Annotated in this window: 46 protein-coding genes and 2 pseudogenes (2 of these 48 cut by a window edge); 19 read left to right on the top strand and 29 right to left on the bottom strand. The window is 61.2% G+C overall.

Annotated features, from left to right (window positions below; genetic code table 11):
- The 16 genes and pseudogenes from J3P75_RS15730 to J3P75_RS15655 all read right to left on the bottom strand — a co-directional run.
- Nucleotides 1-652: the 5' portion of a glycosyltransferase gene (locus J3P75_RS15730; protein ID WP_434707342.1), read on the bottom strand. It extends 35 nt beyond the left edge of the window; 652 of the gene's 687 nt are visible here — the first part of the coding sequence; its start codon is at nt 650-652; its stop codon lies beyond the left edge, outside the window.
- Nucleotides 649-1,248 (bottom strand): SAM-dependent methyltransferase, encoded by a 600-nt coding sequence (locus J3P75_RS15725; RefSeq protein WP_434707341.1) that lies wholly within the window; start codon nt 1,246-1,248, stop codon nt 649-651. Before J3P75_RS15725 ends, J3P75_RS15730 begins: the two co-directional genes overlap by 4 nt.
- A complete protein-coding gene (locus J3P75_RS15720; protein WP_434707340.1) occupies nt 1,245-2,003 on the bottom strand; it encodes a PIG-L deacetylase family protein in 759 nt (252 codons plus the stop codon). The genes J3P75_RS15725 and J3P75_RS15720 overlap by 4 nt, the downstream gene beginning before the upstream one ends.
- The gene (locus J3P75_RS15715; protein ID WP_434707339.1) at nt 2,000-2,998 is read right to left on the bottom strand and encodes an acyl-CoA dehydrogenase; all 999 of its coding nucleotides are present in this window, start codon (nt 2,996-2,998) and stop codon (nt 2,000-2,002) included. The genes J3P75_RS15720 and J3P75_RS15715 overlap by 4 nt, the downstream gene beginning before the upstream one ends.
- Nucleotide 2,999: 1 nt before the next feature.
- Nucleotides 3,000-5,159, bottom strand: a complete 2,160-nt coding sequence (gene glgX / locus J3P75_RS15710; protein WP_093101320.1) for a glycogen debranching protein GlgX — start codon at nt 5,157-5,159, stop codon at nt 3,000-3,002.
- A 219-nt stretch (nt 5,160-5,378) separates the two neighbouring features.
- The gene (locus J3P75_RS15705) at nt 5,379-5,741 is read right to left on the bottom strand and encodes a DUF2934 domain-containing protein (RefSeq protein WP_434707338.1); all 363 of its coding nucleotides are present in this window, start codon (nt 5,739-5,741) and stop codon (nt 5,379-5,381) included.
- A 27-nt stretch (nt 5,742-5,768) separates the two neighbouring features.
- Entirely contained in the window at nt 5,769-8,537 is a 2,769-nt protein-coding gene (locus J3P75_RS15700; protein WP_434707337.1) for a malto-oligosyltrehalose synthase, read from the bottom strand.
- Nucleotides 8,534-10,612: a 4-alpha-glucanotransferase gene (malQ, locus tag J3P75_RS15695; protein ID WP_434707336.1), complete on the bottom strand. Its 2,079-nt coding sequence runs from the start codon at nt 10,610-10,612 to the stop codon at nt 8,534-8,536. The genes J3P75_RS15700 and malQ overlap by 4 nt, the downstream gene beginning before the upstream one ends.
- Nucleotides 10,609-12,405 (bottom strand): malto-oligosyltrehalose trehalohydrolase, encoded by a 1,797-nt coding sequence (gene treZ / locus J3P75_RS15690; protein WP_434707335.1) that lies wholly within the window; start codon nt 12,403-12,405, stop codon nt 10,609-10,611. Before treZ ends, malQ begins: the two co-directional genes overlap by 4 nt.
- A gap of 17 nt (nt 12,406-12,422) precedes the next feature.
- Entirely contained in the window at nt 12,423-14,009 is a 1,587-nt protein-coding gene (gene glgA, locus J3P75_RS15685) for a glycogen synthase GlgA (RefSeq protein WP_434589257.1), read from the bottom strand.
- Nucleotides 14,010-14,600: 591 nt separating this feature from the next.
- Nucleotides 14,601-15,554 carry a D-2-hydroxyacid dehydrogenase family protein gene (locus J3P75_RS15680; RefSeq protein WP_434707334.1) on the bottom strand — a complete coding sequence of 318 codons (954 nt, stop codon included), beginning with the start codon at nt 15,552-15,554 and terminating at the stop codon, nt 14,601-14,603.
- Nucleotides 15,555-15,567: 13 nt separating this feature from the next.
- The gene (locus tag J3P75_RS15675) at nt 15,568-16,611 is read right to left on the bottom strand and encodes an alpha/beta fold hydrolase (RefSeq protein WP_434707333.1); all 1,044 of its coding nucleotides are present in this window, start codon (nt 16,609-16,611) and stop codon (nt 15,568-15,570) included.
- A gap of 87 nt (nt 16,612-16,698) precedes the next feature.
- Complete coding sequence (locus J3P75_RS15670; RefSeq protein ID WP_434598398.1) at nt 16,699-17,133, bottom strand: YqaA family protein; 435 nt, start codon at nt 17,131-17,133, stop codon at nt 16,699-16,701.
- Nucleotides 17,133-17,579 carry a DUF411 domain-containing protein gene (locus tag J3P75_RS15665; RefSeq protein ID WP_434707332.1) on the bottom strand — a complete coding sequence of 149 codons (447 nt, stop codon included), beginning with the start codon at nt 17,577-17,579 and terminating at the stop codon, nt 17,133-17,135. Before J3P75_RS15665 ends, J3P75_RS15670 begins: the two co-directional genes overlap by 1 nt.
- A gap of 244 nt (nt 17,580-17,823) precedes the next feature.
- Nucleotides 17,824-18,351, bottom strand: a pseudogene (locus tag J3P75_RS15660) (methyl-accepting chemotaxis protein); the annotation flags it as partial.
- A gap of 381 nt (nt 18,352-18,732) precedes the next feature.
- Nucleotides 18,733-19,815: pseudogene (locus tag J3P75_RS15655) on the bottom strand (cache domain-containing protein); the annotation flags it as partial.
- Nucleotides 19,816-20,195: 380 nt separating this feature from the next.
- Between J3P75_RS15655 and J3P75_RS15650 the strand changes: the two are divergent.
- On the top strand, nt 20,196-20,723 hold the full coding sequence (locus J3P75_RS15650; protein WP_208937389.1) for a hypothetical protein: 528 nt from the start codon (nt 20,196-20,198) through the stop codon (nt 20,721-20,723).
- A 47-nt stretch (nt 20,724-20,770) separates the two neighbouring features.
- Here the strand turns inward: J3P75_RS15650 and J3P75_RS15645 are convergent, their stop codons facing one another.
- From J3P75_RS15645 to J3P75_RS15620, 6 genes are all read right to left on the bottom strand, one after another.
- On the bottom strand, nt 20,771-21,709 hold the full coding sequence (locus tag J3P75_RS15645) for a GNAT family N-acetyltransferase (RefSeq protein ID WP_434707331.1): 939 nt from the start codon (nt 21,707-21,709) through the stop codon (nt 20,771-20,773).
- On the bottom strand, nt 21,697-22,998 hold the full coding sequence (locus tag J3P75_RS15640) for a phenylacetate--CoA ligase family protein (protein ID WP_434707330.1): 1,302 nt from the start codon (nt 22,996-22,998) through the stop codon (nt 21,697-21,699). Before J3P75_RS15640 ends, J3P75_RS15645 begins: the two co-directional genes overlap by 13 nt.
- A gap of 37 nt (nt 22,999-23,035) precedes the next feature.
- Nucleotides 23,036-25,441, bottom strand: a complete 2,406-nt coding sequence (locus J3P75_RS15635) for an aldehyde dehydrogenase family protein (protein WP_434707329.1) — start codon at nt 25,439-25,441, stop codon at nt 23,036-23,038.
- 1 nt (nt 25,442) lies between these two features.
- A complete protein-coding gene (locus J3P75_RS15630) occupies nt 25,443-26,573 on the bottom strand; it encodes an acyl-protein synthase (RefSeq protein ID WP_434707328.1) in 1,131 nt (376 codons plus the stop codon).
- A gap of 12 nt (nt 26,574-26,585) precedes the next feature.
- On the bottom strand, nt 26,586-27,833 hold the full coding sequence (locus J3P75_RS15625) for an MFS transporter (protein ID WP_434707327.1): 1,248 nt from the start codon (nt 27,831-27,833) through the stop codon (nt 26,586-26,588).
- Nucleotides 27,834-28,078: 245 nt separating this feature from the next.
- Nucleotides 28,079-28,213 (bottom strand): hypothetical protein, encoded by a 135-nt coding sequence (locus J3P75_RS15620; RefSeq protein ID WP_434707326.1) that lies wholly within the window; start codon nt 28,211-28,213, stop codon nt 28,079-28,081.
- Nucleotides 28,214-28,372: 159 nt separating this feature from the next.
- Between J3P75_RS15620 and J3P75_RS15615 the strand changes: the two genes are divergently transcribed.
- A complete protein-coding gene (locus J3P75_RS15615; RefSeq protein WP_090283703.1) occupies nt 28,373-28,561 on the top strand; it encodes a hypothetical protein in 189 nt (62 codons plus the stop codon).
- 18 nt (nt 28,562-28,579) lie between these two features.
- Here J3P75_RS15615 and J3P75_RS15610 read toward each other — a convergent pair whose 3' ends face one another.
- A complete protein-coding gene (locus J3P75_RS15610) occupies nt 28,580-28,957 on the bottom strand; it encodes a fe2+ zn2+ uptake regulation protein (protein WP_434707325.1) in 378 nt (125 codons plus the stop codon).
- Between the two features lie 879 nt (nt 28,958-29,836).
- Between J3P75_RS15610 and J3P75_RS15605 the strand changes: the two genes are divergently transcribed.
- Complete coding sequence (locus tag J3P75_RS15605; protein ID WP_434707165.1) at nt 29,837-30,982, top strand: integrase core domain-containing protein; 1,146 nt, start codon at nt 29,837-29,839, stop codon at nt 30,980-30,982.
- Between the two features lie 232 nt (nt 30,983-31,214).
- Entirely contained in the window at nt 31,215-33,557 is a 2,343-nt protein-coding gene (gene pvdQ, locus J3P75_RS15600; RefSeq protein WP_434707324.1) for a bifunctional acylase PvdQ, read from the top strand.
- 54 nt (nt 33,558-33,611) lie between these two features.
- Here the strand turns inward: pvdQ and J3P75_RS15595 are convergent, their stop codons facing one another.
- A complete protein-coding gene (locus J3P75_RS15595; protein ID WP_434707323.1) occupies nt 33,612-34,613 on the bottom strand; it encodes a FecR family protein in 1,002 nt (333 codons plus the stop codon).
- A gap of 152 nt (nt 34,614-34,765) precedes the next feature.
- On the opposite strand from J3P75_RS15595, the gene J3P75_RS15590 reads away from it, so the two are divergent.
- The gene (locus tag J3P75_RS15590; protein ID WP_093101346.1) at nt 34,766-35,035 is read left to right on the top strand and encodes a PepSY domain-containing protein; all 270 of its coding nucleotides are present in this window, start codon (nt 34,766-34,768) and stop codon (nt 35,033-35,035) included.
- A 109-nt stretch (nt 35,036-35,144) separates the two neighbouring features.
- On the opposite strand, the gene J3P75_RS15585 is transcribed toward J3P75_RS15590, so the two are convergent.
- Nucleotides 35,145-39,956, bottom strand: coding sequence for a dermonecrotic toxin domain-containing protein (locus tag J3P75_RS15585; RefSeq protein WP_434707322.1), 4,812 nt, complete (start codon nt 39,954-39,956; stop codon nt 35,145-35,147).
- 230 nt (nt 39,957-40,186) lie between these two features.
- On the opposite strand from J3P75_RS15585, the gene J3P75_RS15580 reads away from it, so the two are divergent.
- Nucleotides 40,187-41,227, top strand: coding sequence for an Ldh family oxidoreductase (locus tag J3P75_RS15580; protein ID WP_434707321.1), 1,041 nt, complete (start codon nt 40,187-40,189; stop codon nt 41,225-41,227).
- 633 nt (nt 41,228-41,860) lie between these two features.
- Here J3P75_RS15580 and J3P75_RS15575 read toward each other — a convergent pair.
- Nucleotides 41,861-42,178 (bottom strand): DUF883 family protein, encoded by a 318-nt coding sequence (locus J3P75_RS15575; RefSeq protein ID WP_093101352.1) that lies wholly within the window; start codon nt 42,176-42,178, stop codon nt 41,861-41,863.
- 153 nt (nt 42,179-42,331) lie between these two features.
- Between J3P75_RS15575 and J3P75_RS15570 the strand changes: the two genes are divergently transcribed.
- On the top strand, nt 42,332-42,586 hold the full coding sequence (locus tag J3P75_RS15570; RefSeq protein ID WP_038363082.1) for a hypothetical protein: 255 nt from the start codon (nt 42,332-42,334) through the stop codon (nt 42,584-42,586).
- Between the two features lie 3 nt (nt 42,587-42,589).
- Here J3P75_RS15570 and J3P75_RS15565 read toward each other — a convergent pair whose 3' ends face one another.
- Nucleotides 42,590-43,498 carry a LysR substrate-binding domain-containing protein gene (locus J3P75_RS15565; RefSeq protein WP_434707320.1) on the bottom strand — a complete coding sequence of 303 codons (909 nt, stop codon included), beginning with the start codon at nt 43,496-43,498 and terminating at the stop codon, nt 42,590-42,592.
- 84 nt (nt 43,499-43,582) lie between these two features.
- On the opposite strand from J3P75_RS15565, the gene J3P75_RS15560 reads away from it, so the two are divergent.
- Nucleotides 43,583-44,506, top strand: a complete 924-nt coding sequence (locus J3P75_RS15560) for a carbon-nitrogen hydrolase family protein (RefSeq protein ID WP_434707319.1) — start codon at nt 43,583-43,585, stop codon at nt 44,504-44,506.
- Nucleotides 44,507-44,660: 154 nt separating this feature from the next.
- Here the strand turns inward: J3P75_RS15560 and J3P75_RS15555 are convergent, their stop codons facing one another.
- Nucleotides 44,661-45,134 (bottom strand): LEA type 2 family protein, encoded by a 474-nt coding sequence (locus J3P75_RS15555; protein WP_434707318.1) that lies wholly within the window; start codon nt 45,132-45,134, stop codon nt 44,661-44,663.
- A gap of 64 nt (nt 45,135-45,198) precedes the next feature.
- On the bottom strand, nt 45,199-46,665 hold the full coding sequence (locus J3P75_RS15550) for a nucleobase:cation symporter-2 family protein (RefSeq protein WP_434707317.1): 1,467 nt from the start codon (nt 46,663-46,665) through the stop codon (nt 45,199-45,201).
- A gap of 366 nt (nt 46,666-47,031) precedes the next feature.
- On the opposite strand from J3P75_RS15550, the gene zapE reads away from it, so the two are divergent.
- The 11 genes from zapE to J3P75_RS15495 form a co-directional block, all read left to right on the top strand.
- Nucleotides 47,032-48,147 carry a cell division protein ZapE gene (gene zapE / locus J3P75_RS15545; RefSeq protein WP_434707316.1) on the top strand — a complete coding sequence of 372 codons (1,116 nt, stop codon included), beginning with the start codon at nt 47,032-47,034 and terminating at the stop codon, nt 48,145-48,147.
- Between the two features lie 18 nt (nt 48,148-48,165).
- Nucleotides 48,166-48,750 (top strand): DinB family protein, encoded by a 585-nt coding sequence (locus J3P75_RS15540; protein WP_434707315.1) that lies wholly within the window; start codon nt 48,166-48,168, stop codon nt 48,748-48,750.
- A 106-nt stretch (nt 48,751-48,856) separates the two neighbouring features.
- Nucleotides 48,857-49,354, top strand: coding sequence for a GNAT family N-acetyltransferase (locus tag J3P75_RS15535; protein WP_093101370.1), 498 nt, complete (start codon nt 48,857-48,859; stop codon nt 49,352-49,354).
- 103 nt (nt 49,355-49,457) lie between these two features.
- Entirely contained in the window at nt 49,458-50,075 is a 618-nt protein-coding gene (lexA, locus tag J3P75_RS15530) for a transcriptional repressor LexA (RefSeq protein WP_434589205.1), read from the top strand.
- A complete protein-coding gene (gene imuA / locus J3P75_RS15525; protein WP_090283187.1) occupies nt 50,075-50,692 on the top strand; it encodes a translesion DNA synthesis-associated protein ImuA in 618 nt (205 codons plus the stop codon). The genes lexA and imuA overlap by 1 nt, the downstream gene beginning before the upstream one ends.
- 7 nt (nt 50,693-50,699) lie before the next feature.
- Complete coding sequence (locus tag J3P75_RS15520; protein WP_434707314.1) at nt 50,700-52,115, top strand: Y-family DNA polymerase; 1,416 nt, start codon at nt 50,700-50,702, stop codon at nt 52,113-52,115.
- A complete protein-coding gene (locus J3P75_RS15515) occupies nt 52,112-55,189 on the top strand; it encodes an error-prone DNA polymerase (protein WP_434707313.1) in 3,078 nt (1,025 codons plus the stop codon). The genes J3P75_RS15520 and J3P75_RS15515 overlap by 4 nt, the downstream gene beginning before the upstream one ends.
- Before the next feature lie 279 nt (nt 55,190-55,468).
- Nucleotides 55,469-56,155, top strand: coding sequence for a CsgG/HfaB family protein (locus J3P75_RS15510; RefSeq protein WP_167359930.1), 687 nt, complete (start codon nt 55,469-55,471; stop codon nt 56,153-56,155).
- 28 nt (nt 56,156-56,183) lie between these two features.
- Nucleotides 56,184-56,552, top strand: coding sequence for a DUF4810 domain-containing protein (locus J3P75_RS15505; RefSeq protein ID WP_090283191.1), 369 nt, complete (start codon nt 56,184-56,186; stop codon nt 56,550-56,552).
- Complete coding sequence (locus J3P75_RS15500) at nt 56,549-57,208, top strand: DUF799 domain-containing protein (protein WP_434707312.1); 660 nt, start codon at nt 56,549-56,551, stop codon at nt 57,206-57,208. The genes J3P75_RS15505 and J3P75_RS15500 overlap by 4 nt, the downstream gene beginning before the upstream one ends.
- A gap of 227 nt (nt 57,209-57,435) precedes the next feature.
- Nucleotides 57,436-57,671: the 5' portion of a GntR family transcriptional regulator gene (locus tag J3P75_RS15495; protein ID WP_090283193.1), read on the top strand. It continues 454 nt past the right edge of the window; 236 of the gene's 690 nt are visible here — the first part of the coding sequence; it begins with the start codon at nt 57,436-57,438; the stop codon falls past the right edge of the window.

Below are 57,671 nucleotides of genomic sequence, written 5' to 3'. Positions count from 1 at the left end.
ACTGTGCCAGATTGCGCAAAAAGTCGCCGAATCCGCCACGGGCGCGACTGTCGAGGCGGGCGCTGGTGTGCACCCGTGGCCGATGGCTCCAGGCAATGTGCGCACCCGAGCGTTCCAGGGCGCGCACCAATTGTACGTCTTCGTCGCAGGCCAGCGGTTTGAAGCCACCGGCAGTGATATAAGCCGCCGCGCTGATGCCCAGGTTGGCGCCGTGGATATGCCGATGGCCCTCACGCGCCTGATAGTGGCGGTGATAGCGGATCTGCGCCGCTTCATCGACCGAATCGGGCCACTGCTCAATGGTCACCGTGCCGCACACCGCGTCCGCCTGCAGGCCGAGCTGAGCGACCAGCCAATCGTCGGCGACCCGGCTGTCGGCGTCGGTGCAGGCGATCCAGCGTGCGCCGCGCTCCAGCAACCACCAGGCGCCGACTGCGCGCGCTTCGCCAACGTTGCTGGCATCTATCGGCAGGCACAGCACCGGATATTGACTGACGATCTGCACCGAGCGATCAGTGCAGCTATCGAGCACCACGAGCACCTGCACCTCCTCGCCGGCCAGTTGCGGATGTTGGCTGGCGCGTAGCGCGGCGCGCAGGCACTCATCGAGCAGCGTCTCTTCGTTGTGTGCCGGAATCACAATACCGATCAACGCAAACCCTCCAGCGCCGCCACCGAACGTGGCTCGCGACTCCAGACCTCAAGAATGAAATCCGCTTCCTGGTGCAGCACCAGACGCGGCAATGCCAGTTGTTCATGGATCTGGTCGTGAACCTGCCGTGCATTCAACGGGCAGCCCTCGATCGGTGGGCGCCAGTGACAGGCCAGTAACTGGCCGTCGGCGGTCAGGGAATGGCTGATGTGGCGGACCACTTCTGTCAGATCCTCGCGGTCGAGGTAGTAGCCGATTTCGCTAAATACAATCAGGTCGAATTTTTCCTCCGGCCAGTGGCCGGGAAGGCGGTTTTGGCGCACTTCGACATGGTCGAACAGGCTCAAGCGGGTCTGCGCCAGTTTCACTGCGGCGGCGGCAGTGTCGCAGCACAGCAGACGGCTGCAACGATTGGCCAGCTCGGCGCTCAGTTCGCCGTTGGCGCAACCCGGTTCGAAGATCGCCCGATAATGCGGACGCGGCAGGGCGGCGAGGGTGATCGCGCGTTTGCGCTGTTCGTACCAGCGTTGGCGGAATGCCCAAGGGTCGTCGCTACCAGAGAAAAGACCGTCGAAATAGCGATCCTCGACGCTCAAAGGAACACCACTTCGAAAGGCTGCAACAGACGCTCGAGGACATACGGCGCCAAAACCGGCGCCAGTCCGGCATCACGATCACCTTCAAGTTGGCTGGCGAACGCATGGGCGGCGTGGCGTTTGCGTGCGACGTGGGTAGGTGAAAGGAGAATCTTGCGCGCACGTTGCCACGGCACCGCCGCGTCTTCCGGCGTCGCCCAGTGCCAGGTCCACACCGGTAGCTCGTGACACACCACGCCGGCACGGCGCGCTGCTTCGAGACTGGCGCGGCCGACCGCTTCATGATCGCTGTGACCATCCTCACGCCACGTGGTAAACAGCACGTCGTGAGGGTGCAAATAGCTATGAATGAATTCGCTCAGTGCCTGTTCCTGCACCGCCACTTGGGTATCGGTGAAACCACCGCGCAGCCATTTCAGGCTGTGCATCGGCAAGCCGAGACGGCGCAAGGCTTCGGCCGATTCCTGCGGGCGCACCACGCTCAGGCGTTCGACCGGCCAGCGTGTCGAGCCGGGGTGGCTGGCGCTGCCGTCGGTGACTGAGATCAGTTGCATTGGCCGTCCGGCGGCGGCGAGCAGTTGCATCAACCCGCCGCAACCGAGCACTTCGTCATCCGGGTGCGGCGCGACGATCACGGCCCGCGCGCCCACCGGCACCAGATCAAGTACATCGATCACCGGCAGCTCCGCCAGGCGCTGCGAATTTTGCCACTGATGCAGCGAGGTGCCCTGGCCGACAATCGGGTTGGCTTTCATAGCGCCCAGACCTCGCCGGGCTGCTGCGCGACCCTTTGCCCGAGCGCGGCAAGATCGCGCTCGGCATGACTCTGACGCAGGAACACCGGCAGGTCGGCCACCAGGTGGGCAAAACGGCGATCCTGACAAAACGGCCCGGCACCGAGCGCTCGGCCGGTGTCACGCAAAACCTGTTCAGCGGATTGTTCGACCACCGCCCGCGCGCGTCGCGCCAGCAGTTCCGCGTCGGCTTCGGGCTGGGCGTCGATCTGCAATGCGCTGAAGCGCAGCACATCGGCGGCAGCCTGCAAGGCGCTGTCGACCGCACCGAGGTGTGCCATCGCGTGCGGTTCATCGCGTTCGGCACAGTGTTGGCGCAAGCGTTCGCCGATCTGCCGCGCAGCGCCGTACCAGCACGCGGCAATACCGATCCCGCCTTGCCAGAAACCCGGCCGTTGCAGGTAGTCGCCGGGATCACCGATGGCCTGGGCTTCGGCATTCTCGAACACCACCTCGACGCTGCCGGTGGCGCCCATGCCCACGGCTTGCCAGCCGTGCTCGGTGATGGTTACGCCAGGTTGATCGAGGGCTACCGCGACCAGTTGCTGCTGATCGTCAGCGTCCCACGCCGTGAGCAGAGCATGGCTGAGCACCGCCGCGCCGGAACACCAGGCCTTGCGCCCATTGAGATTGACCATGTGCCCGGCCGGGCGGACCTTGACGCGTGCCTGCGGCGGCTCTGCCGCCCACATGCCCCAGGTACTGCCGGGTGTCGGGGTGCCGCCCAATTGTTCGATGACTGCCAGCGCGTCGGTGTGCCCCTCGTACAGTTTGCACAGCCCCAGATCATGCCCGCCGACCGCGGCCAGACGCTGAAAACGCTCCAGTGTGTGACCGCTGCCGGGCAGCGGCAGGCGATCCAGACCGGCCTCGACCATTGCCCGCAGGCATTGGCCGAGGGCGGCGGTGGCGGCGTAATCCGGCGCACGTCGGGCCAGATAGCTTTGCAGGTCCATATCACTCTTCTTCGTCGCGTTGCAGTTCGAACAACAGCAACGAGCGCCCGGTCACCGAGTATTCGTGGCCGAATTCGAAGCGTTCCTGGCCGCGAATCGCCGGTTGATTGGTATCGACCATGCACGTCCAGAAGCCACCATCCGGCACTTCCGGCAGAACAAAATTGACGATGTCGTGGTGCGCGTTGACCACCAGCAACAGCGTCGCATCGCCACCCTTGCGGCGAATTCCGGTTTCCTGGGCGCGGCCGTCGAGCAACATCCCCAGGCAGCGGTTGTGTGCGTCATGCCAGTGCTCGGTGGTCATCTCGGTGGCGTCCGGCGCCAGCCAGGTGACGTCCTTGACGCCGATGTCCTCGTTGTACTCGCCGACGAGGAAACGCCCACGGCGCAGGATCGGATAGGCCAGACGCAACTTGATCAGGCGTTTGACGAACTTCAGCAGGGCTTTACCGTCCTCGCTCAGGTCCCAGTTGACCCAGCCGATTTCGCTGTCCTGACAGTAGGCATTGTTGTTGCCGTCCTGGGTGCGGGCGAACTCATCGCCGGCGACGATCATCGGTGTACCTTGGGCCAGCAGCAGGGTGGCGAAGAAGTTGCGCATCTGCCGGTGGCGCAGGGCGTTGATCTCCGCATCGTCGGTCGGGCCTTCGACGCCGTGGTTCCACGACAGGTTGTTGTTGCTGCCGTCCTGATTGTTTTCGTCGTTGGCTTCGTTGTGCTTGTCGTTGTACGAGACCAGATCGTTAAGGGTGAAACCGTCGTGCGCCGTGACGAAGTTCACCGAGGCGTACGGCCGGCGCCCGCGTTGATTGAACATCTCGCCCGAAGCGGTCATGCGGCTGGCGAAATCGGCGAGCTGGCCGTCGTCGCCTTTCCAGAACGCGCGCACGGTGTCGCGGAACTTGTCGTTCCACTCGACCCAGCCCGGCGGGAAGTTGCCCACCTGATAACCACCGGGACCGCAATCCCACGGCTCGGCAATCATTTTCACCTGGCGCAGCACCGGGTCCTGACGGCAGGCGACGAGGAAGCTGTGACGCTCATCGAACCCGTCGTGATAACGCCCGAGAATGGTCGCCAGGTCGAAGCGGAACCCGTCGACGTGCATTTCGCTGGCCCAGTAGCGCAACGAGTCGGTGACCATTTGCAGCACGCATGGATGGCTCAGGTCGAGGGTGTTGCCGGTCCCGGAATCGTTGATGTAGTAGCGCTTGTCGTCGGGCATCAAGCGGTAGTAGGAGGCGTTGTCGATACCGCGCATCGACAGGGTCGGGCCTTGCTCGTTGCCTTCGGCGGTGTGGTTGTAGACCACATCGAGGATCACTTCGAGATTGGCATCGTGCAGGTGCGCGACCATTTCCTTGAACTCGGCAATCTTGCCGCTGGCGAGGTAGCGCGGGTCCGGGGCGAAGAACGCGATGCTGTTGTAGCCCCAGTAGTTGGTCATGCCTTTTTGCAGCAGATGCTGATCGTTGACGAAGGCATGGATCGGCAGCAGCTCGACCGTCGACACACCGAGCTTGCGGACGTGTTCAAGCACATCGTCGACCATCAAACCGGCAAAGGTGCCGCGCACGTTTTCCGGCACGGAAGGGTGACGCATGCTGATGCCGCGCACATGGGTTTCATAAATGATGGTTTTGTCCCACGGCACGCTGACGCGGTGGTCGTTACCCCAGGTGTGCGCCGGGTCGATGACCTTGCACTTGGGCACGAACGGCGCGCTGTCGCGTTCATCAAAACTGAGGTCGGCGTCCGGATGGCCGATGGTGTAGCCGAACAACGCTTCCGACCATTTCAGTTCGCCGACCAATTGTTTGGCATACGGATCGATGAGCAATTTGTTGTGGTTGAAACGGTGGCCGTTGGCCGGATCATATGGGCCGTAAACGCGGTAGCCGTAGATCAGGCCGGGATGCGCATCGGGCAAATAGCCGTGGTAAATCTCGTCGGTGTATTCGGGGAGTTCGATGCGCTCGAGTTCGACTTCACCGGCATCGTCGAAGATGCACAGTTCGACCTTGGTGGCATTGGCGGAAAACAGAGCAAAGTTTACCCCCAGACCATCCCAGGTCGCACCGAGCGGGAAGGGCAGGCCTTCCCGGATTCTGGACGGCTCGGCGTGCGCGGCGGGCTCGGCTTTTTTTGGACGGGTCATGATTGCTCCTGCAAAAACAAATTCTGGGCTGATGCAAAACCCTGTAGGAGTGAGCCTGCTCGCGATAACGGTGTGTCAGCCAACCAATGTGTCAATGGGTTCACCGCTATCGCGAGCAGGCTCACTCCTACAAGGGGATGTGGGTTTCTTGAAGGCGAGCTAGCCCTCTATGGCGAGCAAGCCCGCCACACATTCGTTCAGTTCAATAATCGGGTGGCGTCAGATCGCTGGGGGCTTTCTCGGCGCTCGCGGTTTTTTCTCGGCGGCTTTTTCGCCCGGTGGCACGACCTTCGGTGTGGTGGCAGGCTTGGCCTTCGCCGCCGGTTTGGCTTTTGCCGCGGCCGGGGCCTTGGCACTGGCGAGTTTGCCCTCAGCGGGCTTGCTGTCGGTGCCCTTGCTCGCCGCAGTCTTGCCGGCGGTTTTGCTGCCCGTGGCTTTAGGCGGCTTCTTCGGAGCCAGCGCTTCAGCCTCGGCCAGCTTGCGCGCCATCTCCCAGTGGCGCTCCTCATGGCCTTCGGGCTTACCTTCCGATTCCCATATCTGATAGGCGAATTCGCGAATGCGTTTATCGTCGGTGCTCATCGCAATACTCCTGAACTGAACTCTTGCTTACGTTAAGTGTTGGATAAAGAGATTGACCGGGACATCCCCCAGCGCTTCGCTGACATTCAGCTCCCTGTGTTTTGTGACTGCGGCGCTGGCAAAAAGTCCCTTCAGGTTTGTCTCGGAGGCGGCGAACGGTAAAACCACCCGCGTATCGCCCCAGCGCAGCGCATCCACTTGTGGCTGGGCACTGTTTTCCAGCAGGTTGGCGCAACGCACCGGCACGATCACGACGGCCTGTTTGCCCTCGTGTTCGCGAGCAAACGCGAGGACGTTATGCGCCTGACTGCCGAGTACTTCCAGGGCCTGATAACTGCCCCGACGGAACAGCTCGGCATGCTCGGCACGCAGGTTCAGCACCTCGGCGATCAACGCCTGCTTGATGCGCCCGTCGCGCCAGTTGGCGAGCAACTCGGCAGGCGCCGATGGCGCCTGCAAAGCCTGCGCGCGCGCGGGGTAATCCACTGGCCGGCGATTGTCCGGATCGACCAGGCTGAAGTCCCAGAACTCGTTGCCCTGATACAGATCCGGCACCCCCGGCACGGTCATGCGCAGCAAGGTTTGCGCCAGGCCATTGAGCGCGCCGGCGGCGGCGATACTGGTGACGGTCTTGCTCAACGCTGCGCGCAACAGTTCGCCTTCAGCGCTGGTCAGGAGTTTCTCGGTGAACGCCTGGGCAGCGTTTTCATAGGCTTCGTTGGGCGCGCTCCAGCTGCTTTGTAGCTTGGCTTCACGCAAGGCTTTTTGTTGCCACTGCCAGATGCGTTTGGCGTAGTCGGCGAAACCGGCCTGATCGTCATCGCGCAGCTCCAGCGGCCAACTGCCGAGCAGGGCCTGATAGAGGATCAGTTCATCGCCATTCGACGGCATCTGCTCGTCACTGCGCACCGGGCGTGCGAGGGCGCGCCACAACTCCACCTGCTCGGCGTACCAGTGACTGCGTTCACTGAGCACAGCCAGACGTGCCCGGGTGTCCTCGCCACGTTTATGGTCGTGGGTCGCGGTGGCGAGCAAGTTATCCGGGAATTCGCTAAGTCGCCGTTGGTTGACGGCATGGAAGTCGCTCAACGGCGCGCTGAACTGTTCGGTGTCGTAGCCAACGTCGTTGCGCGACAGCAGCACCGCCGAGCGATACAGCGCGGTGTCTTCCACGGCTTTGGCGGCGGCGGGCGAGGTCAGTTGCTGGAAACGTACGCAGGCGTGCCTGAGAATCTTGCGCGAGCGCCCGCGCGGCTTGCGTCGCCACGGCGTGCCACCGAGCCAGCCAGCGACACACTCGAGCACTGGCCAGTCGGCTTCGCTGAGGGTTTGCCGCGCACCGTCCATGGCTTTCTGGAAAAACACCTCGTCCTGTTCCGAGCGGCCCATGGCGCTGACATAGGTGCGATACACCGGGAAATGCACGATCAGCGCCTGCAATACCCGGCGGATCGCGCCCAGCGTCAGGTCGCGGGTCATCAGGTCATCGCGGGCCACTTGCAGCAACGCCTGGGCGACGCTTTCGCAATCGCTGGCCAGCGAGCCGTTGAGAATCTGCTGACGCGCCAGTTGCGCTTCTTCGATAAACGCGGCGGGGCGTTCGGTGCGGCGCTGCCACAGCTCACCGAGGACCTGTTCACCGTCCGGATCGTGCTGCAACAGCGACAGCTGATTCATGAATTCGTAACCGGTGGTGCCGTCCACCGCCCAGTCGCGGCGCAGGGTTTCGCCGGCGCCGAGAATCTTCTCGACGTAAATCGGCAAGTGCCGTCCCGGCGCGAGACTGTCGAGACGCCGCCGCAGTTTGCGGCAGTAACCGCGTGGGTCGGCGAGGCCATCGATGTGGTCGATGCGCAGGCCGTCGACCAGGCCTTCTTCGATCAACTGGAAGATCTTGCCGTGGGTGGCTTCGAACACCGCCGGGCGTTCGACGCGCAAACCACCAAGCTCGTTGATGTCGAAAAAGCGCCGCCAGTTGATGTCATCTGCTGCGGTGCGCCAACTGGCGAGGCGATAGCTCTGGCGTTCGAGCAACTGATGCAGCTTGTCGAAGCCTTCCGCCGTGGTCGAATCGTAATGCTGCAGATTGCGCTGGATCGTTTCGAGGATTTGCGGGTCGCTGGCCAGTTGCTGCAATTCCTGTTTCAACGGAATCGACAGCGAATGCGCATCAGTTTGATAGCTTAGCGCGCTGAAACGATCGGCCAGAGATTTCAGCGCTTCATCGCCCTTGAGCAACTCGCCGTAATCGTTCGGGCAGATCGGGAAGTGGTGGTCGTAGTGCTCGACATGGAAACCGCCGGTCTGCGCGTTGAATTGCAGTTTCAGCGTACCTTCCTGCAAAGCGACACCGTAATCACTGCCAAGGAACGGCAGCAACAACTGGCCTTCCATCAACGGGTCCGGGGAATGCCACTGAATGTCGAAGAATTCGCCGTAGGGGCTCAGTCGGCCCCATTCGAGCAGGTCGAGCCACCAAGGGTTGTCGCTGCCGCCCACGGCCATGTGGTTGGAGACGATGTCGAGGATCAGCCCCATGTTGTGCTCGCGCAGGCTGCTGATCAGACGCCGCAGCGCCGCTTCGCCGCCCAGTTCCGGGTTGACCTGGGTCGGGTCGACCACGTCGTAACCGTGCATCGAGCCGGCGCGCGCCGCGAGCAGTGGCGAGGCGTAGACATGGCTGATACCGAGGCTGGCGAAGTACGGCACCAGTGGCACCGCTTGTTCGAGGGTAAAGCCTTTATGAAATTGCAGCCGCAGGGTTGCGCGCAGCGGCTGAATAAGCGTTTGGTTCATTGGTCACGCTCGGCAGCCTGGAGTCGGGCACAGGCGAGCAATTCCAGGCGTCGCGCGGCATCGTCGGTGTCGAGCAGCGTTTCGCTGGTGCCCGGCAAGCGCCGCGACCAGTTCGGGTGGGTGTCCGTGGTGCCCGGCAGATTCGCCTGCTCGTTGATGCCAAGGGCATCTTCCAGCGGCAAAAGTACCAGCGGCGCACGGGTGTGGCCGAGGAACCGCACGCTGGCATCGACCACTTGATCGGCCTCGTGGGATTCCTCGCGGAAATTCTGTGGATCCTGGCTCAGCGCATTGCGCAGGCCTTCGCGCTCGCGCTGGCGGTGATGGCGCCAGTCGATTTCGCCGTTGGCGTCGACCAGCCCAAGGCGCGCGTTCCAGTCGATATCGCGACCGTGCCACCAGCCGTTGAGCGTCGGCAAGTCGTGAGTGCTGGTGGTCGCCAGCGCGTTGTCCGGCCAGTCGAGAATCGGCTTGAAGTGCGTATTGTCCTGCTCGAACAGCAGCACGCGCATGCCCAGCATCGAGCGCGCGGCGAGCTTTTCACGCAAGCCTTCGGGCACCGTGCCCAGATCCTCGCCGAGCACGATGGCCTGGTGACGATGGGATTCCAGCGTGAGCAAACGCAGCATGTCGTCGAACGGGTAATACAGGTACGCGCCATCGGCGGGATCGGCGCCGTTGGGGATCACCCACAGGCGTTGCAGGCCCATGACGTGGTCGATGCGCAAGCCACCGGCGTGGGCGAAATTGGCCCGCAGCATGTCGATGAAGGCACGGAAGCCGTTGCGCACCAGACCTTCAGGCGAAAACGCGGAGATGCCCCAGCCTTGGCCAGAACGGTTGAGAATGTCCGGCGGTGCGCCGACCGTCAGCGAGGCCAGCAACTCATCCTGAAAACTCCAGGCCTGACTGCCGGCGCCATCGGCACCCACCGCCAGATCGGCGATCAGGCCGATGCTCATGCCGGCGCTGCGCGCAGCGGTCTGTGCGCGTTCCAGACAGCGGTGGATCAGCCATTGGCAAAAGGCGAAATAGCCAATGCGCTCGGCGTATTCTTCAGCGAAAGCTTCCAGCGCCGCACCGCGCGGGTCACGCCAGTGTTCCGGCCATTCGCGCCAGTCGAGGCTTTCGCCACGGGCGGCGCGCATTTCCTGGATTGCTTCGAAGCGGCAATGGTTCTCCAGCGCTTCGCCGCCGCTGTGGCGGAAACTGGCGAAGTCCGGATGCAACGGGTGATCACCGGCGACAAAACCGTCGTACAAGGCTTGCAGCAATTTCTGCTTGGCCTCGGCCGCGGCCGGCCAGTCGATCAGGGTCAAGTCTTCAAGCTGCGCGAACTGGTTGCCCAGACCGGTAGCGTCGATCGCATCGCGCAATGCCCGTTCACCGAGGATCGCACCAGGCGCCGCATACAGTGAATTGAGAAACAGCCGGCTCGAAGGCGAATACGGGCTGTAGCGGCTGGTGTCGGCGCTGAACATCGCGTGCATCGGGCTGATCGCCACGGCGTCGGCGCCGCGCTCACCGGCCACGCGCACCAGTTCTTCGAGGGCGAGGGTGTCGCCGAAGCCGCCATCGCCGGGACGACGCAAAGCGTACAGCTGCGCGCTCAGACCCCAGGCGCGGGGGATCGGATTGTCCACGGCGTCAGCGACGCTGAAGCAGCGTTCCGGTGCCACCGCCAGAGTGAAATATTGATCGCCGATATGCACTTGCTGATAACCGACCGGGATCAGGCCGGGCAACATCGCTTGTGAATCGAGCTTGAGATCCAGGCGCGAGCCGTCTTCGAGGTGAATTTCGCAGGGCGTTTCCGGGGCGAAATAACGCGTCAGGTCCACCGGTGTGCCGACATCGCAGGTCAACAGCGGCGGCAGATGGTGGTCCTGCTGCGCCGCTTGCAGTTCCAGCAGGCTGGCATCGATTTCCTGCGCCGTGCTGGCGGGGTGGCCAAGGCCGATCAAGACATTGCGGAGTACCGCAGGAGCGACTTTTTGCTGACGCCCGTTGGCGTCGATCCAGTCGACGGCGAGGCCGGCTCGGCTGGCGAGTATTTCCAGTTGCGCATCGCTCATAGGCGCTCTCCATCCAGAGGTAGCAAGGGGGTTGCGGCCGTGAGGCTGACAAGCGCGCAATACGCGGGCAGTTCGCCCGAATCCGGGGTGACACCGGCAGGCTGCTGAAACAGCCACACGGCATCGGTGTGTGGAGGGTTGACCACTGGCGTGTCGCTGAGGTTCAGGTCAATTCGCAGCTCACTGCCATCGCCCAGCCGCCAGCGCGCACTGACCGCGCCGTGGCCGAGTTTCTGCGCGCCCAGTGCCTGGGTGCCGGGCAGATGCGGAATGATGTGCTGGTGGCGCAAATGCAGGAGCTGCCGGTACAACTCAAGGGTTTGCTGCTGCTGTTGACTGCCAATGTCTTGCCGTGGCTGCGAGGCGTGGAAGGTCTGTTCGGCGTTCGGGTCGGGAATCTGCTCACGCTTATGCGGATCAGCAAACGCGCTGAATGCGGCGAATTCATTGCGCCGGCCCTCGCGTACCAGCTCCGCCAGTTCGCCGTGATGACTGGTGAAGAACAGAAACGGTTGCTCGGCGGCGAACTCGTCGCCCATGAACATCAGCGGAATCATTGGCGACAGCAGCAATAGCACGGTGGCTGCCTGCAACGCGCGCGGGTCGGCGAGTTGATGCAAGCGCTCGCCGAATGCGCGATTACCGATCTGGTCGTGGTTCTGCAAAAACAGCACAAACGCAGTGGAGGGCAGATGCTCGCTGGGTTCACCGCGCCGTTCGCCGTGGCGGTTGACGTGGCCCTGAAAGACAAAGCCCTGACTCAGGCAGCGCACCAATTGTTCGGTGGGCTGCTCGGCATAGTCAGCGTAATAGGCGTCGGTTTCGCCGGTCAGCAGCACGTGCAGGGCGTTATGGCCGTCGTCGTTCCACTGTGCGTTGTAATCGTGTTCCAGCAGGCTGGCCTGATTGAGCTCGTTCTCGACCGTCAGCCAGACGTGACGGGCCGGATCGATCTGCTGGCGCACGCGCTGCGCCAGTTCATGCAGAAAGTCTGAATCACCAATCGCATGCACGGCGTCCAGACGCAGGCCGTCGAAGCGATATTCGAGCACCCACATCAGTGCGTTTTCGATGAAGAATTCGCGCACTTCGCTGCGGCGGAAATCGATCGCCGCGCCCCACGGTGTGTGCTTGTCCTCACGGAAGAAGCTTTTCGCGTAGCGGTGCAGATAATTGCCGTCGGGGCCGAAGTGGTTGTAGACCACGTCGAGAATCACCGCCAGACCATGGCCGTGGGCGGTGTCGATCAGATGTTTGAGTTGTTCCGGCGTGCCGTAAGAGGCTTGCGGCGCGTAGGGCAGAACGCCGTCGTAACCCCAGTTGCGATCACCGGGAAATTGCGCCAGCGGCATCAATTCAATGGCGGTGATGCCCATTGCAGTGAGCCGCGCCAGATGCTGCTCGACTTCGGCGAAGCCACCGAGCGCACCGACGTGCAACTCGTAGATCACCGCTTCGTTCCAGGGCCGACCGGTCCAGGCGCTGTGTCGCCAGGTGTAAGCATGCGGATCGACCACTACGCTGTGGCGGTCGAGGTCGCCATCCTGCGCCCTGGCGGCCGGGTCCGGCACCTCCAGCTCGCCATCGATACAGTAGCGGTAGCGACTGTCCGCCGGACAGCGGGCCTTGATCACAAACCATCCATCACCCTGCGGCAGCATGGGCAATGACTGACCATCGGCCAGTTCGACACTGACGTAAAACGCATCGGGAGCCCACAAAGCAAATTGCGTGTGTTCGGCGTCCAGCACGATGGCGCCGTGGGGCCAGGTTTCTTGGGTCCTTGACGGCATCTTTGAAACCTCCCTGATTATTTGTGGCTGGCTTTACCCAGTGCCTTGGCCACCAGTTTTTCGTAAAGCTCGGCGTACGGTTCGACCGCTTTGCTCCAGTTGAACGGCGCCGCCATTGCCCGGCAACGCATGGCGTTGAGCAGTTCAGGGAAGGCGAACACCTTGAACGCGCGGCTCAGGGCTTCCTTGTAGCTATCGACGGTGGATTCATCGAAGAGGAAACCGGTCACGCCGTTTTCAATGGTGTCGGCCAGACCGCCGGTATTGCGCGCCACCGGCAACGAGCCGAAGCGCTGCGCGTACATCTGGCTCAGCCCGCAAGGCTCGTAACGCGACGGCATCAAGAGGAAATCGCTGCCGGCGAACATGCGCCGCGCGTCAGTCTCGTTGAAGCCGATGCGTACGCCGATCTGCCCCGGGAAGCGCAGCGCCAGCTCACGCATGGCCTGTTCTTCTTCCGGCTCGCCACGGCCGATGATTGCGATCTGGCCACCGTTCTGCACGATGAATTCGGAGACCGCTTCAGTCAGGTCCAGACCTTTCTGATAGACCAGACGCGAGACCACGGCGAACAGCGGGCCGCTGGAGTCATTGAGGCCGAACAGCTCGCGAACATGCGCGGCGTTGACCGCTTTGCCTTCCCAGTCGCCGATGGCGAACGGCGCGAACAGGTGCGGGTCGGTGGCCGAATCCCAGCTCTCGTCGATGCCGTTGGGGATGCCGCTAAGCAGACCTTGCTGGGTCTTGGCGGCGAGGAAACCGTCGAGGCCGCAGCCGAAATCAGGGGTGGTGATTTCCTGTGCGTACGTGGCGCTGACCGTGGTGATATGGCTGGAATAAGCCATGCCGGCCTTGAGGAACGACATCTTGCCGTAGAATTCCATGCCTTCCTGCTGCAGGGCGTGGGCGGGAATCCCCAGTTCCGGGCAGGAACCAAGGCTGGTCACGCCCTGGTAGGCGAGGTTGTGAATGGTGAACAGCGTCGGCGTACGCTGCCCGCGCCAGTGCATGTAGGCCGGGGCGAGGCCCGCTGGCCAGTCGTGGGCGTGGACGAGGTCCGGGCACCAGTGAATCTGTGCGAGGTTGGCAGCGATATCGGCAGCGGCCAGCCCCAGGCGGGCGAAACGGATATGGTTGTCCGGCCAGTCGCGGCCGTTGTTGGCGCCATAAGGGCCACCTTCACGTTCGTACAGTTCGGGACAGATCAACACGTAGATCACCAGACCGTCGGGCATGTCCATGCGCCCGATCTTGCACGGTGGCAGCGCGGCGTGGCCACCGAGTTCGCCGATGATGTGAATCGGGTTCTCGCTGTGCATCACCTGCGGATAACCGGGAATCAGCACGCGCACATCGTGAAGATGTGCCATGGCGCGCGGCAGTGCGGCGGAAACGTCGCCCAGGCCACCGGTCTTCACCAGATCGGCGATTTCCGAGGTGACGAACAGGACTTTTTTCTTGTTGGGGTTCTTGCTCGCGACCGGAGTCAGCGTCTTGGTGCCGGGAACGTTGATCGATCGGCTGCCGGGAACGCTGACGGTGCTCGAGTCGCCAATCACCTGGTGAGCACGCTCTCCCTGAATATCCAATGCCGCACTGATCATATGTATCTCCCGTAGTGTTGATCTGTTCTTGTCTCGTACAAACGAAGTTCAGAGCCACGTCCTGTGACCGGGCGCAAACGCGCCACGCATCGGTGAGCAAACGCTACCCAACACGCGCAAGCAGAATGGGTGGTGAAGCCATTGCAAGGATTGCACCAGTCGTTTTGGCTCTGTCTTCTTGATGACCCGACGCTGGTTGCAAAAGTTTCGAGTTTTTTTCGGCGATGTGACCGGGCGGTTTCACCCTGCGAAAATGAGTCTAGGCCAGATCCTAGAGCGGGCCAGAGCAAACGGGTAAATTGTTCGACAATCGGTTTGTGCGTAAGAAAATATTGCTGGATCGGAGCAAACGCACCGACGAAGGGCAGGTTTTTTTGCGACGGAGGGCCAAAACGGTGACCGGGCGGTCACGATTTTGTGCTAGCGAGGAGGGCGGTTGCACTGTTGTGGTGCGGAAGTGGCGGTTGGCTGCAAGGGCCTCATCGCTAGCAGGCTAGCTCCCACAGGAGATTTTGCGCCGGGCGCGGTCCTGTGGGAGCTAGCCCTGCTAGCGATGGCGATGGCTGGATCACCCTCGCATTTCGGCCCGATTCAATTAAGCAGGCGAATCGGCTCCCCCGCAGCCCAGGCCTGAATATCCTCGATCATCTGTGCAAAGAACTGTGCATAGTTCTGTCGACTGACATAACCCACATGCGGCGTCGCCAGCACGTTATCGAGTGTGCGAAACGGGTGCAGCGCCGGCAGCGGCTCTTCGTCGAAGACATCCAGCGCTGCCCCGGCAATGTGCCGTTTCTGCAATGCCTTGATCAATGCCGCTTCGTCGACGATCGGTCCGCGCGCGGTGTTGACCAGCAACGCAGTCCGTTTCATCCAGCCCAGCGCCTGCGCGTCGACCAGCCCGCGGCTGCGTTCGCTGAGCACCAGGTGCACCGACAGCACATCGGCCTGCTCGAACAGCTCTTGCTTGCTGACGTAGGTCACGCCGACCAGTCCGGCGCGCTCGGCGGTGAGGTTTTCGCTCCAGGCGATCACCCGCATGCCAAACACCTGACCGAACTGCGCCACGCGCTGGCCGATGCTGCCCAGACCGAGAATGCCCAGGGTCTTGCCATGCAGATCGCCGCCCAGGCCTTGCTGCCACTGGCCATTGCGCAAGGCGTTGGCTTCGCTGGGCAGATTACGCGTGGCGGCCATGATCAGCGCCCAGGTCAACTCGGGCGCGGCGTGCTTGTAACTGTCGGTGCCGCAGACCTTGATCCCGAGTTTCGCTGCCGCCTGCATATCGAGCGCTGCGTTGCGCATGCCGCCGGTGACCAGCAGCTTGAGCGCCGGCAAGCGCTTGAGCAGGTCCTCGTCGAAACGCGTGCGCTCGCGCATCACGCAGATGACCTGATAGCGGCCCAGACGTTCGGCCAGGGTGGCGTTGTCCGCCGGGTAGTCATGCACGAAGGTCACTTCACCGATGTTCTCGAGGACTGACCAGTCGACCACGTCGCGGGCCACGTCCTGCCAGTCATCGATCACTGCAATCTGCACCGCCATCAGCCTTACCTCATCAACGAACGGGATTGGATGTGTTCAGCCAGCCGAGCAGGGCCTTGTGGAACTGCGCCGGTTCTTCCATTTGCGGTGCATGGCCCATGCCGGGGAATTCGACCAGTGTCGATTGCGGGATCAGTTTGGCGACTTGCTTGCCGAGTACGTCGTAGTGGCCGATCTTCGCTTTGACTTCCGGCGGTGCGATGTCCTTGCCGATCGCGGTGGTGTCGGAGGTACCGATCAGCAGCAGCGTCGGCATTTTCAGGTCCTTGAACTCGTAATACACCGGCTGGGTGAAGATCATGTCGTAGATCAGCGCCGAGTTCCACGCGACCTGAGTCTTGCCCGGGCCTTTGCTCAGCCCGGCGAGCATGTCGACCCAACGGTCGAATTCCGGTTTCCAGCGGCCGTCGTAATAGGTAGTGCGCTCATAGTCGCGAATGCCCTGGGCGCTGACTTTCAGTTCGCGCTGATACCACTGATCAATGGTGCGATAGGGCACGCCGAGGGCTTTCCAGTCTTCCAGGCCGATCGGATTGACCATCGCCAGTTGTTCGACCTGCTCGGGGTACTGCAAGGCATAACGGGTGGCGAGCATGCCGCCAGTGGAGTGACCCAGCAGCGTGGCTTTCTGGATACCCAGCGCTTTGAGCAACTGCTGCGTGTTGGTTGCCAGTTGCTGGAAGGTGTATTGGTAGTGATCGGGTTTGCTGGAGGTGCAGAAGCCGATCTGATCCGGCGCAATAACCCGGTAACCGGCCTCGCTCAGCGCCTTGATCGAACTGTCCCAGGTCGCCGCACAGAAATTCTTGCCGTGCATCAGCACCACGGTGCGCCCATTGGCCTTGCCGTTGGCGGCGACGTCCATGTAACCCATCTGCAGCGATTTGCCCTGGGATTCGAAGGCGAAGTGTTTGAGTGTGTAAGGGTAATCGAAGCCTTGCAGCTCGGGACCGTAGGCCGGGCCTTCGGCGGCGGCTGGCGTGGCGGCCTGAACGGACAGGGGCAGAGTGGCGCACAGAAGCAGGCCGGGGAGCCAGCGGGAAAACGAGACAGGCATAAGGTCAAACTCCGTTTGAAATGGGCCGATGCTCGAACGGCCGGATTATGGCGACGTTAAAAACAGGCAATGATCGCGCCCGATGGTTCAACCGAGCCAGCCCAGCGTCAGCATGGCCAGCGCACCGTAACGCGCACCTTTGGCCAGGGTCACGATCAGCAGGAAGCGCCCGAGCGGTTCGCGCATGACCCCGGCGATCAGCGTCAATGGATCACCGATAACCGGCAGCCAACTGAACAGCAGCGACCAGTGACCGAAACGCTGGTAGTGCTGTTGAGCTTTGGCCATATGTTGTCGACTGACCGGAAACCAGCGCCGGTCCTGAAAGCGTTCAAGCCCTCGCCCCAGCCACCAGTTGACCAGCGAACCCAGCACATTGCCCAGCGTCGCCACGCCCAGCAGTCCCCACAGCCAGTAATGCTCGCTGACGATCAAGCCGACCAGCAGCGCTTCCGATTGCAGGGGCAGCAGCGTAGCGGCGCCGAACGCAGCAAGGAACAGCCCGGCGTAAGCGGCGCCGATCAATGCGCCGGGTAATCCGCCACAACGACATCAGCGCCGTCCTTTTGCAGGCCGATCACTTGCCAGGCGTCGCTCATGCCGTCCATTTCCATGCCCGGCGAGCCCATCGGCATGCCCGGTGCAGCCACACCGAGCAGGTCGTCGCGCTTGCTCAGGGCCAGAACCTGTTCAGCCGGGACATGACCTTCGACGAACTTGCCGTTGATGATTGCGGTGTGGCACGAGGCCAGACGGGGCGGCACGCCGTGCTGTTGCTTGAAGCTGCTCATGTCGCTTTCGACGTGATCGTCAACCTTGAAGCCGTTGGCTTCGAGGTGGCTGATCCATTTTTTGCAGCAACCGCAGTTGGCGTCGCGATGGACTTCGATCGGAATCAGGTCGGCGGCCTGGGCGAGGGAGGAAATGAACAGGGCGCTCAGGGCGAGCAGACGCAGGTGGGTTCGCATGACGGGTTCTCGGCTCGGGTGGCGGTCGGAGGAGAACGCATTTTGACCGGTTTTTGCTGTCTGGCATCAACGCAGTGTTTCAGGTTATTGCAAAACACACAGGCAAAACCCTGTAGGAGTGAGCCTGCTCGCGATGGCGGTGTGTCAGGCAACGTGTGTGTTTGCTGACATTGCGCTTTCGCGAGCAGGCTCACTCCTACAGGTGATCGTGTTTCAAGTGAGATGAGCGCCCAGGTCTGGAAGATCAGCGGACCTTGAATCGCCCCATGATCGCGCTGACCCGGCTGTTGGCTTCCAGCAACTGGCGGGTGTTGAGTTCGCTGGTCTGGCCGCTCTGCACCAGCTCATCGACCATGTGCCGGATCTGCACCATGCTGCGGTTGATCTCTTCGGTGACCGCGCTTTGCTGTTCGGCCGCCGTGGCGATCTGGGTGCTGAGACTGTTGATATGGCTGACCGAGCCGGCCATTTCGTCCAGCCCCGAGTTGACCCGTGCGGTGGCGTCAGCGGCGGACTGGCAGCTGGCCTGGGTGTTTTCCATGGCGCTGACCGACGAGCTCACGCCTTGCGTCAAACGGGTCAGCATTTCGTTGATTTCCGAGGTGCTCGCCTGGGTGCGGGCGGCGAGGGCACGTACTTCATCGGCAACCACCGCGAAACCGCGGCCTTGTTCGCCAGCGCGTGCAGCCTCGATAGCGGCGTTGAGCGCGAGCAGGTTGGTCTGCCCGGCGATAGCACCGATGACGCCGAGGATCTCGGTGATGCGCTGAGCGTCTTGCTGCATGTTCTCGACTTTATGTGTGGCACTGGCCACTTCATCGATCAGCGCAACCACGCTGTTGGTGGCTTCGCCGACGACCACGCGCGAGCGGTCGGCGTTCTCGTTGGCGCGTTGAGTGAAGGCCGCGGTTTCGGCAGCATTCTGTGCCACGCTTTCGGCGGTCGAACTCATTTCGGTGATGGCGGTGACGGTCTGATCGGTTTCCGAGGCATGGCGCAGCAGGATCTGCCCGGTGTGCGCCGAGGTGCGTTGCAGGTCGTCGAGGCTGGAGGCCATGGCGCCGGTGGCCTGGGTCACTTCGCTGATCATGTTTTGCAGGTAGGCGATAAACGTGTTGACCGAATGACCGATGGCACCCAGTTCGTCTTCGGCGCGGATGGTGATGCGTCGTGTCAGGTCGGCATCCCCGCTGGAGAGCAAGTCGATGTTGGCTTTCAAGGCTTTCATGCGCTGCACCAACTGGCGAATCGCATAGACCTGCAACAACACCAGCAGAATCACCAGCGGAATCTGCAGCATGCTCAAGGTGCTGAGCACGTCGTCACGCTGGGCAGTGAGCATTTTCGTCGGCAGGGCGGTGGCGAGGAACCACGGCGTACCTTCGATCGGGCGCATGAAGAAGGTGCTGTCTTCACCGTTGTTATCGAATTCGCTGCGCTGCGCCTGGTCGCGGTTCTGCAGGCCGGCTTTCACCTGAGCGGCGAAGGTCGAGGTCGCGGCCAGTTCGCTGATGTTCTTCAGCACGATCGGCCCGCTGATGCGCGAACTGTTACTGATGATCTTGCCGTCAGCTTCAACAATGAGCATTTCGGCGTTGAGGTCTTTTTCCTTGCGCGCCACCAGATCGTTGAAAAAACCCAGGGTCACGTCAATGGTCGACACGCCCCAGGCGCTGCCGTTTTTGTAAATCGCCATGGCGCAGTTGGTGCGTGGCTCGGCGCTGGCATCGTCTTTATAGGCCGCCGCCCAGGCGCACTGGCCGCGGGGTGTGGCCATGCCGCCCTTGTGCCAGCTCTGGTCGTAGTAGTTGGGGGCAGCGTCGCTGTTCCAGAACGTGTTGACGGCGAGCTTGCCCGAGGCGTCGCGGTGCCAGAACGTACTGAACTTGTTGCGCCCGGCTTCACGCTGGCCCGGCAGCGGCCAGATCCCGCCACCAAACACCTTCAACTCGCCGTACTGATCGACGAGTCCCGGCAGCACGGTATCGATGGCAGCGCTGTCGAGCAATGGAATGGTCTGGGTGATGCTGCGCTGTTGCGCCTGCACCTTGTTCAATTCGCCCTGAATCTGCTCGGCCACTTCGGCGATGCGGTTGAGCACCACCTGTTCTTCGGTTTCGCGCAGTTTGGGGGCGACCAGTTGGCTGATGCCGACCACTGTCAACACTGACAGCAACAGGATGAACAGAACCAGAAACAGCGTATAGCGAGCCTGAATGGTGCGGAGTGCGGGCATGGAGACCGGTCCTTGAGCAGCGTTTCTTGTTGGGGGGCGGGGATGCAAAGGTGCGGCTATCGAAAGCGTATCGTCGTTCTCGGGCGAAGCTTTAGGTGCACGCGTGCCAATAATCGCGACGCCGATGACTGGTCGGTAACAAGCCCGATACATGGACGCGATTCAGCCCAGGCGCAGGCGTCAAACCCATGCCGACATGTCAGTCTGATGACAGCTCTGGCCCAAGGCTTGTGCGGATTTTGGCTTTTGTATCGTGAATGTACGAGATTTGTAAAAAAGTGCAGAAAAAGGTTGGTGCCATCAGTTCGCCCGCCGATACTCGCGCCCATTGAACATCTTCAAAACGGACATTTCATGGCTATTTCGCAGGGAGACATTTCATGACAATCGGTATTGTCGGCGGTTGGGAGAGCAAGGCAGGGGTGATGGTGCGAGACACCGGTGCCAAAAAGCAGGTGGCTCAGAGCGTCAAGGTGCAGCAGATGCTCACCCTGGTCGGCAACGATCCCAACGCGATCAATACCGCCGAGATGGACAAGCAGGGGTTGCGCAAAGCAATCAAGGGTTTCGATCCGGCCAATGTTTCGGTCAAGCAAATGGGCAATCTAAGCGAGATGCTGCGCAGCCGCGGGCTGATCTCGGAAATCACTTCCTTTACGTTGATGAACGCAGGCGACAAGTTTGACCGTTTCGGCGTGACCAAAGACGTCGATGCCAAATTCAACGCACTGGAATATTTCGCCACCCAACTCGATGCGATCCAGACCAACGGCCTGAATGGCAACGCCTACGGCAAAAACCTGATTCCGGAATTCAAGAAAGCCATTTACGTTTTGCAAAACCTCAAGACTTACGGCGAAGGCAACGTCGCCAAGCCGGTCGACCAAGGCGTCAAAGCCAAGGCATAAAAAAACCCTGCGCTGGCCCGCTCGGTACTCGCGCGGGCCAAGTCTGTTCAAATTGCTGGCGGCGCCTCGGCAGTACGTGGGGCGATGTGCAGTTGGGCTTGGTCATGCAGAAGCTGAATGTGCGGGCAATGCAGTTCCAGCGTTCGCGCGCGGTAGCCTCGATGAAACAATGCCAGCCATCCCGCGCAGCGTTCATTCGGGGCAATCCCGGTGAAAATGTAACCCATCGCCGCCAGGCTCTCGGTGGCGCTTGCAAAACCGCTGGCGAGCCTGAGTCTGATCGAAATCATCCATTGCCGCGGCAGTTGGCGTAGCTGTTTCAACAGGCTGGCATCGAGTTTTTTCAAGGTCACGTCGTAACGCCCGGAACAGTGCTCAACATGCAACGGCGGCCCGATCCACGGAGGTTCCTTGTCCTGCGTCCCGTAGACGCTGGACAGGCGCTCCATGAAATCGCGGCAGCTGGCGGGCCACGGTAGTACCGGCAGCGGACGACGATAGCCATCGATGGCGGTAAAGCCGACCACGATCGACTCCGGCAGCGGCTCGCCGAAGGGCGAAGGCACATAATCGAGTAACAACCCGGTACTGCAAAAACCCAGGCGCTCGGCCATGCGTTGTGTGTACGGGTGGTGTGTCACTTGTTTGATGGTCACGCCCTGGCAGCCCAGCGCCTGTGCATGAATCAACAGGCGCACACCCAGTTGTGTGGCGATGTTCTGGCCGCGCGTCGACGGATGGACCACGCTCAACGCCAGTTCCGCCGTATGCGATCCGCTGTTTCGGCACAAGCTGGCATGTCCGAGGAGCTTTTTCTCCGCATGCGCCAGCAACGAATGCCAACGACCTTCACCGTGATTCTGATTGATCATCAACGGCAGGTACACGTGCGGCTGCACGTAGTGATCGCCATAGATCTCGCGGAACAGTCGGCTGACGGCGCCAGCGTCGGAGCGGCGATAGCTGCGTAACGTCACGTTGTCCATGGGCTTTGCTCCGGGCGGGTAGTGTCATAAACGCGCAGGTCAACGACTGGTTGATGCTTGCCGGAGCGCGGATGGCGCGCGAATTGGTCGGCGCTGCAACCAAGCACCTCTATTTCAAGCAATTGTTGCGCGCCAAGTTGCGTGATCAGCGGATACTGATCAATCAGGTCGCTGTGCAATGCCGCGCTGGATTGCGCAGTTGCCGGCGTTTGCGCATCCATCAGCCATTTGAAGCCGAGCCTGTCGACGCCCGCCGATTGGCTGATGATCAATTGCCAGTCTTCGCTGCCGGTGGTGCGCTGAACCATCCGTTCAATGTCTTCGGTAAGCAAGGTCAGACTGCTCACCCGGATGCGCCGGCTGCTGGCACTGCGACCCATCAGGGCAAACTTGCGCCGCGCTACCGTGGCCGGTTCCCGCCAGCAGGCAAGATCGCCGACCGGATAACGAATCAACGGCATCAACCGACGGGTGAGGTTGGTGATCACCAGCCGTCCGGTCCGCCCGCACTCGTCGATGACCTCGCCGGTGTGCTCATCGATGATTTCCACGACGCTATGGTTTGCCAGCATGCGGTGTTCGCCCAGCGCGCAATCGCGGCTTGATGCGCCGATGAAACCGGCGTCGACACTGGCGTAGCCGATCGAAGCAATGCGTGCGTTGGGAAACACCCGACGCAACCTTTGCAATTGCCCGGCGAACAGGCTTTCGCCGCCATACAGCAGCGTTTCGACCTCGCTGAGGCACAACGACTGGCGCTCGAGTTCGCCGGCAAACGCCAACAGTTGCGCGGGAACGCCGGCCAGCACGTTGATCCGGTACTGACGGACAGCGTCAGCGAGGGCCGCAGGATCGACATCGCCGGTGAAGGGGTATTCGATGACGCCTGCGTCTTCGTGCGCCAAGGCATCATGGATAAAAATGAAACTGGCATACAGATCGCCGACGAAGAACAGGTTTGCCACCCGGTCGCCCCGATTGAGTTGCAGGCCAAGCTGTCTGCCAAAGTCGCGAACCAGCGCCTGCCATTCTTCGCGGGTAAACACCGACAGCTTGCCGGCACCGGTGGAGCCTCCCGTTTTGAATACCAGCGCGCGTTCGATTGGCGAGGTCAGCACCGGCCAGTGGTCGAGCGTCTGGCTGTGTTGCCAATACGCGTGTGGATCGACGATTGGCAATTGGTCGAGTGCGGCGTCCTGCGCTGCAACGTTTTGCCATAGCCTGGCGTAATACGCTGAGTGCTTTCGGGCAAAGCTCAGCAACTGGTTGAGCTCTAGTGCTGCGTTCATAAAGATTCCTTTCATTATTCATGCGATGACCTGACGCTCACTGACGGCGAGCATCGACCAGCAGCGGGGTCTTGCCGCTGTGGTTATTGCGCTGAAATTGCTCGGGCGCGCAGCGTTGCGCCTGCAGCGTGAGCAGACCGCTGCGCTGCAGCAGGTCCAGCGTCGTGTAGTGTTGCAGTCGCTGATGGACATCGTCGGGGTCCCGCGGGCTGCGAACCAGCAGGCGCTCCAGGCCGTCAGCGGCGTGATCGAGGTGCAGTTGAAATGGTGATTGCAGATGCCGGGCAAGTTCTTCGAGGCAAATGAAATCGGTGCCGATGCGCAACAGGCGGCCGTGCCGCTGGAGCAGTTCGAAGCGTGGCGAACCCAGGCCGCAAGGGCAGTCGCCGGCGAGCCAGCGTCCGGTATCGCCGACGTCATAACGCTGCACGAGCTGTCCTTCGCGTGCTTTGGAGGTAAACAGCAAGCGGCCGACCTCATCGCCGATCACCGGCACGTCGGCGTCCAGCGCAACGATTTCCAGTTGCTGGATAACGTCCATCAGATGGAATACGCCATCGCCGGTCGCCGCGCAGGCATGCCCGAAGGGCCCGGCATCGACGCTGCCGTACACCGCCGAGCGAATGTTGCTGACACCGCAGGCCTGCATTAGCTCACGGCACTGATCACTGACGTGTTCACCGCCGAGAAAGACTTTTTCGATCGCGCCATAAGCGCGCAGACGCTGCTCTTCATTGACAAACAGTCGATGCACGGTGCTGGGCATGCCGATCAGTACGGTGACGTTTTGCTCGATGATCACTTGCGCGATATCACTGTAGTCATCGTCCGCCGGCGCACCCATGGGCAAGTGACGGGCGCCCAGCAGCTCCAGCACTTTGGCGAAACTGAAGAAACCACCGTAAAGGCCACCCGTGAAAAACAGATTCATTACCTTGTCGCGCTGTGGATCGAGGCCCGCCGCAAACAGACCGTCGGCCGTTGCGCGCATTTGCAGTTCAAAGTCGCGGTAACTGAAGCCCGACAGCGCCGGCGTACCACTGCTGCCGCCGGAGCGGAAAAACAGTTGTGCGGTGGCGGTCGGCGGGGCGGCGATGAAAGCGCTTTTATCGGTGATCGGCAGGCCCGTCAGGGCCAGTGCGCGAGGGGCCGGGTCGAGGTTCATCCGGCCGGGGATCTGCGTGGATGTGACGCTGACCGACACCCGGCGACTCAGGCGTTGCAGTGCGTACACGCCGTCGTGGGGTTCGCCTGCGTAGCCGTCATGAATACTGTCGACCGGAGCAATCCGGCTGACGCCTGCGGCGATCAACTCGCGCGCCAACTCGCCAATCTGCGTCTCGCCGCAGATCAGTGCGCAGCTCTGCAAGACGTTGCGCCACGGCAATAAATGCTCAGTCAAAGCATGACGCGGCAGGGGGTTGAGCCGCAATGTGCGAAACAGCGGCGAGGGCGCGAGCGACTGATCATGGGACCAGATCACTCGCCATCCCGCCGCGCTCCATACGCGTCCGCTCACCGCGGAAAAGCTCTGGCTCAGCCGTGCCATCATCGCCTGGGTGCTGATCTCACTGGCTTCCTGAATCGTCGGCAGCAGCGGCGGCCACCGTTCGGCGCGCCGTTCGAACGCTTCGGCGAGCGCCGCACCGATGGCTTCCAGCACGGCGGGGTCATCACTGTCGACCAGCAGCCATTGCGGGCTCGAGCAAGCTTGCTGGTCAAGTCGGCAGACTTCATCGACCAACGCCTCCAGCGCCTGCGGTGTAGCGGCGTCCGGCGTCAGGTAGGCAAAACTGATGCGGTGGCCCCAGTCGATCCAGCGACAACCGGGTGGCAACTGTTCACGGATGGCGCGCAACGCGGTTTCGCCGCCCCAGGCCGACACGCCGTTGGCCAATTGGCATAACTGGCTGATCTGCGCCGTGGCGACCGGTAGCACCGCCACGTAATGACGCAACTGTCCGCTGGTGTCGCTGTGCACCAGCGCGTGCAGCAGTTGTGCCGTCAGACCCTGATCGCTGCTGCTCGGGCGCAGCCAGTTGACGTTGCCGGCCAGCAGGCTTTCGATCATGGCGCAACAGGCCAGCAGCGGCGCGTTGGCCGGCGTGACATGCACCACCAGACCCAACGGGTACCAGCGTTCGAAATGGGTTTGCCGATAGTCGATGCGGCGCAGCGACTCCGAATCTTCGCCGAGTTCTCGGTCGAGCTTGTGTTGCAGTGCTTGCGGCCGGCAGAAATCAATCAGTGCCAGCCGTTGCTCATCATCGAGAGGCAGCGCTGGGGTGGAGTCTTGCAAGCGCTGCGCGAAATTTGCCACTGCGGCGAGGACGGTTGCGTGGTCAAGCGGGATGCGCAGCTGTTGCGGCAAGTTCTGTTGCAGCAGTATGAGGGCGTTGTCGAGGTCGCAGTCGGCGGTGAGTTGTCCATTGATCAGGTACATATCAGTGTCTCCCCAGTAGTTCGGATGCCGCGATCGCGCAGCTTCGGCCTGCAGTGGTGCCCGCGCGGCCATGCAGTTCGAACCAGTCGCTGGACAGGCCGCAGCCGCAGCTTGATCCTGGGTGCAAGGTGGCCAGATCGCTCATCACCACCGCATGCGCCGGACTTGAGGAGATGTATGGAGAGACGAACCCCAGCAGGCCTTGCCGGCCGTAAGGCTGCGCAGACCAGTCGTGTGGATTGCGCACGTAAACCCTGGCGTAAACCGGCACGTGGAAATGGTGATGCGCGCATTCGATGTAAGGCACCGCGTGCTCGACTGCGCCGTAACCGTCTCGACAGCGCGATGTTGCGATGCCGAGTTGCGCCGCGATGCGCGCGTACAGTTGCTGTTTGGGAATTTCCTCGCTGGCGCGGGTTTTCCAGCCACCGCCGAAAAACACCAGTGACTGCTCCGGCAGTTTCAGCTCGGCCACCCCGGTGGCCTTCATATGCTCGAGGGCCTGCCAGAGAAACGCCGGAAAGCCGAAAATCCGCACGGGCAAGCCTTCTTCAGCGAATGCCTGCAGGGCCGCGATCACTCCGAACAGATCGAACTGATGGCCTGCGCCGTTGCTGCGCAAGGCGTAGACCACTCGATTGACGGGAGCGAAGCGGCAGAGAAATTGATCGGTAAATGACGTGCCCAGCGTAATGGCACCGTGCGGTTCATAACTGAGCAGCAGGTAATTGCAGGGCGTGTCTGCGGTATTCCAGGCGTAGTGATGGAAAATCCGTTCGACCATGAACTGCGCGCGCGACAGACTGCGCAAGTCATAGCGCATGTGGCTTTTCTGGCCACTGGTGCCGGACGACGTCAGCTCCAGCGCGTTTTCTGCGCTGGGGCTGAGCACCAATTGTTGCTTGAAAAAGTTGGCAAGAATGGGCGGCAGTCGCGACCAGTCATCAAGGCAGTCGAGGTCGCGGACATCAAGACCGTTGGCGTTCAACCAATGTTCGTAGCCCGGCGTGTGCTGGCAATGGAACTGGCTGATCTCGCGCATGGCGTGGTCGAAAAGTTCTGCGGGCACTGAATTTTGGCAATAGGGCTGCGGCAATGCGCACAGCGCATCGCAGGCGGGTAAATCAATCATTTCAATATTCCTTTATTGATCAGCGGCCGAGGCGCGACTGCGTCTTGTCAACAAGCCCTGCAACAGCGGCAGACAAAGGAGGCCACTGAAGGCCGCGCAAAGCGCGAAGAGTTCGAGGCGTGCGCCGCCGCCGATGGCTGCAATCAGCCCGCCGCCGAGGCCCATCACCGAGATCGACAACATACCGACCGACGCCGACACCAGCCCTTTGCTGTCATCGCTGGCAAATAACGCCAATCGATACAGAGCAGCGTTGCTCATGCCCAGCCCGACCGCGTACACCGCCAGACTCGCAACCACCGCCGCGAGGCCGGCGCCGGACAGGGCGCAGCCGATCAGCGCAAACAGACCGGCGCAAAACGGCCAGAGCGCCAGGCGAACAAGCCGAGGCAACGAATGGGTGGGCAGCAAGCGGTCGAGAATCAGATTGCCAACGATCACTGCGCTGAAGATGGGGATCTGCCACAAGCCATACTGAATGGGCGTCAGGTCCAGCGCCTGCATCAGCAGCAACGGTGCCAGACCGATCCAGGCAATCAGCGGCAGGCTCATCAGCCCCAGGGCCAGACTTGCGGCGAGAAACCGTCGGTTGCGGAGCAGGGCGCGATAACGTTGCCCGGTCTGCTGCCAGCAAAAGCGAACCGGCGCTTGCCGATGCCCGTCGCGCCGGGTCACGCCCACCGTCTCCGGCATCCAGGTAAACAGCCCCAGCCAGACCAGCAAAGCGGCAACACCCAGACCCAGAAACAGTTCGCGCCATGACAGCCATTGCAGCAGGACGACGCCCAGCAACGGCCCGATCAGCGGCGAAAGCAGGGCGATGTTGCCGAGTAGCGCCATCAGGCGCACCGCATCGGCCTCGCAGAACACCTCCTGAAGCGCCGGATAACTGACCGCAACCACGAAGCCGATACCCATGCCTTGCAGCAGCCGCAGCAGATTGAATACGGCAATGCTCTGGCTGACGAACACCGCCGCGCACGCCGCTGCGAACAAGGCGCAGCCGACCAGCAATACGCGGCGTCGCCCCCAATGATCCGACAACGGCCCGATCAGCCATTGCAGACAGACGCCGCCCAGCAAATAGAGATTGAAAGCATTGGGAACATGTCGCGCATCCGCCTGCAAGTCGCGCGTTACGCCGAGCATGGCTGGCATGATCAAGTCGCTGGCCATGTACGTCAGTAATTCAAAAGCACTGATCGCCAGACAGAAGCCGAGCACTTGATAGGGCCCGATGGGTATTAGAGTTCTCTGCATAAACGTCCCTGTTGGTTAATCGAAGAAGTGGCCAGAGACTAAGTGGCGCAGACTCGCGCAACCTATTGTTTTGCTGCGACATTAAATTTCAAATGCTTGCAACTTGTTTGGCGATCTGCCGATTTTGTTTATGGCAGAAACAGCAAAGCCCGCGATTGGCGGGCTTTGTTGAATATGATTCGGGCTGTTGAATTAACAGCCTCGATCAGTTTATCGACCTGCAGGGAAGGGGAGGCAACCGCGCTTCAACGATGTTGGTAATAGGCTGGGCCTCCCTGGTAATAGTGGTGATGATCGCCATGCCCATGGGGAAAGATGATGCAGCCGCTCATGGTGAGCAGGGCCAGAACGGGGATCAGCCAGGTGATACGACGCAGCATGTGAAAAATCCTCAGAGGTAACGCCGCCAGCAAGCCAAAACCCTTGCGCGGCTGTAACATGAGACCCCGTTTACAGCAGTGCATTGCAGCAAATCGGTAAGTGCATGGCATGCAAACGGATACAAATCCGATACATTTCAAACGTTTCAGGAACCCGCAATGACCCAGAAGCAACGCTTGATTTATTCGATTGTGATCGCCTTGTCGGTCCTGGCGATCATGCTCGGCCTGTCGTGGCTGCAAAACGCCGGGATGATCACCGAGAAGACCTTCCAGTTTGTCGCGATCGCTGTAGCGGTGGTCGTCGTGGTGATCAATGGCGTGATGCGCCGCAAGGTCAAGCCTTGACGGCGATCGCCGCTCGGTTCAATCGTGGTTGAGAACCGCCGCAGCCTGTGGATGCAGGCTGTAGCTCTTGTCTTCATTGAAGACGATCACCCCTTCGCTGCACAGGCGTTTGAGCACTTCGCGCACACTGAGAAAGGACAGCGGAATATCCAGGTCCAGCAATTGGCTGTGGACACCGCGTACGCCCAGTCTGCGCTTGTGGTGTGCTGCGACCAGCAGGGCGTCGATGACTTTCAGACGGATCAGGCTGGTACGCAGGCCGAAGCTTTTCAGCAGCAACCGGATGCGTTCGTTGCCGTGTCGCTCGCCGCGTTGGCCGAATTCGCTCGCGTTTGGGCTCATGGAGATTCCTTGGGGGGCCTGGCTACCGTCCGTTGGTAGTTGCGAGTTGTACATGCGCTTACTCCTTTTCAGGACCTGATCGGGAATGGGTTTTTGTCGTTGTCTCTGAACTAGACGTATCAGCGCGACGAATCATGAAAGAAAAGATGTGGAAAATTTGTTGGCCTGATGTTTTTTTCTTGTGATTTTTTTGTGGCGTGGCGGCCTCTGGGCCGACCATGCTTTGGGTGTTTGGGGTGAATATCCGTTGCTTCGGGGGTTGCTTCTGGCGGTTTCGCCCTTACGGCGAGTCCCTTTTTCAGACGCCAAAAAGGAACCAAAACGCTTGCTCCTGCGTTCGGCCCTCGCAGGCTCGGATCCCTTCGCTGCGGGACCGATCCGGGCGCAGCGGCTACGGTTTGCTTCGCTGCACCTCCTTCCGCTGTGTCTGGCTGCGCCAGACGGTCGCTGCGCTCCCACGCCCGGATCAATCCCTGCGCTCAGCCTTCCGATGTCGCTGGTTAGGCGAGATCAAAAGCACTCGAGCTTGCGCTCATTGTTGAGTGGTTAGAGGCGGGTGGTTGGCTTTGGTTTTGTGGTGGGGCTGCCCCTCATCGGAACGCCGCCCGCCCAGCCCTCTCCCGAGGGAGAGGGAGCCGATCTCTGTGCTTTTCAAAATGTGCGTTCGACTCGGTATTGCGCGTTGGCGTATCTCTCCAAGTCATTTCGGTCAGTCCCCTCTCCCTCCGGGAGAGGGCTAGGGTGAGGGGCTTTTGATTTTCGCAACGTGAGTTCGACGCGGTATTCCATGTCGGCGTAGCTTTCGCATCCACCGCGGTCAGTTCCCTCCCCCTTCGGGAGAGGGCTAGGCGGGGTAAAGACCGGGTACATCCTTTACGTTTGAGACCGGGGACATGGTTTACAGGTATTAATCATGGTCAGGAGGTGCTGACCATGCCCTGGAATCAAGAGTCCCCAATGGATCAACGAGTGAAGTTAGTCAGTGACTGGCTTAGCGGTAGTTACACCAAGAGCCAATTAAGCCGGCGCTACGGCGTCAGCCGTCCAACCATCGACAAGTGGCTGGAACGGTATGCAGCGTTGGGCGTGGATGGTTTGAAAGAGCAATCGCGCAAGCCATTGAACTGCCCTCATCAAACTCCCGATGAAATCATTGCCACGCTGCTAACCAAGAAAAACGAACATCCCGATCGGGGACCCAAACAGATCATTGATCGCCTGCGCGATTCCGACCCGCATATCCAATGGCCGGCGGCGAGTACCGCCGGGGAGTGGTTGAAGAAAGCTGGTTTGGTGGTGGCGCGACGGCCGTATCCCCCGCGCCCCCGTGCTCCAACACACTTGCGTCCGGTCGACGCGCCCAACCAGACTTGGTGTGCTGATTACAAAGGGCAGTTCAAAATGCAGGACGGTAATTGGTGCTATCCGCTGACCATTACCGATCAGATGAGCCGCTTTTTATTCGTCTGTCGCGCTTTGCCCAGTACGCACGGAGCGCCAACGCGGGAAGGCTTTGAGTGGGCTTTTCGAGAATATGGGCTGCCGGATGTGATCCGCACTGACAACGGCGCTCCTTTCGCGTCGACAGGTCTGGCGCGACTTTCGAAATTATCGGTTTGGTTCATCAGACTTGGAATCCATGTCGAAACGATTACGCCTGGCCGCCCCGACCAAAATGGTCGACATGAACGGATGCATCGAACGCTAAAGGCAGCAGTGCCACCGGCGGAAAACTTGGTGCGCCAGCAGCTGGCTTTTGAGGATTTCATCCAAGACTTCAATTACCACCGACCGCACACCGCGCTGGGCATGAAACCGCCGGCATCTGTCTATAGCCCGTCGATACGCGCTTATCCAGGTTACTTGCCTGCGCTTGAATACGGTTCCGATGTTGAAGTACGCAAGGTTCGGTCAAATGGGGAAATTAAATGGAAAGGACAGCTGATTTTTCTAGGAGAGGCTCTGATTGGAGAGGACATTGCGCTGAAGGAAGTGGCTGATGACGCTTGGGAACTGTACCTTTGCAGCCATTGTTTAGGCAGGCTTGAAAGCGGCGCCAAACGCGTTTCAAGCCTGTAAAGGTGTAAACGATGTCCCCGGTCTAATTTGTAAAGGATGTACCGGTCTCTACACGGGCGGCGTTCCGATGAGGGGGCTTTTGATGTTGATCGCTTAAATTTTCTCCCCCAGCTTCGTTTCTTCGAAAGGCCCATTGCGCGTGGACGCGTGGGTATTTGCAGGGCGGGTCTTCTTTGCGTGGTGTTTGCGTAGGGTGCTGATCCACCCTTTGGCTTGTCGATCAGGAGCGAGCGTGATTATTTCCAGACAGTTAACAAGGCTGACGTTGGCTGGCGTGTTGCTGGGGTTGAGTTGTTCAGCCCATGCGTTGAGCCCGGCTGCCGAGGCGAGTGCGGATATTCGCCGGACCGCCTTTGGCGTGCCGCATATTCGTGCGCAGGACGAGCGGGGGCTCGGGTTCGGGATTGGTTATGCGTATGCGCAGGACAATCTGTGTCTGCTGGCCAATGAGATCGTTACGGTGAACGGTCAGCGTTCGCGGTATTTCGGGCCGGATCAGTTGACGGTCGAGCAACGGGAAAACCGCGTCAGCGATGTTTTTTTCACCTGGCTGAATACGCCGCAGGCGGTTGAGCGCTTCTGGCAGGCGCAACCGGGGCCGGTGCGTGATCTGGTCGAGGGTTATGCGGCCGGCTACAACCGCTATCTGGCCGAACGTCGCAAGCAGGGCTTGCCGCAGCAGTGTCAGGGTGAATGGGTGCGGGAGATCGCCGCGCAGGATCTGGTCAAGCTCACCCGGCGGCTGTTGGTCGAGGGTGGGGTCGGGCAGTTTGCCGAAGCCCTGGCCGGTGCTACCGCGCCGCAAGCGACGGCTGACATTCGCCAGGACGCGCAGGCTTACCATCTGGCCGAAGCGCGTCAGCAACGTTTCGCCCTGGATCGCGGGAGTAATGCCGTGGCCGTGGGCAGTGAGCGCTCGTTCAACGGCCGTGGCATGCTGCTGGCCAACCCGCATTTTCCATGGGTGGGTGGCATGCGGTTTTACCAGATGCACTTGACCATTCCCGGCAAGCTCGACGTCATGGGCGCGGCGTTGCCGGGGCTGCCGATGATCAACATTGGGTTTAACCAGCATCTGGCCTGGACGCACACGGTCGACTCGTCGAAACACTTCACGCTGTACCGTCTGCAACTCGACCCAAAGGACCCGACGCGTTATCTGCTCGATGGCCAGTCGCTGCCGATGCACAAGCAGACCGTGACGGTGCAGGTCAAACAGGCTGACGGCCAGGTCGTGCCGGTTGCCAAGGAAGTTTACAGCTCACAGTTCGGGCCGATCGTGCAGTGGCCGGGCAAGCTGGATTGGGACAATCAATACGCCTATAGCTTGCGCGATGCCAACCTCGACAATGACCGCGTACTGAAACAATGGTATGCGATGAATCAGGCCTCGACGCTGCAGCAGTTGCAGGATTCGGTGCACACGATTCAGGGCATCCCTTGGGTCAACACGCTGGCCGTCGATGACCAGGGCCAGACGCTGTACATGAATCTGTCGGTGGTACCCAACGTCAACGCCGAGAAACTTGCCAGGTGCAGCGACCCGCGCATCGGCACGCAGATGATCGTGCTCGACGGTTCCAACAGCGCCTGCGCCTGGGATATCGATCCGCAAGCGGCGCAGCCGGGCATCTACGCGGCCAGCCAATTGCCGCAACTGCTGCGCAAGGATTTCGTTCAGCACTCCAACGACTCGGCGTGGCTGGCCAATCCAGCGCAACCGCTCAGCGGTTTCTCGCCGCTGATCAGTCAGGACAGTCAGCCGTTGGGCTTGCGCTCGCGTTTCGCCCTTGATCGCCTGGGCACGCTGAACAAGGGGCCGTTGGCAATCAAGGATCTGCAACAGATGGTGATGGACGACCAGGTGTATCTGGCGACTCAGGTCATGCCGGATCTGCTCAAGTTCTGCAGCGTTGACCCTGGCGCCGACGCGCAGGCAGTGAAACCGGTGTGTGCCAGCCTCAAGGCTTGGGACGGCCGGGCGAATCTGGATTCAGGCGTGGGCCTGGTGCACTTCCTGAACATCATGCAGACGTTGCAGTCCATGCCGGATGTCTGGCGCGTCGGCTTCGACCCGAAGGATCCGCAACATACGCCGCGCGGTCTGGCGGTCGAACAACCGGCAGTGGCCAAGGCTCTGCGCGGGGCGATGCTGGCGTCGCTGGAGATGAGCATGAAAATGGGCCTCGACGCGAAAACCCGCTGGGGTGATATCCAGGTGGTCAGCAGCGGCGGGCGGCAAACGCCGATTCATGGCGGGCCGGGTACGCTGGGCATCTACAACGCGATGCAAAGCGTGCCGCGCGAAGACGGCAAGCTCGAAGTGGTCAGCGGCACCAGCTATCTGCAAGTGGTGAGCTTCGATGACAAGGGGCCGCACGCTCAAGGGCTGTTGGCGTTCTCGTTGTCGAGCGACCCGGCGTCGAAGTACTCGCGGGACCAGACTGAAGCGTTTTCGAAGAAGCAGTGGAGCGTGTTGCCGTTCACTGAACAGCAGATCCAGGCAGACCCGCAATATCAGGTGCAGACCGTTCGCGAGACGCTGGACAAGGCGGGGAAGGTGGCCGCTCAGTAATCCGCAATGTGAAGTGCTGCAAATGGAGGCCGCATCCCGCAAGGGGCGCGGCCTTCAGCTTTTCGGCGGCTGTTGCGGTATCGAGTTGATCACCGGATTGCCTTCCTTGTTGCGCGTCAGGTAGACGGGCAGCACTTTGGGCAGGCTGTCGGGCAAGTTGTTCAGCGCTTTGATGTTGTAGATGCCACCCACGCGAATCGCACCGGTTCGCGTGTCAGCCAGTTCCAGTGGCTTGTTCAGATAGCGGTTGATCAGGGGCAATGCTTCGCTCAACGCAAGATTGTCCAGCACCAGTTTGCCGTCGCGCCAGGTCAACGAGGTGTCGCTGGCGTAGGTCTGGCTGATCTGCGGCATGTAATCGCCGTGCTGGTAACGCGCCTGCATCGACGGACCGAGGCGCAAGCCGTCGCCCGGCAATGAGCGATTGCTGGTCACCAGCACCGAACCTTCGACGAGGTTCACGCGCACCTGATCCTGATACATCCAGACATTGAAGCGCGTGCCGGTGACGCGAATTTCGCCTTCGCCTGCACGCACTACAAACGGGTGCGACACATCGTGGCTGACGGTAAAGAACGCCTCACCCTGCTTGAGGGTGACGCGCCGCTCGTCCTTGTAATTGCTGAAGGTCAGGTCGGTGTTCAGGTTCAGTTCCAGCTGACTGCCGTCGCTGAGGGTGACCTGGCGGATCTCGTCAGTGGCGGCGAAGTGCTGATAGCTGTCGGGCAGCCAGCCCAGACTCCAGCCCGAATACGCCGCCAGCGGCAAAGCGAGGGCGCAGACACCTGCCGCTATCGCGAACTGGCGCAACGGGCGTGGCGATTTCGCTACAGGCTTGACTGGCGCAGATTCCGGACGCGGCAGGTCTGCGGCCACGTCCCAGATTTCCAGCATGGCTTCGTACTCGAAGGCATGCAGCGGGTGCGCGTCATGCCATTGCTGGAAGGCGCGCTGCTCTTCGGCCGTGCAGTCAGCGGCATGCACGCGCATGCACCAGTGCGCGGCGGCATCGGTGATCGCATCGTATTCGGCTTCCGAGAGGGTGTCTTGGGTCATGGACTCGTCCTGATTTCGCACATTCTAACCTTCTGGGGAAGTGGCCGAGAACTGCCGTAATGGCATTTACCCATCAAAGTGGAACTTATTTTTCACTCAAGCACCCAAAAAACAGGACGCCAAAGACCACTATCCACAAATGGAGTGAAAAAATGATCAAAAACACTTTCGCCGCATTGATCGCTACTGCCGCGTTGTTCAGCGCGGGTGCAGCGCTGGCCGACAAGCCGGGGGCTGGCTGGATTACCATCGAAAAAGCCATCGAGATTGCCAAGACCAAAGCGGGTTATGTCGAGGTCTACGAGATCGGCGCCGACAACGACGGCTACTGGGAGGGCGAAGGACGCAAGGCGGACGGCGTTGTCTACGAGTTCCGCATCGATGGCGCCTCGGGCAACGTGTTGCGCGATCAGAAGGACTGATCCAATTCAGTGATTGAGACAGAAATGCGCAGGCCTTGAGCCTGCGTATTTTTTTGTACCTGATTTACGCCAGCGCCACGTCGGCAGCCCGGCTCGAGATCGGCGCCGGCTAAGGTCTCGCCGCCGGCAAGGGGTCGAGTTGCCGACCCATTTCGCTGATCAGCCAAGCGATCGAGTCAGCGTTGGCGAGCATTACGTTAATCCTGGCTTCGGCGGAGACGGCGTCACGAAAGGCTTTGCGTGCATCGGCGAGCGTTTTGGTGTTCGTCAGGGCGAGGAGTTTGTTTAGCGCCTCGACCCGTTTGGGCAATTTATCAAGATCGACCTCCATTCCGTTGTCATCGGTTTCCAGGAATAACTTCTCGGGCGCCGTGGAGCGGGAGAAGGTGTTGCGCAAGCGGTCTGTACTGGCTTTGAGCGATTGGCCGATGGCGGTGGTGGTATCGATCAAGTCCGGAAACGGCGCGATCGCCTCGACCGAACCAAAGTCCTCGGTTTTGAACAGCAAGTGCGACAGTTCATGAATCAGTGTGACTGCGCGAGCGTGTGAGTCCACGTTGAACCGCGCAGGCAAGCACGGCGTGTAAGCGTCCATGTCCGGATTAAAGAACAGCTCGGTCAGGTGGATAATCCTGCGTTTGTCCTCATTGAAAACGAAGGCAACCGTGTTATCGGGACGCACATTCAGACCGGCGAAAAACCGTTCCGTGTAGAGCAAGTCATCCTTTGGATCAGTCAGTTCGCGGCACAGCGGAACAATCACCTTTTCGATTTTGGTCAGCAGCGATGGCGTCACCTGCGAGACTTGAAAAATCTCCTTGAAGACGCGTTCCAGCCGAGTGCCACCCAGATTGCCGCGATGTATCACGTAGTTATGCAGGCAGTTGAGCGCGTATGTGCGTGCGCGAACAACCGCTTGCTGGATGACGAAGGCGCGTGCGGGGTAACGCTTGGTGATTTGCGACATCCCTTTGGCCTGGATATGCATCGAATACGAGCGGCTGCGTTCGACTTCGGTTTGCTCGCGGTCGCGCTGCTTTGAACGGCAACGACGCCCGGACTTGCGGGGGGCGGCAATAACCAGCCTTTCGTTCTTTTGCTCAAGCTCCGGTCCTTGTCCGTCTTCCTTGTGGTGCAGATACCAGGTTTTTTCGGATTCGCTCACCGGATAGACCTTGCCGGCAATCGCTGCGTATTTTTGTGTGCCGGCCGCATTGCGATAGACCAGTTTGCTGGCTTCGAGCGTGAGGTCTTCCAGCGCAGTGCTGGTTTCATACGATTGTAAATGCAGACGAGAGGACGTAACGGGCGGGACTTTGTTCCACAGCGGTGCGGCTTTCTCCGTGGTTTGGCCAGGGGTTTCGGTCACCGGCACCACCGGGGGCTGCGTCTCGGCGGCAAACTCCGCGGTGGTTTCCTTCGCCTCGTCCTCCCATGACAGTTGACCAAGGCTGAACAGAGAAATCGCTCCCGTGATAAAGCTTTTCAAGGCGTTCGACCAGCGGTGCTGCTGCAGATTTTCGGCCGAATCTTCGAAGTCGTTGTAGCTCTTCCAAAGATAGAACAACGAGGCGAGTTTGCCGGACAACACATGGGGAACCAGACGCACACCGCGACTGAACAGAGACTTTGCTGCTTCCCAATCGGATTGCGCATCGATTTGCGCCTGGCAACCGAGCAAGCGTGGCAACAGGCTGAGTGTGTCCTTGTGCAAACGTTCGAGCAGATTGCCGCTGATGGGTGTGCTCTGCAGCGTGATTTCACTGCTGTTGCCCAGCGTGGTTTGCAGCAGGTTTTTGAAGATCGCCTGTTGTTCCGTTGGCAGGCGGCGGATCACCAGGTCCTGGAACTGCCCGGGCGTGTTCAACGCGTTGATCAACTGCGTCTCATCTTCGAACTCGCGAAAGACGAACCGCGAATACGGTGCGTAGAGCACGCGCGGCCCTGTTTGCCCTGTGCCCGGGCCGATGACATACAGCCCGAGTGTGTCGGCGGCATCGGCGCCGCTGGTCTTGATCAATGACAGCGGGCTGACAGTGGCGTGGGCCAGCGCCACGGTGGCGCGTGCGAGCGCATCGGGCATGTCCAGCACCTGGCAGATTAAGTCGTAGCCGGTGTCCGACAGTTGCTGTTGCAGCTTCATCGAATGCGCGTGCTGCATCAGATGCCAGGGAAGCTGGCGCAGAAAGCGTTCCTTGCTGGTGCGTGCAGACGCGGTATCGGCTGACAGCACTGTGCTGACTTTGCGCGTGTAGGTGCTGGTAACCTCCAGCGATTGCAACAGTTGCTCGACTGCGGCCTGATCCAGCTTCGCCGGCAAGGGCGTGGCGGTCAGCGAGGCGACCTTGAAACCGGTGCCTTGCACGACGTTGAAATGATGCAAGGCAAAATCGAGCAGATTGCAGGCCGGGCCGGCGAGTGTCAGATTCGGCGTGATCTTGATGTCCTCGGGTTTGAGCCCGTTGCCTGGAAATCTGGTTTTGAGCAGCGTTCGTAATGTTTGCTCGACATGCGTGCGTAACTCCGGCACATCGTCGAGAAAATCCTTGCCATCGACAAAGCTGCTGCGCAATTGATCGAGCAGCGCAAGGTGCATGCGCTGTTCCGCGACGGGCGCCATTTGTAACCAGTCGGGATAGTCCAGTTGGCGGGCTAGGGCCTTGGCGAGTTCGACGGCACGGCCGAGATTGGTGTTGATCACGGTGTTTTTCATTTGCTCCAGAAAGCGTTCGAGCGTGTCCTTGTCTTCGATGCACTGGCGCAATGTCTGGCAATGGTCGAGGAACTGCCCAATGGCCGAGTTCATGCGGTTACTCGCCACGCTTTCGTCAATCAACTGGAAGCTGGCGAGGGTGAAAGACTCGTCCAGCCGTTGTTGCGCCGTTGGCAGGTTTTCCAGCAGTGCCTGGCACTGGTCTTTATCGTTCAGGCGGCGCTGCAACGCTTGTTGGGCAATGGCGATATCGTCGAACGTCTCCAGGCCGATCGCTGGAGTCCAGAGGATCGCGCGCCCGGAATGCGCGATATCCAGACCACCGCGTTCAGTCAACAGAACGCAGTTGGCGAGCGCCAGCGTGCCAGCGTCGCCGGGACCGGTGAGGGTGAGCGACCAGGCATCCGGGCGAAAACCGTTGAGCGACTGACGCTCCATGCGGGTCGGGTGTCTGGCGTCGAACACCGTGTCGACGATATTGCGTTCGGCTGCCCGCCACGCACCGCTGAGCTGGTTGATGTGGGCCTCGGCGCGGAGGCCGTCCTCGAACGACTTTGCCAGTTTCCAGAGAATGCCTCGCAGAAAACGCCCTTGTTCGGCGTCGTTGCCGGTTGGCTGATCGCGGAAATTGCTGCCGAGATTCTCCAGTTCTCTCTCGAGCTTGAGCGCCAGTTGCGCGGCTTTGTCGGCCTGAACCACAGAGGAGGGTGGGGTGCTGGAAAACAAGGGTCGGGTACTCCAGCGCTCATTGACCTCAAGCTTGAGCAGGCGCTCATGCAGCATCGCGCGAATATCCAGCGCCTTGTCGAACAAGGCATGGATATCGGTTGAATGTTCACCCTGACGCAAACGCTGCAAGGCGAATTCGACGTTCTGACGTTGCTTGGTCAGGATCGCTTCAAGCAGCGTGGCGATGATGTCGCCGCCGATATGCTCGCCGGTTACCTGCGGGTCGACGAAGCCCAGATAGCGGTTGCGTTCCTCAAGGTTCATCAGGCCATAGAGCTCGTCTTCATGACCTTTTGCATCGAGTTTGGCGGTCAGGGTCTGTTTAAGATCGGCGTAGTCCTCAAGCACTTGCAGACCCTGGGTCGGAGTGTAGAGGTAGGCCTTGTCGTGGTTGACCATCAGCGAGCCGGCCAGCTCGACCGAGGCGGAGTCCTTGCGCAAACACACCGTTTCGAAAGTTGGCCGCCGTACAGCCGTGTTCGGCTCGCGGATCAAACTGTGCAGGGCATCGAATTCACTGGCGCTGACAATGTTGGATTCGCGCTTGGTCATCAGCTCCGCACGCGCTTGATCGTTCAGCGTCTGACGCAGGAACGTGCGCCGTGGCGATCCTTCGAAAGATGCGGCATTCCAGTAAGCTTCCAGCTGTCGAAACAGCAGCATGACCAGTTTTCCCGACGCCGATTTCAGCGCATCCATCCAGGCTTTCTGGTCGCTGTCGCCGCCGGTACGTGCCGGATGATTAAACTTGGCTGACTGTCCGCGCGGCCAGCCCTGGCGGCGGAAATGTATGAGCAGTGCTTCACTCAATGACACTGATCTGTGATCCCCGGCAGGCGCGCCGCTGGCTGGATACAGGCTGACGCGGGTCTGCGACTGCTGCAGGCCGGCGAAATGCGGTGCCAGCAGATCGTCGAGAATCTTGTCCAGCAGCGTTGTCAGCGAAGGCAGACGCTTCAGTTCGTCCAGTACATTGCGCGCGCAGGCATTCTGCGTGGTCTCGATCGCTGATTGCTGATCCTCAAACACATCGCCGTTGATCGTTTCGCGAGTAACCGTGATATTGCGTTTTTCGACCAGTTCCTTGCGCAATGAGAGGCTGATGAAGGCCAATAGATCATCGTTTTCGTCCGCGTTGTCGAGGCGCGCTTGCAAGGCTTCGATCAGTGCGTCGTCGTCGCTGTACTTTTTCAGGCCGTCATAAGGGGTATAGAGGAACACGCCGCCGTCATCCGGCCCGGCGCCGAGAATAAAGCTGCCAGCCAGCGGTACGGGCAATTGCTTGTCGGCGTTGAGCAAAATGCGTTCGGCGTGCATGGGCGGAGTCTGCTGCTGGCGCAGGGCGTGCGACGCCAACTGCACGTGGGCAAGCCAACTGAAATCCTTGCTGTTCAAACCGTGAGCTTTGCCGAGTTCGGCGTGCACGCCAGGGGAATCGAGAATCTCGGGAAACAGAAGCGGTGCGGTGGGGCTGGGCATTAGCGGAGCTCTGAACGGACGCCATGGGCAGAGACCCGAGAATAGGTACGCAACTCGACGCATTGGCGGTACATGGATACCGCACTTACCGCGTGGAAATCTGCCACGTACCTGCGCGAGCCATCGTTGAATCAGCAAAGGGTTGACAGCCGACCGCTGGGCCATGGTTAATCGCTGGGCAAGTCGTCCGTACGCTGTTGTTCCCTCCAATAATCATTCTGGAGCTTCAGATGTCTGCGCCACACGATCATGTGTCCTCTGCTGTCTCGTCGTCGTTGTCGCTCGAAGCGCTGACGCAATTGCTTGAAACGATTTTTCTGCGCCATGGCACCTCCGCCGACGTCGCCCGGGTGCTTGCCGCCAACTGTGCCGCGGCCGAGCGCGACGGTGCCCACAGTCATGGTGTGTTCAGGATTCCCGGGTATGTGTCGACGCTGAAAAGCGGTTGGGTCAATGGGCACGCCGTGCCGCAAGTCGAGGACGTTGCCGCCGGCTTCGTGCGCGTCGACGCCGGCAACGGATTCGCCCAGCCGGCATTGGCAGCGGCGCGCGCGTTACTGGTGGAAAAGGCCCGTAACGCCGGGATCGCCGTATTGGCCATCCGTAACTCGCATCACTTCGCAGCGCTGTGGCCGGATGTCGAACCCTTCGCTGATGAAGGGCTGGTGGCGCTCAGCGTGGTCAACAGCATGACCTGCGTCGTCCCCCACGGCGCCGACCGCCCACTCTTCGGCACCAACCCGATCGCCTTCGCCGCGCCCCGCGTCGGCGCCGCTCCGATCGTCTTCGACCTGGCCACCAGTGCCATCGCCCACGGCGACGTGCAGATTGCCGCCCGCAAAGGCGAACGCCTGCCGCCCGGCATGGGCGTCGACAGCCTCGGCCAACCGACCCAGGACCCCAAAGCCATCCTCGAAGGCGGGGCGCTGCTGCCATTCGGCGGCCATAAAGGCTCGGCACTGTCGATGATGGTCGAACTGCTGGCCGCGGCACTGACCGGCGGCAACTTCTCCTTCGAATTCGACTGGTCCAACCACCCCGGCGCGAAAACCCCATGGACCGGCCAGTTGCTCATCGTCATCGACCCCAGCAAAGCCGCCGGCCAAAGCTTCGCCGAACGCAGCGGCGAACTGGTCCGCCAGATGCACAGCGTCGGCCTCAAACGCCTACCGGGCGACCGCCGCCACTGGCAACGCAGCCGCTCACTGGCTGAAGGCATCGCACTGGATGCGCAGACGCTGGAGCAATTGCGGGAATTGGCCGGAGAGTAAGCCAAGATCAAAAGCCCCTCACCCTAGCCCTCTCCCAGAGGGAGAGGGGACTGACCGCGGAGATTGGAAGGCGTACGCCAACATGCAATACCGAGTTGTACAAACAATTTGAGAAGCGCAAAGATCGGCTCCCTCTCCAGGGGGAGAGGGCTGGGCGGGCGGCGTTCCGATGAGGGGCAGCCACACCGCAATTCTCAAGCCAACCCCACGCTTTTCACCACTCATTACAATGAGCGCCAGCTCGAGTGCCCTTGATCTTGCCTAACCGGCCCCATCGGCAGGCTGAGTGGAGGGATCGATCCGGGCGTGGGAGCGCAGCGACCGTACGACGCAGTCGTACACAGCGGAAGGAGGTGCAGCGAAGCAAACCGTAGCCGCTGCGCCCGGATCGGTCCCGGAGCGAAGGAACCCGAGCCTGCGAGGGCCGAACGCAGGGGCCCAGCGTTTTGGTTACTTTTAGGCGTCTGTAAAAGTGACCCGCTGTAAGAGCGGAACCGCCAGCCGCAACAACAAAAAAAACGGATATTCACCCAAAACAACCAGAACCTGGTCGGCCCAGAGGCCGCCAAGTCAAAAAACCAGACACAAAAAAAAGCGAACCCAAAGGTCCGCTTCTCCAAAAATCAAAAAAAATCAACGTCGCCCAAGCAACAACCCGACCACCAACCCGAACCCCGCCGAAATCGCCACCGTCTGCCAAGGATGCCCGCCAATATAGGTCTCGGTCGCCTCGACCGCCGGCTTGGTTCGATCCCGCACACTCGACACCGAATCCAGCGCCTGCTGCAATTTCAGAGCGATTTGCCCCCGCAGCGTCTCCGCTTCCTCGCCCACCAGTGAAGCACTGCTCTTGAGCAGCTTGTCCGATTCTTCAATCAGCGCCTGAAGTTCGCTGAACGCCTGATCCTTGATTTGCTCTTCAGCGGCTTGCACGGCAGATTTGCGGGCCATGGGTGACTCCTTGCAGATGAATGGACAGTGAGCAATGGAGTATGGCGTAACGCAAAAAGTTGCACGCCAACGCTCCCCAAAAGAAAAACCTGCGCCGGAGTTTTCGGCCGAGCGTGTAAGATGTCGCCATTTTACGCAGCAGGATAATTCCCCATGAGTTTCAATCTGGCCGACAAGTCACTCGCAGAGCGCGCCGCGCTGGAAGATGAGAAATCCCGTCTGTTCGAACTCTGGCAGAACAATCTGGGCAAAGCCAAAGGCGAGGCTGCGCGGTTGTTCGGCGAGCGCGCCAAGCGCAAGGGCAAATGGGCCGAATGGGTTCGCGCGGAACTCGACGGCATGTCGCCGCCGGAATTCGCCAACATGGTGCGCAGTGAAGTCAATCGACTGATGGCCGCGAACAAGTAACGATCAGTTGAAGGTTGCGGCAATCACCTCGCGAACCTTGACCACCAGCGGATCGATCTGCGTGCTGGTACGCCAGCCCAGCTCTATCGGGTAACGCGGCAATGGCAGCGGGCAGGGCAGCAACGCCAGGCCGCTGAGTGCCGCGATACTTGCGGCGGCATGCGCCGGTATCGTCGCCACCGCACGGCTACCTTTGAGCAGATAAGGCAGTGCAGCAAAATGCGTGGTCGACGCGCAGACCCGACGACTCAAGCCCACGGCCGCCAGCCCTTCATCGGTGATGCCGATAAAACCCCCGGACGACACCAGAATGTGCTCGCGGGCAACAAACTCCTCCAGCCCGATCTGCTCCTGACCGGGCGCAAGGCTCGATGGGTCGACCAGGCACGCATAAGCGCCTTCGCCCAGCACCTGACGGCTAAGCAGGCGCTCGGCAAAACCGCCGGAGGTGATCGCCAGATCGATGCTGCGCTCCATCAACGCACGGGCGACAATCTGGCTGTGGGTCTGGCGGAAGATCAGACGCAACTTCGGCAGGCTGCGGGCAATCTCCTTGATCAGGCGGCAACCGTAGGCAATCTCGAAATCATCGGAAAGCCCGATAGTCACCGAGCGGCCATCGTATTGATTGGCCGCCGGGTCGACCATCGCCAGGCTTTGCCGACATTTATTCAGGGCTTCACTGACCACCGGTTTCAATTGATTGGCCTTGAGCGTCGGCGCGAGGCCGCGCCCGGTGCGCACGAACAACTGATCGCCATACACCTCGCGCAACCGGCGCAGCGCCGCACTCACGGCTGATTGGGTGACGCCCAGACGCAGCGCGGCGCGGCTGGCGCTGGATTCTTCGTGCAGCGCTTCGAAGACTTTCAGCAGGTTGAGGTCGATGTTGGCGATATTCATTGGGTTCATATCATTCAGCAGTGATCGGGGCTTTATTGATGATCGCGTGGCGCCGCAGAATCAGCAACCACTGAACCTGACGGAGTTACCGCGATGCCCAAATCCATTGTCGCTGCGCTGCAAATCGGCTCATTGCCTGCCGGCAAAGAGGCCACCCTTGACCAGATTCTGAGCTGGGAAGCCGCGATCAGCGAATCCGGCGCGGCGCTCGTGGTGATGCCGGAAGCGTTGCTCGGCGGTTACCCGAAAGGCGAGGGCTTCGGCACGCAACTGGGCTATCGCCTGCCCGAGGGTCGCGAAGCCTACGCCCGCTACTTCGCCAACGCGATTGACGTGCCGGGCGCAGAAACCGAGGCACTCGCCGGGCTGTCGGCGCGCACCGGGGCCAATCTGGTGATCGGCGTGATCGAGCGCGCTGGCAGCACCTTGTATTGCACCGCCCTGTATTTCGATCCGCAGGCCGGACTGATCGGCAAGCACCGCAAACTGATGCCAACCGGCACCGAACGGCTGATCTGGGGCAAGGGCGACGGCTCGACCCTGCCGGTGTTCGACACCCAGGTCGGCAAGCTCGGCGCGGTGGTGTGCTGGGAAAACATGATGCCGCTGCTGCGCACGGCCATGTACGCCAAAGGCATCGAGGTCTGGTGCGCACCAACGGTGGACGAGCGCGAAATGTGGCAAGTAAGCATGCGCCACATCGCCCATGAAGGCCGATGCTTTGTGGTCAGCGCTTGCCAGGTCCAGGCCTCGCCGAACGAACTGGGCGTGGACATCGCCAACTGGCCGGCAGACCGCCCGCTGATTGCCGGCGGCAGCGTGATTGTCGGGCCGATGGGTGACGTACTGGCAGGGCCGTTACGCGGCGAAGCGGGCCTGCTTACCGCTGAAATCGACACCGACCAACTGGTGCGCGCGCGTTACGACTACGACGTGGTCGGCCACTATGCGCGGCCGGATGTGTTCGAGTTATCCGTCGATGAACGTGCCAAGCCTGGAGTGCGTTTCAACCATTGACTGCCGGCTAACCCAAACCCTGTGGGAGCGAGCACATCCAACGCATGAGATGCCTGACGCTACGCTTTCGCGAGCAGGCTCGCTCCCACAATGGTTACGGGTTTACCCACCCATCCGGCGTTCTCCGTAAAACCCTGGGGGAGCGAGGCGTTCCTTACCACGTAGCGGCACTCGCCCTGGGCAAACTCAACGTGCCGCTGTCGACAAAGCGCATCGTGCCGAACAGACCTCCGGCCAGTTTGCCGCGCAGGACGTAAGGCAGGTTATCGAGGGTTTGGGTCTGGCTCAGGCCCAGGGTCTGGCGCAGGACCGAGAATGCGGAAATGCTCACCGGTACGCTGACGATGGTTTCGGAAAAGCGCGGGATCGAGCCGCTTTGATCGCTCACACCGGAAGCCAGTGAATGGCCGTTGACGTCCAGATCGAGGGCGATGCCGTTGTAGTCGATGGCGGTTTCGTTGGGATTCTGTACGCGCAGTTTGATCGCGAAGCGTACTTCCAGATCCTGGCTCGGCAACGGTTCGAGACCGACCACGTTGATATTGACCGGATCTCGATTGGGGAACAGCGCACAGGCGCTCAGGGATAACAGCAGCAACGACAACATCAGGGCGTGAAGACGGCGCATAAACGGTCTCTCGAAAAAAGGGCTGAACCGGCCTGTCGGTTCAGCCCTTTTTCAAGGCCGGACGTCAGCGGTTCTCTTGTGCGACAGTCGCCGCTGGGCCAGGTTCAGCTTTGGCTGGCACGTCGGGGTTTTCCATAACCTGAAGAATAGAAGCTTCGGGGTCGAAGTCGTCTTCTTCCAGTTCGATGAATTCCTCCGGCAGGAAGATATTCAGCACGATCGCGCACAGCGCGCCGACGGTGATTGGCGATTCGAAGATATTGCGCAGCGCCTGCGGCAGTTCGCGCAGTACTTCCGGGACCGCCGCGATGCCCAGGCCCATGCCCAGCGAAATCGCCACAATCAGCATATTGCGCCGATGCAGACCGGCTTCGGCGAGAATCTTGATCCCGGCCACGGCAACGGTGCCGAACATCACCAGTTCGGCACCCCCGAGCACCGGTTTCGGCATCAATTGCAGCACCGCGCCGATCATCGGGAACAGCCCGAGAATAACCAGCAATCCGGCAATGAAAAACGCAACGTAGCGGCTGGCCACGCCAGTGAGCTGAATGACTCCGTTATTCTGCGCGAAGGTGACCATCGGCATGCTGTTGAACACCGCAGCCATGGCGGAGTTGAGGCCGTCAGCAAGCAGGCCGGATTTGATCCGGCGAATGTACAGCGGCCCCTTGACCGGTTGCCGCGAGATCATCGAGTTGGCAGTCAGATCGCCGGCCGCTTCCAGTGGCGAAACGAGGAAAATCACCGCCACCGGCACGAACGCCACCCAGTCGAAATTGAAGCCGTACTTGAACGGCACCGGCACACTGACCAGCGGCACGGCCGGCATCGTGGTGAAATCCACCGTGCCCATCAGCCAGGCGACGACGTAGCCGAGGGTCAGGCCGATGACGATCGCACCCAGGCGCAGGAACGGTACGTCGACCCGGTTCAGCACGACAATGGTGCCGATCACCAGCGCCGCCAGAAACACATGGCTGGCCGCGCCCAGGTCGGCTGCGCCAAAGCCGCCGGCAATGTCGGTCATCGCCACTTTGATCAGCGACAGGCCCATCAGCGTAATGATCGTGCCAGTGACCACCGGGGTGATCAGCATGCGCAATTTGCCGATGAACTGGCTCAGCACCACCTCGATGAACGCGGCGAAAAAGCACACGCCGAAGATCGTCGAGAGGATTTCATCGGTGCCGCCACCGCGCGCCTTGACCATGAATCCGGCGCTGAGAATCACGCTGATAAAGGAAAAACTCGTACCTTGCAGACACAGCAGGCCGGAACCGACCGGGCCGAAGCGCTTGGCCTGGACGAACGTGCCGAGCCCGGAAACGAACAGCGCCATGCTGATCAGATAAGGGATTTCACTTTGCAGGCCGAGGGCGCCGCCCATGATCAGGGTCGGTGTGATGATCCCGACGAAACTCGCCAATACGTGTTGCAGCGCGGCAAACACGGTGGCGGTCAGGTGCGGGCGGTCGTTGAGGCCGTAGATCAGGTCGTTGTTGCGCGGAGCGTTTTCAGGGGCGGTCATGGTGTTTTGCGCGCTGCGAGGCGGGGCCGGGTCAGAAAATGGAGGCGCAGGATGCCGCAAGCGGGCGGTGAGGGCAACGAGCAATAACTGCCCGAAAGGTCAGGTTTTGCGGGGGCTGCCGGCTAAATCGATTCACACGAACGCGCGGCCCTCACTGATCGTTCCCACGCTCCTGCGTGGGAATGCAGCCCGGGACGCTCCGCGTCCCATCCAGAGCCGAACGCAGAGCGTCCATAGAGGCATTCCCACGCGGGAGCGTGGGAACGATCTTGCTGCACCTCAAGCTCCTGCCATTTTCTGACGCCCGAGCAGGGGAAATTACCCGGCTGGATATTTCCCTGTAGCCATCGTGGCATACTGCCGCGCATGACTTTCGACTCCCCCCTCAGCGCCTGGCAACACGCCATTCAACACAACAGCTTCGTTCAGGATGAAGCCCAGGAACACGCGGTCTGGGCCCTGCAAAAATGCCATGAAGCGCTGCACGCCGGTGCCCGTTCGGTCACCGGCGTTTATCTGTGGGGCCCGGTCGGGCGCGGCAAGACCTGGCTCATGGACCAGTTCTACCAGAGCCTGCGGGTGCCGGCGCGCCGGCAGCATTTTCATCACTTCATGGGCTGGGTGCATCAGCGCTCGTTCCAGTTGACCGGAATCGCCGATCCGCTGCGGGCGCTGGCCAAAGAACTCGCGGCAGAAGTCAAAGTGCTGTGTTTCGATGAGTTGTTCGTCAACGACATCGGTGACGCGATCATTCTCGGGCGGCTGTTTCAGGTGATGTTCGATGAGAGCGTGGTGATCGTCTGCACCTCCAACCTGCCGCCGGACGATCTCTACGCCGATGGTTTCAACCGTGACCGTTTCGTCCCGGCGATTGCCGCGATCAAGGCGCATATGCGGGTGATTGCGGTGAATGGCGCTGAGGATCATCGCCTGCATCCGGGGGCAGGCCTGCAACGTTACTTTGTGGCCACGTCATCGCTCAGTGCGCTGGACGACATCTTCCAGACCCTGGCCGCCGGTGAGCCGGCCACCGCTGAACCGGTGTCAGTCGGTCATCGCCAACTGAACGTGGTGCGGGCCAGTCAGTCGGTGTTGTGGTGTCGTTACGCCGACCTGTGCGAGCAACCGTTCGCCGCCATGGACTTCATCGCACTCTGTGATCGCTATCGGGCTATTCTGTTGAGCGACGTACCAAACCTCAGCGCGCGTAAACGCGAAGGGCGTATTGCCCGTGGCACGGAAGACGGCGCCGAGCGTGTAGTGGCGGGTGATCGAGAGCTGCCGCAGTTGTCCGTACACGACGACGGCGTGCGACGGTTCATCGCGCTGGTCGACGAGTGCTACGACCGCAAGGTGCCGCTGTACATCGAGGCAGAAGTGCCGATGGCCGCGCTGTATACCGAGGGTTACCTGGAATTCCCGTTCCGCCGCACCCTCAGTCGTTTGCAGGAGATGCAGCTGCAGCGCTTTGCCGAAGCTTGAATGGAAGAGGGCGCCGACATGAGCCAACCGTTGTCCCATCATTTGTTGACCATGGCCTACCAGAATGCCTGGGCCAATCATCGTCTGGGCAAAGCCTGGAGCCAACTCGGCGCGGCGGATCTTGCGGCGCCGCGGGTGAGTTTTTTTCCGACTATTCGCCTGACGCTGAACCACATCCTGACGTGCGACTGGTTTTACGTCGATGCGCTGGAGCGCGAACTGCGCGGGGCTGAGCCGCATCCTGATTGCTATGTGTTCTTCAGTGCGGACGAGCCCTTCACCGACGCCGGGCAACTGCGCCAGGAACAGGCTCACGTCGACCGCAGGCTGATCGCTTATTGTGAGCAACTGCGCGATGCCGAGCTGAACCGGATCGTCACCATCGCCCGCGACATGCCCCAGCACGACAGTCGCCTGCGCTTGCTGTCGCACCTGTTCGAACATCAGATCCATCACCGCGGCCAGGTGCACGCGATGCTCAGCGATACTTCGGTGGAACCGCCGCAGCTGGACGAATTCTTCTGCGCCGGCGAAAGCGCGTTGCGTGCCGCCGACTTCGCCGAGCTCGGCTGGACCGAGGAATTGATCTGGGGCCACGCCTGATCCGCGGATTTGCCGGTTGCTCACCGGTATCTGGCCGCGTTAAGGTCAGGCAGCCTTTCAGTGCGTACCTTGCGCGCCGGGGTTTTTTGTCTGTTCGGGGATGGAAATGGATTCCGCAGAAATTCTGGTACTTCAGGCCAGCTACACCAACCCAACGCACGCCGAAGCCATCGGCCTTGTGCTCAACCACTACGCAGAAGACCCGATGGGCGGCGGTCACTCGCTCGACCCGGACCTGCTGCGCCGACTACCCGAAGAGCTCGCCCGCCGCCCGCACGCCTTCAGCGTACTGGCCTTCGTCGGTGGCGAACCGGCGGGGCTGGTCAACTGCTTCGAAGGTTTCTCGACCTTCGCCTGCAAACCGCTGGTCAACGTCCACGATGTGGTGGTCGTGAGCCAGTTTCGCGGCTTGGGCCTGAGCCAGAAAATGTTGCAAAAGGTCGAAGAAATCTCGCGCCAGCGCGGCTGCTGCAAAATTACCCTCGAAGTGCTCGAAGGCAATGCCATCGCGCAGCAGTCGTACCGCAAGTTCGGCTTCGCGCCGGGCATGTTCGACCCGGATCACGGGCGCATGCTGTTCTGGATCAAGAATCTGCAGGCCTGAAGGCCACTCACCTTTGTCTTCTCCCACCGGGCGAGAGCCCGGGTCAGGGGCTTAGGCCAACCTGACTGGCGGTGCTTGTCAGGTATTTCCTACAGGAGTACAAATGTACTCCATGACCCATCTCACTCCTCGCCGTACCGCCATCCTGACCTTTATCCGCGAGCGTATCGCCGAACACGGTCAGTCCCCAAGCCTCGCTGAAATCAGCGAGGCTTTTGGTTTTGCCTCGCGCAGTGTGGCGCGCAAGCATGTGCTGGCGCTCACCGAAGCCGGTTTTATCGAGGTCAACCCGCATCAGGCCCGGGGCATCCGGCTGCTCGGGCAACCGTCGCGTGCCGAAATGCTTGATGTCCCCGTGCTTGGCCGGGTGGCCGCCGGTACGCCGATTGGCGCCGATGCCGATGTGCATGGGCGCTTGATGCTCGATCCCGCGCTGTTCTCCCGTACCCCCGATTACCTGCTGCGGGTGCAGGGTGATTCGATGATCGAGGATGGCATTCTCGACGGCGATCTGGTCGGTGTGCGACGCAATCCGGAAGCGCTGAATGGCCAGATCGTGGTCGCGCGTCTTGACGGTGAAGTCACCATCAAACGCTTCGAGCGGCTGGGCACTGAGGTGCGGCTGTTGCCGCGCAACCCGGCGTATCAGCCGATTGTTGTGCGTGACGATCAGGATCTGGCCATCGAAGGGGTGTTCTGCGGTCTGGTGAGGCAAGGCTGATGGGCGCCGTCGTTGCACTGGATACGCTGTTCAATGGCGGCCAGGTCTGGAAGGGCCGGCCTGCGCCACCGGCGGCCAGTCCACAGCCGACCGGGCATGCCGCACTCGATGCAGCGCTGCCCAGCGGTGGCTGGCCGGAAGGAGCATTGAGCGAAATCCTCCTGGCCGGCCCGGGTGTCGGTGAGCTGCAACTTGTCTGGCCGACGCTGGCGCGGCTGGCGGCGGCGGGTGAGCGCATCGTGCTGGTGGCGCCGCCGTTCGTGCCCTATCCGCAGGCGTGGGCCAGCGCCGGGGTCGACCTGCGGCAGTTGTCGGTGATTCAGGCCAGTGAACGCGATGCCTTGTGGGCGGCGGAACAATGCCTGCGTTCGGGCAGTTGTGGCGCAGTGCTGTGCTGGCCGCACAAGGCTGATGATCGTGCCTTGCGGCGTTTGCAGGTGGCCGCCGAATCCGGTCAGACCCTGGCCTTCGCCTGGCGACCGTTGAGCGAGGCGGTCAACCCGTCTCCAGCGGCGCTGCGGATTGCCATCGACGCCAAACCCGCTCAGTTGCGCATTCTCAAGTGCCGTGGCGGGTTGGCGCGCTCAGCGCCGATTGCCTTTGCCGTGGGGCACTGAGACCGTCATGCGCTGGGTATGCATTCTGTTTCCGCAATTGGCTCTGGACGCTGTACTGCGTCAGCGCCCCGATGCCGATGAGCCGTTGGTGCTGCTCAACGGCCCGGCCCAGCGCCGGGTATTGCAGGCGGTCAACCCGGCGGCGCGCAAACTGGGTTTACGTGCAGGGCAATCGATGACCGCGGCCCAGGCCATGAGCAAAGGCTTTGCCACGGTTGATTACCAGGCCGCCGAAGTCGAGCGCTGGCAGCAGTTTCTCGCGGCGTGGGCCTATCGTTTCAGTGCACAGGTCAGCGTGCACTACCCACGTACGGTGGTGTTCGAGATCGAGTCGAGCCTGGGCTTGTTCGGCACCTGGGCGCAATTCGAAGCGCGGTTGCGCCAGGAACTGACCGATCTGGGCTTTCGCCATCGCATCGTCGCCGCCCCCAATCCAGTGGCTGCCCGCGTGTTGGCCAACGCCTACGATGGGCTGGTGGTGCCGGACGGCGAGGCCTTGCAACATCACCTGGGGCAATTGCCGGTCGACCGGGTCGGCCTCGAGCCGAGCGTGGCCACGGCACTTTCACGGATGGGCCTGCGCAATCTCAATCAAGTGCAAAGCCTGCCGCGTCAGGCGCTGGCGCGGCGCTTCGAAGCGTCGATGCTCAAACACCTCGATACGCTGTTCGGCGCCCGACCGTTGGCGCTGGAGTTCTACTTGCCACCTGATCGTTTCGATGTGCGCATCGAACTCAACTTCGACGTGCAATCGCATCAGGCACTGCTGTTCCCGTTGCGGCGTCTGACCGGCGATCTGTCGGCGTTCCTTTGCGGACGCGACAGCGGCGTGCAGCGCTTCGATCTGCATCTGGAACACGCCGGCTTGCCGGACACGCTGATCAAGGTCGGCCTGCTCAGCGCCGAACGGGATCCGGCGATGCTTTTCGAACTGGCCCGGGGCCGGCTGGAACAGGTACAGGTCGAGGCGCCGGTGCGCGGCTTTCGCCTGCGTGCAGAAGATCTGCCGAGTTTCGTGCCGCAGTTTCAGGAACTGTTCGACGACCGTCCGCAGCAGACCCTGCCGTGGGAGCAATTGCGCGAACGTCTGCGCGCACGGCTGGGCGACGATGCAGTGCAGGGTTTGCGCTTCCAGGCCGATCATCGCCCCGAGTGCGCCTGGCAGTTCGGCGTCGACAAACAGCCTTGCGCAGGCCTGCCGAGCGTGCAGCGTCCGGGCTGGCTACTCACTGAACCGCAGAGTGTGCCGGAAGGTTCGGCGCGGATTCTCATGGGCCCGGAACGCATTGAATCCGGCTGGTGGGACGGCGATGACGTGCGCCGCGATTATTACCTGATCCAGAACCGCGCCGGCCAGCAGGGCTGGGCCTGGCGGGCGGTGGGTGAGGGCGGTCCATTGTGGTTGCAGGGCTGGTTTGCATGAACGGTGGCTACGCCGAACTGCACTGCCTGTCGAACTTCAGTTTCCAGCGCGGTGCGTCCAGTGCGCTCGAGTTGTTTCAACGAGCGAAAAAGCACGGCTATCAGGCCTTGGCGATCACCGATGAATGCACACTGGCCGGCATCGTGCGGGCGTGGCAAGCGGCAAAGTCGGTTGAGTTGCCGCTGATCATCGGCAGCGAAGTGCGCGTTGAAAACGGCCCGAAGCTGGTGCTGCTGGTGGAGAACCTGGCCGGTTATCAGGCGCTGTGCGGCTTGATCACCCGCGCGCGGCGGCGTACGCAAAAAGGCCAGTATCAAGTCTTGCGCGAAGATCTAGATGACGCGTTGTCGGGGCTGCTGGCGTTGTGGGTGCCGGATTCTGTCACTGAGGTGCAAGAAGGGCGCTGGCTGAAACAGACGTTCGGCGACAGGCTGTGGTTGGCCGTGCAATTGCACCGAGGTCAGGACGATCGACAGCGTCTGGCGGCACTGCTGAATCTGGCCGCCGAGTTGCAGGTTCCAGCCGTAGCCAGTGGCGATGTGCACATGCATGCTCGTGGCCGCCGCGCCTTGCAGGACACCATGACCGCGATCCTTCATCACCTGCCGGTGGCCGAGGCTGGCCTGCGTTTGCACCCCAATGGCGAGCGGCACTTGCGCAGTGTCGAAGTGTTGCGTGAGTTGTATCCGCAGGCGTTGCTCGATGAATCGGTCGCCCTCGCTCGGCGCTGCACCTTCGATCTGGGCGAATTGCGCTATCAATATCCCAAGGAGCTGGTGCCCGAGGGTCACAGCGCCACTTCCTGGTTGCGCCAATTGACCAAGGAGGGCATCACCTGGCGCTGGGAGAAAGGCGCACCCTTCAAGGTGCTGCGGCAGATCAACAAGGAACTGCAGCTGATCGCCGAACTCGGCTACGAAAGCTATTTCCTCACCGTACACGACGTGGTGCGTTTCGCCCGCGAGCAACAGATTCTTTGTCAGGGCCGTGGTTCGGCAGCCAACTCGGCGGTGTGCTTTGCCTTGGGCATCACCGAAATCGACCCGGAGCGCACCACATTGCTGTTCGAACGCTTCATGTCCAGGGAGCGCAACGAACCGCCGGACATCGACGTCGATTTCGAGCACGAGCGTCGCGAAGAAGTCCTGCAATATGTCTTCCGTCGATATGGCCGTGGTCGTGCAGCGTTGACCGCGGTGGTCAGCAGTTACCACGCCGCCGGTGCCGTGCGGGACGTGGCAAAAGCCTTGGGCCTGCCGCCGGATCAGATCAATGCGCTGGCCGATTGCTGCGGCCACTGGAGCGACGAAACGCCGCCGCTGGAACGCTTGCGCGAAAACGGTTTCGACCCCGAAAGCCCGCTGCTGCGCCGGGTCTTGAGCCTGACCGGGCAGTTGATCGGCTTCCCCCGGCATCTGTCGCAGCACCCAGGCGGCTTCGTGATTTCCGAGCAACCGCTGGACACCCTGGTGCCGGTCGAGAACGCGGCCATGGCCGAGCGCACGATCATTCAATGGGACAAGGACGACCTCGATGCGGTCGGCCTGCTCAAGGTGGATATCCTGGCACTTGGCATGCTCAGCGCGATCCGCCGCTGTTTCGATCTGCTGCGCCGTCATCGCCAGCGCGATCTGAGCCTGGCGACGATTCCGGCCGAAGACAAGCCGACCTACGACATGATCAGCCGCGCCGACACCATCGGCGTGTTCCAGATCGAGTCGCGGGCACAGATGTCGATGCTGCCGCGCCTGCGTCCGCAAAAATTCTACGACCTGGTGATTCAGGTGGCGATTGTCCGGCCGGGGCCAATTCAGGGCGGGATGGTTCACCCGTATCTGCGTCGGCGTAGTAAAGAAGAAAAAGAAACCTATCCTTCGCCAGAGCTGGAAGTGGTGCTCAAGCGCACCCTCGGCGTGCCGCTGTTTCAGGAACAGGTGATGCAGATCGCCATTGTGGCCGCCGACTACAGCCCCGGCGAGGCCGACCAGTTGCGCCGCTCCATGGCTGCGTGGAAACGTCACGGTGGCCTGGAACCGCACAAGGAGCGCCTTGCTGCCGGTATGAAGAAAAACGGCTACACGCCGGAATTCGCCGCGCAGATCTTCGAACAGATCAAAGGGTTCGGCAGCTACGGTTTCCCCGAGTCCCATGCCGCCAGTTTCGCCTTGCTGACCTACGCCAGTTGCTGGCTCAAGTGCCACGAACCGGCAGCGTTTGCCTGTGCGCTGATCAATAGCTGGCCGATGGGCTTCTACAGTCCCGATCAGATTCTGCAGGATGCGCGCCGTCATCAATTGCAGATTCGCCCGGTCGACGTACGTGCCAGCGATTGGGATTGCAGTCTGGAAACTACCACCGGGCCACAACCGGCGATTCGCATGGGCTTGCGCATGATCAAGGGCTTTCGCGAGGACGACGCCCGGCGCATTGAAGCGGCGCGGGTGCGCGGGGCGTTTGCCGACGTCGCCGACCTGGGCGAGCGTGCGGCGCTCGACAGCCGCGCGCAAGCCTTGCTTGCCGATTCCGGGGCCTTGCGTGGGCTGGCCGGGCATCGGCATCGGGCGCGCTGGGAAGTGGCGGGGGTGCAGAAACAGTTGGGGCTGTTTGCTGGATTGCCCAGTCAGGAAGAGCCGCAAGTGCTGCTGCCCAAACCCAGTGTTGGCGAGGATCTGCACGCCGACTACGCCACCGTCGGCACCACCTTGGGCCCGCACCCGCTGGCACTGTTGCGCGGTGAGTTGCGGGCCCTGCGCTGTCGCAGCTCGCGGGAATTGCTCGATGTCGAACATGGCCGGCCGGTGAGCATGGCCGGGTTGGTGACCGGACGCCAACGACCGAGTACAGCCAGTGGAGTGACTTTCGTCACGCTGGAAGACGAGTTCGGCAACGTCAACGTAGTGGTCTGGCGCGATCTCGCCGAGCGTCAACGGCAAGTTCTGGTTGGTTCGCAATTGCTCAGGGTCGATGGCCGCTGGGAACGCGAGGGCGAAGTGCGGCACTTGATCGCCGGACGCCTGAGTGACCTGAGCCCGCTGCTCAACGGCATTCGCGTGCAGAGCCGGGATTTTCACTGATCAACCCGACCCCCGGGCCACACAGCGAACCCTGTGGGAGCCAGCCTGCTGGCGAAAGCGGTCTTTCATTCAACATAGCCGTTGCCTGATTCACCGCCTTCGCGAGCAGGCTCGCTCCCACATGGATTCAAATACCCCCTGAATCCAGCCTGTTTATTGGCGCCAAAAAAATCCTGTCACGAATGATGGCACTTTGTCATAATGCCGGCCCTTTTCCGCTGCCCAGCGCTTTGCCGTGCCGGGACACCCCGTTTTTCAAGAAGGAAATACTCAGTGAGAATGATCTCCCGGATGTTGGTCTCAGGCGTTGCGATTGCCGTGCTCGGCACGCTGGCCACCACGCTGTCCGGCTGCGCCACGGAAAGCTCCCGCGCGCTGCCGGTGGCCAAGGTCGAAAGCGCCAATCAAGTCTGGACCGGCGTTCGCGTGCCAATGGCCGTAGGCAAATTCGATAACCGCTCCAGCTACATGCGCGGCATCTTCTCCGACGGCGTCGACCGTCTCGGCGGCCAGGCCAAGACCATCCTCATCACCCACTTGCAGCAGACCAACCGCTTCAGCGTGCTGGACCGCGACAACATGGGCGAAATCCAGCAGGAAGCCACCATCAAGGGCCAGGCTCAGCGTTTGAAAGGCGCTGATTACGTGGTCACCGGTGACGTCACCGAGTTCGGCCGCAAGGAAACCGGTGATCACCAGTTGTTCGGCATTCTCGGTCGCGGCAAGACCCAGGTCGCCTACGCCAAGGTCAACCTGAACATCGTCAATATCAGCACGTCGGAAGTGGTCTATTCGACCCAGGGCGCCGGCGAGTACGCCTTGTCCAACCGCGAAATCATCGGCTTCGGTGGCACCGCTGCCTACGACTCCACCCTCAACGGCAAAGTCCTGGATCTGGCCATGCGCGAGGCGATCAATCGTCTGGTCGATGGCATGAACGCCGGTGCCTGGAAACCGGGCAACTGATCGACGCCCATTGCAAGGAGCAACACCCATGAAACTGAATCTGTCGCGCCCGCTGCTGGCGCTGACCCTGGCGGCCAGCACGCTGCTGGCCGGTTGTGCCGCGCCGAAAACCCTGTACCAGTGGGAAGGCTACGAGCCGCAGGTCTACGAATACTTCAAAGGCGAAGAGCCGAAAGAAGCCCAGGCCGAAGCACTGGAACGTGACCTGCAAAAAATCCGCTCGACCGGCAAAGCCGTACCGCCGGGCTACCACGCGCACCTGGGCCTGCTCTATCTGAGCATGGGCAAGGACGATCAGATGGTGCAGCAGTTCAATACCGAAAAAACGCTGTTTCCCGAGTCCGGCACGTACATGGACTTTCTGCTTAAAAACGCCAAGGCCGGAGTCACCCAATGATCTCGCGTACCTGCAAATGGCTGATCGCCGGTCTGGCTCTGACCGTGCTGGGTGGCTGCGTCGCGCCGAAAACCGTGGATTACTCGGCCTATAAACAGGCGCGTCCGAAAACCATTCTGGTTTTGCCGCCGCTCAATACCTCGCCTGATGTGAAGGCTTCCTACAGCCTGTTGTCGCAAGTGACGTTCCCGCTGGCCGAGGCTGGTTACTACGTGCTGCCGATCACGCTGGTCGATGAAACCTTCCGTCAGAACGGCATGACCACGCCCGATGACATTCATCAGGCACCGCCGAACAAACTGAAGGAAATCTTCGGGGCGGACGCGGCGCTGTACATCACCGTGACCGAATACGGCACTCGCTACATGGTGATCAGCAGCGAGACGGCGGTGACCGCGACGGCGAAACTGGTCGACCTGAAAAGCGGCACGACGCTGTGGACCGGTACGGCGCGCGCTTCGAGCGAAGAGGGTGGCAACAACGGTGGTGGCGGTCTGATCGGCATGCTGATCACCGCCGCCGTGAAGCAGATCATCAACAGCTCCACCGACGCCGGCTACCCGATTGCCGGTGTGGCGAGCAATCGTCTGCTCTCCGCCGGCCACCCGGCAGGCCTGCTGTACGGCCCGCGTTCGCCGAAATACGGCACTGACTGAACCTCTACCGGTGATCGTTCCCACGCTCTGGTGGGAATGCCGCCATGGACGCTCTGCGTCCGCTGTGACGCGGAGCGTCACGGGATGCATTCCCACGCGGAGCGTGGGAACGATCAACCAGCTGCCGCTACCAGCCACGCAGCCATCTCCCCATCGAAACCCCTGTATCCTGACGCCAAAGTCGATATTCTGCGCCTCGGGCCAACCGACGCCAAAGGAGTGTTCGTATGACCGACAAGAAACCGGAGACCACGGTCGACCGCGTCTATCAAGGGGTTTACCAAGCGATCAGCAAGCGTTCGCTGCGTCCGGGGATGAAACTGGGCGAGGCCTCGCTGGCCGAGCTGTTCAATGTCAGCCGCACCTCGGTCCGTGCGGCGCTCAAGCAATTGGAAGCCGAAGGGCTCGTAACCACCGAGCCCAACAAGGGCGCATCGGTGTCATTGCCAAGCAACGAAGAGCT

This window comes from Pseudomonas sp. R1-1, from assembly GCF_051132135.1.
Classification (GTDB): domain Bacteria; phylum Pseudomonadota; class Gammaproteobacteria; order Pseudomonadales; family Pseudomonadaceae; genus Aquipseudomonas.
The sequence above is the reverse complement of the archived record's forward strand: the minus strand, read 5'-3'. Positions and strand labels throughout refer to the sequence as shown.

Coding starts and splice junctions, on each gene's coding strand:
- J3P75_RS15635 (WP_434707329.1), bottom strand. CDS start 25,441: ATGTACCTGATCAATGGACAACTCACCGCCGACTGCGACCTCGACAAC.
- J3P75_RS15700 (WP_434707337.1), bottom strand. CDS start 8,537: ATGAACCAAACGCTTATTCAGCCGCTGCGCGCAACCCTGCGGCTGCAA.
- J3P75_RS15580 (WP_434707321.1), top strand. CDS start 40,187: ATGTCTGCGCCACACGATCATGTGTCCTCTGCTGTCTCGTCGTCGTTG.
- J3P75_RS15550 (WP_434707317.1), bottom strand. CDS start 46,665: ATGACCGCCCCTGAAAACGCTCCGCGCAACAACGACCTGATCTACGGC.
- J3P75_RS15620 (WP_434707326.1), bottom strand. CDS start 28,213: ATGCTGCGTCGTATCACCTGGCTGATCCCCGTTCTGGCCCTGCTCACC.
- J3P75_RS15540 (WP_434707315.1), top strand. CDS start 48,166: ATGAGCCAACCGTTGTCCCATCATTTGTTGACCATGGCCTACCAGAAT.
- J3P75_RS15720 (WP_434707340.1), bottom strand. CDS start 2,003: ATGAAAGCCAACCCGATTGTCGGCCAGGGCACCTCGCTGCATCAGTGG.
- J3P75_RS15570 (WP_038363082.1), top strand. CDS start 42,332: ATGAGTTTCAATCTGGCCGACAAGTCACTCGCAGAGCGCGCCGCGCTG.
- J3P75_RS15615 (WP_090283703.1), top strand. CDS start 28,373: ATGACCCAGAAGCAACGCTTGATTTATTCGATTGTGATCGCCTTGTCG.
- zapE (WP_434707316.1), top strand. CDS start 47,032: ATGACTTTCGACTCCCCCCTCAGCGCCTGGCAACACGCCATTCAACAC.
- J3P75_RS15555 (WP_434707318.1), bottom strand. CDS start 45,134: ATGCGCCGTCTTCACGCCCTGATGTTGTCGTTGCTGCTGTTATCCCTG.
- glgA (WP_434589257.1), bottom strand. CDS start 14,009: ATGATCAGTGCGGCATTGGATATTCAGGGAGAGCGTGCTCACCAGGTG.
- J3P75_RS15645 (WP_434707331.1), bottom strand. CDS start 21,709: ATGGACAACGTGACGTTACGCAGCTATCGCCGCTCCGACGCTGGCGCC.
- J3P75_RS15565 (WP_434707320.1), bottom strand. CDS start 43,498: ATGAACCCAATGAATATCGCCAACATCGACCTCAACCTGCTGAAAGTC.
- malQ (WP_434707336.1), bottom strand. CDS start 10,612: ATGAGCGATGCGCAACTGGAAATACTCGCCAGCCGAGCCGGCCTCGCC.
- J3P75_RS15610 (WP_434707325.1), bottom strand. CDS start 28,957: ATGTACAACTCGCAACTACCAACGGACGGTAGCCAGGCCCCCCAAGGA.
- J3P75_RS15590 (WP_093101346.1), top strand. CDS start 34,766: ATGATCAAAAACACTTTCGCCGCATTGATCGCTACTGCCGCGTTGTTC.
- J3P75_RS15625 (WP_434707327.1), bottom strand. CDS start 27,833: ATGCAGAGAACTCTAATACCCATCGGGCCCTATCAAGTGCTCGGCTTC.
- J3P75_RS15585 (WP_434707322.1), bottom strand. CDS start 39,956: ATGCCCAGCCCCACCGCACCGCTTCTGTTTCCCGAGATTCTCGATTCC.
- J3P75_RS15605 (WP_434707165.1), top strand. CDS start 29,837: ATGCCCTGGAATCAAGAGTCCCCAATGGATCAACGAGTGAAGTTAGTC.
- J3P75_RS15510 (WP_167359930.1), top strand. CDS start 55,469: ATGATCTCCCGGATGTTGGTCTCAGGCGTTGCGATTGCCGTGCTCGGC.
- J3P75_RS15520 (WP_434707314.1), top strand. CDS start 50,700: ATGCGCTGGGTATGCATTCTGTTTCCGCAATTGGCTCTGGACGCTGTA.
- J3P75_RS15515 (WP_434707313.1), top strand. CDS start 52,112: ATGAACGGTGGCTACGCCGAACTGCACTGCCTGTCGAACTTCAGTTTC.
- treZ (WP_434707335.1), bottom strand. CDS start 12,405: ATGCCGTCAAGGACCCAAGAAACCTGGCCCCACGGCGCCATCGTGCTG.
- J3P75_RS15630 (WP_434707328.1), bottom strand. CDS start 26,573: ATGATTGATTTACCCGCCTGCGATGCGCTGTGCGCATTGCCGCAGCCC.
- J3P75_RS15675 (WP_434707333.1), bottom strand. CDS start 16,611: ATGCCTGTCTCGTTTTCCCGCTGGCTCCCCGGCCTGCTTCTGTGCGCC.
- J3P75_RS15500 (WP_434707312.1), top strand. CDS start 56,549: ATGATCTCGCGTACCTGCAAATGGCTGATCGCCGGTCTGGCTCTGACC.
- J3P75_RS15680 (WP_434707334.1), bottom strand. CDS start 15,554: ATGGCGGTGCAGATTGCAGTGATCGATGACTGGCAGGACGTGGCCCGC.
- J3P75_RS15650 (WP_208937389.1), top strand. CDS start 20,196: ATGACAATCGGTATTGTCGGCGGTTGGGAGAGCAAGGCAGGGGTGATG.
- lexA (WP_434589205.1), top strand. CDS start 49,458: ATGTACTCCATGACCCATCTCACTCCTCGCCGTACCGCCATCCTGACC.
- imuA (WP_090283187.1), top strand. CDS start 50,075: ATGGGCGCCGTCGTTGCACTGGATACGCTGTTCAATGGCGGCCAGGTC.
- J3P75_RS15575 (WP_093101352.1), bottom strand. CDS start 42,178: ATGGCCCGCAAATCTGCCGTGCAAGCCGCTGAAGAGCAAATCAAGGAT.
- J3P75_RS15705 (WP_434707338.1), bottom strand. CDS start 5,741: ATGAGCACCGACGATAAACGCATTCGCGAATTCGCCTATCAGATATGG.
- J3P75_RS15595 (WP_434707323.1), bottom strand. CDS start 34,613: ATGACCCAAGACACCCTCTCGGAAGCCGAATACGATGCGATCACCGAT.
- J3P75_RS15505 (WP_090283191.1), top strand. CDS start 56,184: ATGAAACTGAATCTGTCGCGCCCGCTGCTGGCGCTGACCCTGGCGGCC.
- J3P75_RS15640 (WP_434707330.1), bottom strand. CDS start 22,998: ATGAACGCAGCACTAGAGCTCAACCAGTTGCTGAGCTTTGCCCGAAAG.
- J3P75_RS15715 (WP_434707339.1), bottom strand. CDS start 2,998: ATGGACCTGCAAAGCTATCTGGCCCGACGTGCGCCGGATTACGCCGCC.
- J3P75_RS15665 (WP_434707332.1), bottom strand. CDS start 17,579: ATGCGAACCCACCTGCGTCTGCTCGCCCTGAGCGCCCTGTTCATTTCC.
- J3P75_RS15535 (WP_093101370.1), top strand. CDS start 48,857: ATGGATTCCGCAGAAATTCTGGTACTTCAGGCCAGCTACACCAACCCA.
- J3P75_RS15560 (WP_434707319.1), top strand. CDS start 43,583: ATGCCCAAATCCATTGTCGCTGCGCTGCAAATCGGCTCATTGCCTGCC.
- glgX (WP_093101320.1), bottom strand. CDS start 5,159: ATGACCCGTCCAAAAAAAGCCGAGCCCGCCGCGCACGCCGAGCCGTCC.